The sequence below is a fragment of the Halocalculus aciditolerans genome (assembly GCF_014647475.1).
GTDB lineage: Archaea > Halobacteriota > Halobacteria > Halobacteriales > Halobacteriaceae > Halocalculus > Halocalculus aciditolerans.
This window is the reverse complement of the sequence record NZ_BMPG01000002.1, coordinates 215,854-269,211: the sequence shown is the minus strand read 5'-3', so window position 1 is coordinate 269,211 and position 53,358 is coordinate 215,854. Positions and strand designations below refer to the sequence as shown.

Below are 53,358 nucleotides of genomic sequence, written 5' to 3'. Positions count from 1 at the left end.
TGGCGGTGGAGTGTGCGCGCCACGGCTACACCGTCGAGGTCGTGCCGACGACGTATCGGGCGCGACCCGACGAGTCGGAGACGAACCTCCACCCGCTGAAGGACGGCGGGCGCATCATCCTCACGCTCTACCAGCTCACGAAGACGAACAACCCGCTCTTCTACTTCGGGAGCGTCGGCGTCGCGTCGACGCTCGCCGGCCTCCTCCTCGGCGGGTACGTCGCCTACGAGTGGTTCGTCCTCCGCGTCTCGCACGAGGTCATCGCGCTCCTCGGCGCGGCGGGCATCCTCTTCGGCGTCCAACTGCTGATTTTCGGCGTGCTCTCCGACCTCATCGTGACCTTACACCGCGAGCAGCTCCGCCGGCTCGAGCGCCTCGAAGCGAAAGAAGAGGAGAACTAAAGGGCCGATCGGAGGGCTTTCAGCCACGCGCTCGGGGCGTTCGAGCGCGCGCCGCCGATAGCGGTTCGAATCGCGCCGGTCGCGCCGTCCACGATGCCGTCGCCGTGGCCGACGAGGAGGCGGTCGGGGCGGCAGTCGAGGAGTGATTTCGGCGGGGCGATGCGGACCATCGGGTGGACGCCGAGGCGCTCGGTGGGTGCGCGGAAGAAGTCCGCGGTGCCGAGGCTCTCGGGGACGACGAGCGTCTCGCCGTCGTCGAGCGCGGCCTCGTACCAGCCCGGCCAGTCGAGGACGTCGACGACGTCGTACTCCGTCCCGGGGAGCGTGCCGGTGAACGGGCGGGCGCGCGTCCCGAAGTCCCGCGTGATGCCGTCGGGCGCGAAGATGGGGACGCTGTATCGGTCGGCGAGCGCTTTCGCGTCGCGTTCGTGGCGGTCGAGGAGGACGACGATACCCGCGACGTCGGCGTCGCGCGCGTCGAGTTCGTCGTCGAGGCCGTCGGCGTCGAGCGGGTCGACGAGGAACGTCCCCGCGTCGGTGTGGAGGGCGTGACTCGCGCGCTGCATCTCCTCCTCCGGGTACGCGAGCCAGCCGAACCCGCCGTCGAACTCGTCGATGATGGTGAGGTCGCCGGACCCCGACTGCTTGAACGACATACGCTCACTCAGGGCCCGGACGACCAAAAACCACCGCCCGCCGCGGGGCGTGCCGCGTTCGCCTCGCGCCCGTGCCGCGCGCTCGTATCGCACTCTCCGCTGCATCGCCGCACCATTCAGGAGGGCTGGGGGAGAAAGGCGGGTATGGCTGGCTACGAGAAGGTCGACGTCTGGTCGCTCCCGAACGCGCCGAACCCGACGACGGCGAAGAGGGAAGTCGACGAAGCGGTCGGCGCGAGCGCGTTCGGTTTCAACGTCTACGAGGCCGCGCCCGGCGAGCGCGTGCCGTGGGGCCGCCACCGCCACCCCGACCACGAGGAGCTCTTCTTCGTCCTCTCCGGGTCGCTCACGGTGGCCACGCCGGACGGCGAGTACGCCGTCGAGGAGGGCGAGGCGTTCTTCGTCCCCGCGGACGCGCTCAACGAGGCGTTCGTCGACGAATCGGAACAGGCGGCGTGTCGGTTCGTCGCCGTCGGCGCGCCGAAAGACCGCGACGACGCGATAATCGAAGAGGAATGCCCGCACTGCGGCGCGGTGACCGACCGCGAGTCGGAGCGCGCCGACGAGACGTACGTCCTCCGGTGTGCGGCCTGCGGCGCGGAGACCGACCGGTTCTCCGCGTAGAAACCCGTGTGTCCGCGGCGTTCAGAGCCGTGAGGTATCGAGCGAGACGTCCGGCGGCGCGACGAGGAGGAACTCGCGGAAGCGCATCAGCGAGCCGTCCGCCTGCTTCACGTCGCTCGCGAACCCCGCCGCGAGCTCCTGGAGGTCGCCCTCGATAGCGAGCACGAGGACCTTCCCGGCGAACACTTCGTCGAGCCACTCGTCGGCGGGCGTCGTCCCGTCGAGCACGCCCAGCACGACCGACCCCTGGTACTCGGACGGAACCCGGTCGAGCGCCGTCTCCGCGTCGCGGAGGTCGAGACTGAACCCGTCATCTCCCATGTGGGCGCACTCCGCGACACGAACATATAAACCTGGCCGGTGTCTCCCGCCGAGACGCCCCTGCGCGGACGTGTGAGCCACCTATCGTCTCCGCGTCGCGCGGCGGCGGCCGACACGATGCTTTATCACCGCCGCGAGCGACAGTGCGAGTATGCCGAAAATCCACCTCGACGAAGAGACCATCGCTCGCCTCGACGGCCTCCGCCAGGACGAGGAGTCCTACGACGACATCGTCAACGAACTCGTGAACATCTACGAATCCGAGGAGCTCACGCTCTTCCACTCCGGCGACCTCTAACGGTTACTCCGCGGCGTCGGCGGCGTCCCGGGCCGCCGCCTCACAGACTTCATCCCACCGCCCGTTCTCCTTGAGTTCCGTCTCCAGCATCCGCGCGTACTCCTCGGCGAGGTCGACGGCCTCCCGTTCGCGCGCCGCGTCCGCGTCGTCGCCGCCGCCGCCCAGCCCGAGCGCGGACTTCACCGACGCGAGGAAGCCGCCCCCGGACGAAGAACCGCCCCCGCTCCCGCCGCCCATCGCCGCCATCTGCTGGTCGACGTTCTCCAACTCGGGCACGACGTGCTTCACCTTGCTCGTGTCCGCGACGAGTCGCGCGCTCTCCGGGTCCTCCGGGTTCTCCAGGTCGAACTCGACGGCCGTCATCACGAGCCCCCACTGCTGGCGGGAGAACCCCGACGCCTCCACTTCGCTCTGGAACTCGCCGTCCACGCGCATCCGCACGCCCACGATTCGGTCCTGCCAGCCACTCTGTGTCATACCCCTCCCTTCGACCACCCGCCGCATAAGCCCTTCCGAGACACCTGCCCGCCGCAACGACAACGAATATACCGCCGGCGTGAGTGCATCCACGTGCAATGACAGACATCGAAGTCACCAGCACGTCCGACGAAGGATTCGTCACGCAGAGCCGCGTCGGCGACTTCAAACTCACCGTCGACGCGACCGGTGAGGACGGCCCCGACCCGAACTCCGTCCTCGTCGCCAACTACGCTTCCTGTTACATCCCCGCGTTCCGCGTCGCCGGCCGACAGCGCGACTACGACGACCTCGGGAAAGTCGAAATCGACGTCGAAGCCGACCTGAACGACGACGACGACGTCGAAGCCATCCGCTTCAACATCGCCGTGGAAGCCGACGTCGACGACGACGACGTCGACGACCTCGTCGACCGCGGTCACGAGATCTGCCACGTCGACGCCGCGCTCCGCGACGAACTCCGCGCGGACGTCAGCGTCGAGACGAACGCGTTCTAACGGAACGGATTTCGCCGCCGGTCGCTCTCGGTCGACGGTCTCGCCGTCGCCACCCACCACGCGTTTTCTTGCCGCGTCGACTGACCGCCGAAGGTCCCGGGTCGAGCGCCGCGTCCGAGCAATGATTCAGGGACGCACGAGCCGGCGGAGTCGCGTGCGGAGCGGGACGTCACGGCTGGTGTCCCGGACGCGCGTCGGAGCGAAACCGACGACGCCGCCGACGAGTCCGAGAACGCTGCAGGCGAGAAGGAGGTTAATCACCGCCCACGCGTAGCGCGGGTCGGCGTCGTGGAGCGCGAGGAGCGTTGACTCCGGGAGGAGGAGGAAGTAGCGGTGTTCGGAGACGGTCGCGGTCGACGTCTCGCCGCGAGGGGGTGCCGGCATGGAGAGCGTCGCAGTGGCTCGCTCTCCCGGTGGAAGCGCGAGCGCGCGACGGTCGACCGACGCCGTCTGCGAGCGCGAGTCGACGACGACGAGCATGGAGACGACGCCGTTGTTCCGGACGTCGAACGTGCTCTCGACGGGCTCGCCGGGGGTCGCGCCCGACGCAGCCACGGCGTCGCCGCTCGCCTGGACGTGATGAGTCGTACTCCCGCCGACCATCGCGAGGTTCGCCGGCGCGAGCACGATGACGAGGAAGGCGAGCGCGACCCACCGCCCGTCGAGTACGTCCCGCGCTCGAGAGCGCGAACGGTCGCGGTCATCGCCGGCGCGGAGGTCGTCGAGAACTGATAGGACGAAGAGCACGAGGCCGAACGCGAAGAGGAGGAAGCCCGCGCCCTGTGAGCTGAGCCCGGCGCGCAGGCCGAGCGCGTTCGCGAGCCAGCGCTGCCCGTCGACGACACCGCCCTTCACCGCCATCACTCCCGTTCCGAGGTCCGGGATGACGACGACGTGACCGTTCACCTGAAGCGCTTCCGCGACGATTCGATCTCGCGGAACGGGCGGTTCCGCCCCGTCCTGGTCCGTGAAGGGGTTCGCGTCACCCTTCGTGACGTAGCCGCCGTCGGTCGTCCCGACGACTCGGTGGGTCGTCAGGCCGCCGTCGTGGAGGCGGACCGCGCGATACGTGACGACGTCGCCGACGTCCGGCGGACCCGTGAGCTGTGAGGGAATCGCGACGAACCCGTCTCCCGGGTCGATGGTCCCGGACATGCTGTCCGTCGTCACGTACCCGAGCAGTACCGGCTGGCCGAGCGCCTGCCCGACGACGAGGGCCACCACCACCGCGACGAGCACGACTGTCACCGCGGATTCCGCGTACTCCCGGACCATCTCGTTCGCTCCTATCTCTCCCGCCGACCGGCATAATCCTGTCGCAGCAACAACATCCGATACAGCGGCCGAGGCGTCGGCTCGGCGAGACGAGGACGACGAAGAGAAAGGTGATCAGTCGCGGCGGTCGCAGCGGAGCGCAAGCACCGCGGCGGTGAGGAGCGCGACGAGGCCGACGCCGACGCCGAAGCCGGGCGAGCGCGTGCTGGTGGTGCTCGACGCCGCCGTCGTGGCCGTCGCGGTCGACGACGTCGTCGATGTCGCCGTCGTCGTGGTCGGCGTGCTCGTCGTCGATGTCGTCGTCCCCGCTTGTTCGAGTTCCGTGACGGCGAACGGCGAGAAGCCGCTCGTCTCGACGGTGAGCTGATAGCCCCGTTTCGTCTCCGTCACGGTCGTCTCGAGCACCCGCCACGTGCCGTTCACGTAGTGCTCAACGACGAGATTATCGGGGGCCACACCCCGCTCCGTCACCTCCTTCGAGACACGGAACGTCACCGTCGCGTTCCCCGCCTTCGGGTCCGGCGCGTCGACTTCGACGACGGACACGAGCGAGCCGTGCGTCGCCGGCGTCCCCGACGGCCGCCCGCCGAGGTCACGGACCTCCACTCGGCCGCTCTGCCCGTCCATCGTGACGTTGACCCGCTGCACCGTGCTCCCGTCGCTCATCCGGAGCGACACCGATCCCCCCTCATCGAGCTCCCCGGACGGCGAGAGCGCCGGCGGCGACCCACCGCCACCGCCGCCTCCTCCGCCGCCGCTCGAACGCTCACGCGCGTTCCCGACGTTCGCGTGCAGCGTGACCTGTTCGAGAACCGTCCCCGGAGATTCGGCGTCGACGCGCACGCCGACCGCCATCGTTCCCCCGCGCTTCAGCTCGACGGCGTTCTCCGCCGACTCGATCGGCTCCCGCGTATCCATCCGATAGAACGTCACTTGCGGTGTCCCGTCCTCGATCCACACCGGAACCCCGCTCTCCCCCCGCGGCGTCTTCGCGTTCCCCTGCACGCCGATCACGACCAAGTCGTCGATAGTTGTAGTCGAATCCGGAAGCAGTCCGTTAACGTGGACTTCGACTTCCCCCTGCGAATTGTACGACGCGTACGCCTGTCCGTTCGCGCTCTCCGCCGGCTCGAGATACACCCCCTTCGACAGCTTGTCCGCCCCGCCCCCCGGCGCCCCAGCCGTCCCTAACACCGCACCGACGGCGAGGACGACCAGCGCGAGAGCGACGAGGCGGGAGGGCATTATAGCGGATTACTGAGCGTTGGGGTCGCTGTCCTGAGCGTGAACAGTAATCGTGGTCAGACCTGACGGGTCACCATTACTAGTATCTATCTCGATATCTGCCGTTAGCTCTCCCACCGTATCCTGTGTGCTAAGGTCGACGGCATTAGTATCGCTAACGATACTTCCACTATTAGATTGTTCGATAAGATCGACCGTTCCGCCCGATGACAGCGTACTATCGCCTCCTGTGACCCACACGTACTTTGACGCGCTATCGCTTCCATTGTCGGAAATTGTTAGCGCACCATCCACTTTCGTTGTCGCGTTTTCGTTGAGGTTGTCGAAAGTGAACTTAATTGTGTTAGATGGGTTTCCGCTTGCTGAAACGTAATCCCCGTCCCCACTTAATGTGAGGTACGCACTATCATCTGCACTCACGGTAAAGGAAGCTGTACGATCTGCCGTCACGCTCGTGAATGCGCCGGAGCCGAAGGCGGCGCCGCTCCCTATCGCTGCTGTACCCATGCCGAGCAGGACTTTCCGTCTGTTCATGTCCATTGGTGTTCACACGCCCTCCGTGGCGTACCTACGCCTCGTAGAGCTATCCCCTTTGTATTGGGCTGCCAGATGCGTTTCAGAGCCTGCCTGTGATGGGTTCAGTTGGTGCTTTCGGTGGGTTCAGGCAGGGCCAGAAGACGGTTTTGCTAACTGGCTTCCGGGGTTTGATGCGGCTCTATCTATCGATATCGGATTGCCACTTCTCTCTGGAATGAATACTGTTAATTCCGTCAAGACTTATGTGGGGTGCTGGGTATGGTTGTCCTAAGGGGGATTCTCATGATCGGGAACGACGCACCGGCGGGTCGCGACGAGGTGTTCGGACTGCTGAGTAACCGGCGGCGGCGGTACGCGCTCCACGCGTGCAAGCGCTACGAGACCCCGATCGAGCTCGGTGATCTCGCGGAGCACGTCGCCGCCTGGGAGTACGAGAAAGAGCGCGAGCAACTCGACGCCGCGGAGCGCAAGCGCGTCTACACTTCCCTCCAGCAGTCCCACCTCCCGAAGATGGCGAACGCGGGAATGATCGAGTTCGAGAACCACGAGATCACGCTCACCGAGCGCGCCGACGACCTCGACGTCTACCTCGACGTCGTCCCCGGAAACTCCATCCCGTGGGCGGAGTACTACCTCGGCGTCGGCGCCGTCTCGCTCGCCCTCCTCTCTACCGTCGCAATCGACATCTACCCGGGCTTCATTCCCGACCTCGCCTGGGGCGGGCTCGTCGCCGTCGTCTTCACGCTCTCCGCCGCCTACCACGTCTGGCGGAGTCGCTCGATGCGCATCGGTGCCGCCGACGAACCCCCGGAGGTCGGCGAATGACCGATAAGAACTCGTACACGCGGCGCGCCGCGCTCGGCCTCATGGGTGCCGGTGCAGCGTTCGCGGTCAGTGAGACCTCGGGGTTTACGCAGATTACTGCCGATCGGAGCGCGAATGTCGACGTCGCGAGCGATAAGAACGCGTACCTCAAGATCGTCGATAAAGACAATCAGGTTCTGGATAGTTCGACGACCTACGAGTCAGCGTTCCCCGTCTACGTGACGAATCAGACGAACGGAGCGCTCGACATCACGATTTCCTCGAGCAACTTCGACATCTCGGACGGGTCTTCATCTACCGTCTCCTCGGAGGGAACGAAAGTAGCGTCGGTCCAGCTGGAATCAGGTACGTCGACCGATACGACGGGGAATATTTCTGTTTCTGCAACGAACGGTCTGAACATCGATTTAGACCGGTCGATCACGCTCGGAGATCCCTCCGTGAATAACCTCAACCTATGGTTTGATGGCGCGGTGAACGTGAACACGTCAAAACCTAGGTCAGTCAACTCGTGGGATGCGAGAAGTGAGTCTGGTGAGTCGAATCGAAGACTCAAGACAACGTCTTCGTCAGCCTCGACCTACCAGACGAAGCCCCCGAAGGACTTCGTCCCGACAGTTAAGTTCGATGGATCAAATAAGATGGAATTACGGGATGGGAGCGGGAACGAATCCACTACTGACCTGACGAGTAATGGTGACCAGCAGGCGACGCTGTTTTTCGTGTTCCAGCCAGAGTCGAGCGATAATAATCAGACGCTCTTTCGTTTCGATAATGGAAGTGAGTATATCCGATATAACAGCTCGAACAGCACTGTAACCGCAGACTTAGGAAGCGGGTCGACGTCAATTCAGACCTCGACTACAAGCGAAAATTCGCCCTACCTTCTCACTGTCCGGGTCACTCAAAACGACTCAGATAGTTCCACGACTGATGTGGAAGCAAGGATAAATTCGAACAGTTTCGATACGGCAACTGGTATCTCCGGATCGCTGTTCTCCGCGAACTTCGTCGTCGGTGGAGACACGAACGGCTTCTTTATAGGTCGTCTTGCCGAGGCTCGAGTGTACAATAAGTCATTAGACAGTAACACGACACCCACACTAGATTCAGTAACGAACGACCTCACTACGAAGTGGCTATAACATCCACTTCAAGAATGTTCGCCAAAGCTGAACCAAACGGATTTCAGCGAACCCCACTCTACGCACGCTAATGTCACGTCTTCCTCTTTCGCTCCGCACCTTCCTTGACGAGTACTTCGCAGTCCTCCTCATAGTCTGTCTCGTCGTCGTCGGCGGCGGCGTCTATCTGGGAGCGACGGCGGCGACGGCGGAGGAGACACGCGTTGAGACGCAACAGGTCGCGAACTGGACCGGTGACGCCGAGTACGAGCAGTCGGCGGTCGTGGAGAACGGGACGTCGGTGTTCGCGGAGGGGACGAGATTGAGTAATCGGTCGCTCTACTTCACGCGCGTCTCGCCGGTACTCGATGGGGAGTACACGTTCCGGCAGTCGGGCGGTGACGAGCCGGCGCGGGTGAGCGTGGAGCTGTCGCTGGTGGAGCGGTCGGTGGAGTCGGGGTCGAGCGAGGGGGGCCAGCAGACGGTGTACTGGCAGCGGGTGCGGTCGTTGGCGTCGCGGAACGTGACGCTGGCGGCGGGGGAGCCGGTGACGGTGGGGTTCTCGGTTGACGTCCCGCAGGAGGAGCAGCGAATCCGGCAGATTCGGGAGGAGTTGGGGGCGTCGCCGGGGGAGGCGCAGGTGTTCGTCGTGGCGTCGACGACGGTTCAGGCGTCCGTGGCGGGGGAGCCGGTGACGAAGACGCGGCGGGACCGACTCGTGGTCCGCCCGGGAAGTAACGTCTACCGGGTGTCGGCGGACGTCGCCCCGGCGGACTCGGAGACGGTGACGCGGACGGTGACCGTGCCGGTGGAGCCGTCGTTCACGTCGGTGGCGGTCCCGTTCGTCGCGGCCGTGCTGGCGCTCGCGGGCGCTGTGGGGCTCGTCGTCGCTCGGCGGCGGGGCGCGCTCACAGTGTCGGAGGCGGAGCGCGAGGCGGAGGCGTTGCGGGCGGCGCGCGAGGATTACGACGACTGGATCTCCACGGGGACCGTCCCGGACGTCGAGCGGTCGACCGTCCGCGTCGACTCCCTGGAGGATCTCGTGGACGTCGCCATCGACAGCGACCGCCGCGTGATCGAGACACGGGGCGGCGAGCGATACGTGGTTCTCGTCGACGACCTCGCCTACGTCTACGAGCCAGCGCGCCGCCCGGAGGACGCGGCGGCCGCCGCCGTCAAAGGCACCGGTTCGGAGGCGTCGTCGTCCGAGTCCGAACGCTGAGAGCGGGCGCTGAACGCGGGGGTCTCCGGGCGCGTGCTGGTGGCGCGGACGCGGGTCGAAAGAACGGGAGATCGAGCGGTCTGTCGAGGCGACCGGCGGCGGTTCAGTAGTCGAGCTGGTCGCCGAGGTCGAAGGATTCGTCGCCGTCGAGGACGACGACTTCGGTGTCGCTCCCGGTGCCTTTGACTTCCTTCGCGAAGTCCTGCGGGTCCTGTTCGATGGGCGGGAAGGTGTCGTAGTGCATCGGGAAGGCGTAGTCGACGTCGAGCCAGTCGACGGCGATGGCGGCCTGCATCGGGCCCATGGTGAAGTGGTCGCCGATGGGGACGGCGGCGGCGTCGGGTTCGAGGAACGGGCCGATGACGTCCTTCATCTCCGTGTGGAGGCTGGTGTCGCCGGCGTGGTAGAACGTCTGGCTCTCGCTGTCGGCGACCTGCGTGGGCTTCGTGTCACTGACGACGTAGCCCGCGGGCATGCCGCCGGAGGTGCCGTAGCCGGTGTCGAGGCCGTTCGAGTGGTCGGCGCGCACCATCGTGACGAAGGCGTTCTCCGCCTGGAAGGTGCCGCCGAGGTTCATGCCGGTCGCGTCCTCGATGCCGTACTCGTCGGTGAGGTAGCCGACGATTTCGGGCGTCGCCACGAAGTGCGCGCCGCGGAAGCGGTCGACGTCCGCGATGTGGTCGGCGTGGCCGTGCGTGATGAGGACGTAGTCCGGGTCGAGTTCCTCCGGGTCGAGGGTGGTCTTCGGGTTGTCGAAGAACGGGTCGATGAGGAGGCTCGTGCCGTCGACGTCGAGCGACCACGTGGAGTGGCCGTGCCAAGTGAATTCCATTGCGGGTGAGACTACTCACGACATCGACTTAAAACGTTCAGGCCGAACGACGCGTGCCGGTTCCCGAACCCACTTCCCGGTGACGGCAGAAGTCCGAACATGGATACGCGACCGCTCGGCCGCACCGGCTTCGACGTGACCGAGGTCGGCCTCGGAACGTGGGAGATCGGCGCGGAGTGGGGCGACGTCAGCGAAGCGACCGGGAAGGAGGCCGTTCACGCGGCGCTCGACGCCGGCGTGAACTTCCTCGACACCGCCGACGTCTACGGCGACGGGCGGAGCGAGCGCCTCATCCGCGAAGTCCTCGACGAGCGCGACGAGGAGCCCGTGGTGGCGACGAAGGCCGGCCGCCGCCTCGACCCGCACGACGCCGACCGGTACACGAAGGAAAATCTCGAACGGTTCGTCGACCGCTCCCGGGAGAACCTCGGCGTGGACGAACTCGACCTCCTCCAGTTGCACTGCCCGCCGACGGACGTCTACTACCAGCCGGAGACGTTCGACGCGCTCGACGACCTGCGCGCCGACGGGAAGCTCGCGAACTACGGCGTGAGCGTCGAACGCGTCGAGGAAGGCCTGAAGGCCGTGGAGTATCCGGGCGTCGAGACGGTCCAGATAATCTTCAATCCGTTCCGGCAGCGACCCGCGGAGGAGTTCCTCGACGTCGCGGCGGCGCGGGACGTCGGCGTCATCGTTCGCGTCCCGCTCGCCTCGGGCCTCCTCACCGGCGCGGTCGACGCCGAGACGGACTTCCCGGAGAACGACCACCGGAACTTCAACCGTGAGGGCGACGCCTTCGACGTCGGCGAGACGTTCGCGGGCGTCCCCCAGGACGTCGGCGCGCACGCGGCGGACGAACTCGCCGAGGCGGCCCCCGACGACCTCTCGCTCGCGCAGTTCTCGCTCCGGTGGATTCTCGACCACCCCGGCGTCACCACGGTCATCCCCGGCTCGACGTCGCCGGCGCACATCCGGGACAACGTCCTCGCCGCCGACCACGCGCCGCTCACGCACGAAGCGCACGGCGCGGCCCGCGACGTCTACGAGAAGTACGTCGAAGAACACGTCCACCAGCGCTGGTAGGCGTCACGCCACCGGATTGCCGTTTCCGCAACCCTTAGCCCCGGGGCGCGGGGAGTGAGCGTATGCGACACGTTCGATTCCGAGACCCCGCGGGCGCAGTGCGCGAAGGCGAGTGGACCGACGACGACGAACTCCGCGCGGCCGGCCGCACCTACGACCCGAGCGAGGTCGAGATTCTGACGCCGGTCGAGCCGTCGAAAGTTATTGCTGTCGGCCGGAACTACGCGAAGCACGCCGAGGAGATGGGAAACGACGTCCCCGACCGCCCGCTCCTCTTCCTCAAGCCGCCGAACACGTACGCTGCGCACGGCGACACCGTCGAACTGCCCGCCGGGAAAGAGCAGGTGGAACACGAGTCCGAACTCGGCGTCGTCATCGGGACGCAGGCGCGGAACGTCGACGCCGCGGACGCGATGGACTACGTCGCCGGCTACACCGTCGCGAACGACGTCTCGAACCGCGACGACCAGCGAAAAGAGCAGAACTGGATCCGCGGAAAGGCGTTCGACGGCGCGCTCCCCTTCGGTCCCGTCGTGGCCGACCCCGAGCACGTCCCCGACGACGCCGACATCGAACTCCGCGTGAACGGCGAACTCCGCCAGTCCTCCAGCATCGAGCACTTCATCTTCTCCGTCCCCGAGCTCATCGAGGAAATCACGCAGTACCTCACGCTCGAACCCGGCGACGTCATCATCACGGGAACGCCCGAGGGCGTCGCGCCGCTCGAAGACGGCGACCACGTCGAAGTGACCGTGGAGGGGGTCGGCACGCTGGAACACGACGTGGCTCGGAAGGAGCGACGCGACTGAGAGCAACGCCGCTGTGCGAGCGGCGATAGCCGCGAGCACGACGTGGTTCGGAGCGAGTGAGCGCTAGCGAGGGAGCGAGAACCACGGGATAGGCGAGCGGGAGCGACCGGTAGGGAGCGACACGGGAGCACGACGTGGTTCGGAGCGAGTGAGCGCTAGCGAGGGAGTGGGGACTGCGAGGAGGCTCGTGAGTCGGCGCGTAGCGAGACGCAGAGTCGAATGATGCGGCGAGAAGCGCCGGTTTTCGGGCGTCGGAGCGGGCCGCGCGCCGCGGGTTTCGACTCCGACACGTAGGGCTTTTCAGTGGCGGAGTGTTGCGCTTCGGGTACTTCCGTGATGTTGCACTCTCACGCCGTGAGCGACGGCGATGTGGACGGCTTCGCCAACCGACTGCCGCGGTCCCCCCGGAGTCACGTATGAAGGGATGGAGCGTCTTCGGGTTGGGTGAGGCGTCGTGGCCGGAGCGTGCGTTGTTCCTCGTGTCGATGGCGGCGATGCTCGCGCTCGCCGGGTTCGGGTTCGCGCGACCGGCGGCGCTCACGAGTATCCTGAACGGCGCGTTCGACTGGACGCTCCGGTACTTCGGCTGGTGGTTCATCCTCCTCGGGTTCGTCCTGCTCATCATCGTCATCCTGTTGACGTTCTCGCGGTACGGCCGCCTGCGCATCGGGGGGCCGAACGCGGAGCCGGAGTTCGACGTGTTCTCCTGGCTCTCGATGGTCTTCACCGTCGGGTTCGGGGCGTCCATCCTCATCTGGGGCGTCGGCGAACCCGTCTCCATCGTGCAGAACCCGCCGCCGTCGCCGGTGCCCGTGGACGGCGCGTCGATGAAGTCGCTCGCGCTCGCCTTCATGTTCATCCACGAGGTCTTCCCCGGGCTCGCGATGTGGTATCTGCCCGTCTCCATTGCGTTCGGCATCATCGTCTACACGCACGGCGTGGGCGAGTACAAGATTTCGAGCATGCTCACGGGCCTCGTCGACGAGGACCGGATTCCCGGTCTCTACTGGATCGTGGACCTCGCCGCCATCGTCGCGACCATCGGCGGCATCGCGACGACGCTCGGGTTCAGCGCGCAGACGATGGCGTCCATCCTCGGGCAGACCTTCGGCCTGAAAGCGAACTTCCTCACGTACGGGGTGTTCGCCGTCATCGGTGTCGTCTTCCTCGCCGACGTCTGGCTCGGCCTCCGGAAGGGCATCCGGAACGCCGCCCGCGCGACGATGTACCTCATCGGCGTCTCGATGGCGGTGCTCGTCGTCGTCGGCCCGACGCTCTTCACCTTCCAGCTCGCGCTCGACGCGACCGGCGTCTGGCTCAGCAACATGTTCCGCCTGATGCTCTACACCGGTCCCACGGCGACGGGCCACTGGGCCGCGAACTGGACGGGCTTCTGGTGGGCGTGGTGGGCCGCGTGGAGTATCTTCGTCGGGAGCTTCGTCGCCCGCGTCTCCAAGGGCCGCACCATCCGCGAGATGTTCGTCATCCTCGTGCTCGTCCCGACGTTCCTCACGTGGATTCAACACTCCCTCATCGGCGGCTGGGTGCTCGCCCCCGGGAACTTCGAGCCCGTGAGCGCCGCCTACGCGGCCGGCGGCACGCCCGCCGCCATCGCCCGCGCGCTCACCATCACGCCGCTCGGGAACGTGCTCGCCGTCCTGTTCGTCCTCGTCATCACCGGCTACATCATCACCTCCCTCGACTCCGCGGTCTTCATGATTTCCGCCATCACGCTCGGCGACGAGAACCCGAACGCCATCAACCGCGCGTGGTGGGGCGGCCTCCTCGCGTTCTTCGGGATGATGTCCCTCCAGATTAGCGAGTTCGAGGCGATCCAGGCGCTCTCGCCGACGCTCGCTCTCCCCTTCACGCTCTTCCTCCTCGTCATCCTCTTCGCCGCCTACCGCGTCGCCCGCAAGCACGCCCGCGAAGCCGACGAAATCAACGCCGAAGGGGACACGCTCATCTCCTCGCAGAACCGGAACACGAAGAACGAGGGCGACGAGTAGCGCGACGCGCTCGGTTTCTTCCACTTCTCTCGGAACGACTGCTGCGCCGCAGGGGTCGGTCGGCTCAGACGCCGGGGACGCCGACGACGTCGCCGACGAGCCCGGGCGCGACGGCGCTGAGGACGAAGACGACGACGACAGTCGCAATCCAAGCGACGAGCGCGATGAGCGCGGCGTTCACCCAGCCGCCCGCGTACCGCCACTTGATGACCCAGACGTACGCGACGAGCGCGAGGAGGCCGCCGACGACGGGGACCCAGGAGAAGACCGCCCAGGCGAGCGCGCCGACGGCGGCGGTGACGAGGGCGCGCGTGTAGTCGTCGGTGCCGGTGATGAAGCGCGCGCCGACGTAGACGCCGAACCCGCCGACGAGCAGGCCGATGACGAAGAGGACGACGGAACTCGTGATGGTTGCCATAGCGGCCAGTGAGTCGCTCGCCCGCGTGAAAAGTCCGGTGGCGAGCTGTCAGCGGAACGGCTCGACGCCGCGGACGCGTCGGTTCGGTCAGACGCCGGTGGCGAGGACGCCGCCGAGGACGAGGAGGGCGACGGCGAGAACGGCGGCGGCCTGGAGGCGGGTTTTCGCCTCTCGCGCGGGTGCGCGGACCTTATCGAGGTCGGTGCCGTCGCGGAGGCGCGAGCACGCCATCTCGCTGAGCCCGGTGAGGGCGAGCCAGAGGACGACCATGAGGCCGACGAGGATTCCCCTCGTGGTGCCGCGGAAGGCGTCGCCGCCGATGAAGACGGCCATGTAGCCGCCGGAGAGCAAGAGGAGGACGGCGCTGACGCGCGTGAGCGTGCTGAGCTTGTTCGTAATCGCGGCGAGCGGCTGCGGGTCGATGTCGCCGCGGAGCGCGGACGGGAGGACGGCCCACGCGGCGAACGCGACGCCGCCGGCCCAGAGCCCGGCGAACCCGAGGTGGACGACGACGGCCAGCACATAGGGGATGTTCATACGCGAGAGCGTGGACCAGCCAGCGTCTAAAAACCGCCGAACCGCTCTTGGGCGTCCCGGGCGAACGCCCGGTATGCTTCGCGTAGTCGTCGCGGACGACCCGAAAGTCGAGGTCGACGCGTTCAGCCGCGCGCTCGCCGACCGCGAGGTCGAGCTTTCGACGGCGGCGCTCGACACCGAGGCCGCGGTCCGCGCCGCCGGCCGGGACGCCGACGTGCTCGTGACGAACAGCGAGACGCCCGTCACCGCGGCCGCGCTCCGAGCGATCGACGCCGATATCGTCGCCCAGCCGAGCATCGGCGTGGACAACGTGGCCCTCGCGGCCGCGGAGACGGCGGGCGTCACCGTCGTGCACGCGCCTGACTACTGCGTGGACGAGGTGGCGACGCACACGCTCTCCCTCCTCCTCGCCTGCGTCCGCCGGCTCCGCGAGTACGACGCGAGCGTGCGCGACGGCGAGTGGTCGTGGGAGACCCGGGAGCCGATTCACCGGTTCGCGGGGTCGACGGTCGGCCTCGTCTCCTTCGGCCCCATCGCTCGCGCGTTCCGCGAGCGCCTCCGCGGGTTCGACGTCGACGTCGTCGCCTACGACCCCTACGTCGAGCGTGACGCGATGCGCGACCACGACGTCGAGAAGGTGACGCGCGCGGCGCTGGCGGAGCGCGCGGACCACGTGACCGTGCACGCGCCGCTCACCGACGAGACGCGCGGGCTCGTGGACGCCGACTTCCTCGACGGCCCGCGCGACGGCGCTGTCCTCGTGAACACCGGCCGCGGCCCCGTCGTCGACGAGGCCGCGCTCGTCGACGCGCTCGACTCGGGCGCGCTCGCCGCCGCCGGACTCGACGTCTTCGAGGACGAACCGCCGACGGGCTCCCCGCTCCTCGACCGCGAGGACGTCGTGCTCTCCCCGCACAGCGCGTGGTACTCGGTCGAGGCGATGGCTGACGCCTCGGCGAGCGTCGCCGCCGACGTCCGCCGCGTCCTTGATGGCGACCCCGAGTCGGCGACCGGAGTCGTCACGGACGAGGCGTGGCTGTCATCGACCCACGACTGAAGTCGTGGGCTTGTCCGTGGACTCCCGGTCTGCCGACGAAACGTCGGAGGCGGTGTAATCGCCATTCCCGTTCAGCATCCCGGACTTGAGGGCGAGATGACCGTCGCCCAACCCAGAGAGACGTTTGCCCTCTGGTAAAGTTAGCAGTTTCAGACCGATGTTCTTCGCCGCGTTGTAGTCACCATCAACCGAGTACCCACACTCGTTACACTCGAACCACCCGTCCGAATTACGATTCGTACTGGATTGATGCCCGCACTTCGAGCAGGTCTGACTGGTAAACGCTGGCGGGATCTCCTCAACGCGGATGCCGTACTCTGCGGCCTTGTACGCGAGCATTTCTTGGAGTTCTCGGAACGCCCAGTTGTGCATCTGCCGCTTCACTCGGTCGTTCCGATTATCCATTCGCTCGCGGATGTGGGTCAGGCGTTCGACGGCGATGTACGAACAGTCGTGGGCGTCAGCCTCCTCCACGATATGTCGAGAAATCGTGTGCAGGCGATTCAGCACGAAGCGGTTCTCTCGCCCCGACAGTCGCCGGAGTACCTGCTTGGCGGAGCGAGTGCCTTTGTGCTGAAGGCTTCGACGTACGCGGAAGTAGTGGTTCTGACCCCACAACAGTTCACCACCATCATAGAACGACCCCGTACTCGTTACGGCGACGTTCTTCAAATTCAGGTCCACGCCCAATACTTTGTCACCGTCGCGTTCTTCGACTTCTTTCTTGATGACGATGTGGAGGTAGAACGCATCCCCGTCTTCGCGGTAGTGGAGCGTACCCATCCGCTTCTGATAGTCGTCGTCATCGAGGTAGGACTTCTGGTAGTCACCGAGAACGTAGTCTACGGCGACCCGACCGTTGAGGGTGGAGAGAGTGGCCGACCTGTCCTTGATGGTCAACGTCCGTTTGTCGTAGACTGCGGACGGTTCGTTGAATCGTGGGAGGGGTCGGCTGTTTCCCTTCTTCCAGTCGGCAACGGTGCTTTTCATCGCTTCGATGGCTTTCGAGTAAGCTCGAACGCAGAGGTTCGCGGGTAGGTCTGTCTCGTCTCGCAAGTCGTGGTACACTTCGTCGTGTATGGTGGACTTGTTGAGGATGAGGTATCCGCCGTCGTTGCGACCGTGTTGGACGGTGTAGTTGCAGGCGTGGTTGAACTGCTCGATGGTCTGATGGAGGTCGCCCTCTCGGTCATCTGGGACCGAGAGTTTGACCGGAATGGTTCGTTTGACCTCCATCTGTAACTTCACGTATAGAGCAGCGTTTTATAAATTATATGATTGGCGTGGGGGAGTCGGACTGCTATCGCTCGTGGTTGGTAGAATGGACTGTCAGATTCTTCCCACGGCTGAAGCCGTGGGCTTCCTCCTTGCATCTATGTGAGGCGGCAGGGCGTCGTCGCCGCCGGCAGTGGAACCGCTTATTGCGTGCCGGCGACTTCCCACGGATATGCAACCACGGGACCTCTCGGACCACGCCGAGTACCAGGCGGGCCGAGGGATCGAGGAGGTCGCGCGCGAACTGGGGCGCGACCCGGCGGAGTTCGTGAAGCTCGCGTCGAACGAGAACCCGCTCGGCCCGTCGCCGGCCGCAATCGCGGCGCTGGAGGACGCGGCGAGCGACGTCCACCACTACCCGACGGCGGCGCACGCCGACCTCACCGCCGCGCTCGCCGACGAGTGGGGCGTCGCGGACGAGCAGGTCTGGCTGGCGAACGGCGGCGACGGCGTGCTCGACTACCTCCACCGCGCGACCCTCGCCCCCGGCGACGACGTGCTCGTGCCGACGCCGGGCTTCTCCTACTACGGGATGAGCAGTCGCTTCCACCACGGCGGCGTCGCCGAGTACGAGATCCCGCGCGACGACGGCTTCGACCTCACCGCCGACTGCGTGCTCGACGCCTACGACGGCGAGCGCGTCGTCCACCTCACCAGCCCGCACAACCCCACGGGCGGGCGGTTCAGCCTCGACGACGTCGAGACTATCGCCGAGGAGACGGACGAGGAGACGCTCGTCGTCGTGGACGAAGCCTACGGCGAGTTCACGGACGCGCCGAGCGCGCTCGGCCTCGTGCGCGACCGGGACGACGTCGACGGCTCACGGCCGTCTGCCGGTCGCGCGAAGCGCGACGATGTCGCCGTGCTCCGGACGTTCTCGAAGGTCTACGGGCTCGCCGGCGTCCGCCTCGGCTACGGGCTCGTCCCCGAGGCGTGGGCGGACGCCTACGCTCGCGTGAACACGCCGTTCGCGGCGTCGGCGCTCGCCTGCGCCGCCGGCCTCGCCGCGCTCGGCGACGAGGAACACCGCGAGGCCACCGTCGAAACGGCGGCGTGGGCCCGCGAGTACATGCGAGCGGAACTCGACGCGCCGGTGTTCGAGAGCCACGCGAACTTCGTCCTCGTCGAGGTCGGCGACGCCGCCGGTGTCGCGGAGGCGCTCAAACACCGCGGCGTCATCGTCCGCGACTGCACGAGCTTCGGCCTCGACGACTGCGTCCGCATCACCTGCGGGACGCGCGAGGAGACCGAGCGCGCCGTCGACGCGTTGAACGAGGTGCTGGCCGCGTGAGAGTCGCCGTCACCGGCACGCCCGGCACGGGCAAGACCACCGCGACCGAACACCTCGAAACGGCCCTCGACGTCGTCCACCTGAACGACGTCATCAAGGAAGAAGAACTCTACACGGAGCGCGACGAGGCGCGCGATAGCCTCGTCGTCGACGTGGACGCCGTCCGGGAGTACCTCGACGGCGTGGACGACGTGCTCGTCGAATCCCACCTCGCACACTACCTCGACGTCGACGTCGTCGTCGTCCTCCGCTGCGAGCCCGCCGCGCTCGAAGACCGCCTCTCGGAGCGCGGCGAACCCGAAGCGAAAGCGCGCGAGAACGCCGAGTCCGAAGCGCTCGACGGCGTCCTGATTCAGGCCGTCGAGAACCACGGCCGCGAGCACGTCTACGAGGTCGACACGACCGACCGGACACCGGAGGGCGTTGCGCGAGAGATCGACGCCGTCGTCGCGGGCGAACGCGAGCCGAGCGCCGGCGACGTCGACTTCACGGGGTACCTATGACGCTCGACCAGTTCCGCCCGCTCGCCTCCCGCCTCCTCCGCCCGTTCGTCGCCGCGAGCGCCCGCCTCGGCCTCACCCCCGACGGCGTGAGCTTCATCGCCTTCCTCCTCGCCGTCGCCGCCGGCGGCGCGTTCTACTGGGGCGGCCCCGCCGGCGGCGACGACGTCTGGTTCTACGCGCTCGGCGCGCTCCTCGTCTTTCTTAATGGGTGGCTCGACCTCCTCGACGGCGCGCTCGCCCGCGAACTCGAAGCGGATAGCCCCGGCGGCGACCTCCTCGACCACGTCCTCGACCGCTACGCGGACGTCGTCATCCTCGCCGGCCTCGCCGCCGGCATCGCCCAGTACGCCCTCGGCTTCGCCGCCGTCACCGGCGTCCTCATGACCTCCTACCTCGGCACGCAGATTCAGGCCGTCGGCCTCGAACGCCAGTACGGCGGCCTGCTCGGCCGCGCCGACCGCCTCGCGCTCGTCGGTGCCGTCGGCGTCCTCTCCCTCGTCGTCCCCGCCGTCGCCGGCGTCAGCGTCGTCGCCTGGCTCCTCGGCCTCTTCGCCGTCGTCGGCCACCTCACCGCCTTCCAGCGCTTCTGGGGCGCGTGGCGCGACCTCGAGAGCTAACACGCACAGGAAGTCTCCTCCGTCCCGCTTCTCGCGCTGACCGGTAGTCCGTGGTTCTGCCCGAGTGGCCGCGTCAGGACTGAACCGTGTACGTCACCGAGCCCGTGTTCACGACGTCGGTCTCCGACGACTTCACGACGAAGGACGCCCGTCCGTTTTCGCCCGTCACGGCGACCGTTCGACTCCCGCCGAGGCGGTCGGTCGAACGCACGCGTCCCGGCCAGCCGCTGGGCGTGTTCGCGGCGATGCGAACGCCGCTCACGGGATTCCCGAAGCGGTCGTAGGCTTCGACGACGACGCGTTGACTCCCGCCCGGCGGCACCGACCGCGCGCCCCCGGACACGACGCCGACGTCGACCGCCGGCTCCGACGCCGACTCGCCTCCGCCGAGGTCGACGCGCGCCAGCCGGAGGTCGTACGTCACGCCCGGTTCGAGCACCACCGTCAACACGCCGTCAGAAACCGTCTTGGAGACGACGTGGCCGCCGTTCGCCACGGTCTGGGCGTCGAGTGTCGCGTCCCAGGCTTCCTGCGAGCGCACCGTCGGCACGCGAATCGTCACCCGCTCGTCCGGCGTGTTCGTCACCGAAACGGCGTCCGTCGCGGCGCTCGCCGGCACCGCCGTCACCGTCTGTCGGAGTCCCTCCGCCTCGCCCGGCGAGCCCGTGACCGTCACGAGCGTCACCTGCCGCCCGGACACGAACGACGACCCCGACACCCGCGTGGTCTCCCCGTTCGGGTAGCGGTCGAGGACCTGCCCGCCCGACAGCACGGTGTCCGGCGCGTTCGAATACTGCACGTACTGCGGCGTGTACGTCACCGTGTTCGTCTCGTACGGGCCGTACGCGTTGCCCGCCGGCGATTTTCGCGCCTCCTCCGTCACGTCGACGTTCGAGACGCTCACCGACCCCGCGGACTGCGCCGTGAGCCGCCCGGAGAGCGGCGGCGGCGTCCGGAACAACAGCGACGACGAGTAGTCCTGCCCGACCGCCACCGTCGTCGCCGTCGGCTCCCCCTCCGTCGCCGCCCGCACTAGCTGCGCGTTCAGCGCCGTGAGGTCCTCGTCCACCGCCTGCTCGTGTGCGTACTCGTGCTGCAGCGTCTGCAGCGGCACCACCTGCAGCTGATAGAGCGCGGCGAGCGCGACGATGAACCCGAGGAACACCACGACGCCCACCACGACCGCCTGCCCGCGCTCCCCGCCGCTCAGGTCACGCATCAGTTCGACCTCCCGCTGTGGGTACAGGTGAACCCGCCGTTATCGACGGAGATGCGACCGGACGGGCCGGTTCGGGAAATCTCTCCCCTGCAGGTCACCGTGTCTCCCGCGTTATCCGTCGCGGTCACGGTCACGGTGACCACCGTCGAGCTCGGGGCGTACGATCCGTCGAAGCCGAGCGTCTCGTTCCCCTTGGCGGCGATGTGGTCGCGGGACGCGATTTCCCGCACTCGCTGCCACGGCGGACCCGTCCGCGTCGTGCGCGTGATGCGAACGGAGACGTCGGTGACGCCGCTGCCGGACGTGAACTCGTAATCGCGGAGCGTCACCTGCTCGGCGGACGCACGCGAGGAACTACTCCCGCTCGCGTCCTCCGCAGTCGCCGCGAGCTCGACGACCGTCAGCTCCGCGTCGGTGTCGGGTTCGCTAACGTCGATGATGGTCGAACTGCGGAGTTCCATGGACAGCGGGACGGTCTCGGCGTCGCTGGACGCGTCGTCGAGTCTGAGCGTGAAGTTCGCGTGACTGACGCCGGTGAGTCCGGACTGCGGCGCGGTGTAGTAGAACGTCGCGTAGCCGTCTTCACCGGTGTAGGCGGTGCGCCGGTCGCCGGACCGCGCGCCGTTCGTCACCGTCCCCTTGTTCGCGCCGAGGTCCGTCTGGGCGACCTCGACGCGCGCGCCGCTCACGGGGTTGTTGTACCTGTCGCGGGCTTGCACGACGACGCGCTGCTCGCCGCCCGGGCCGACGACGGAGCGGTCGCCGCTCGTTTCGACGAGGTACGCGGCGCTCGGCGACGACTGCGGCGCGTAGTCCACCGCGACGCGGGCGAGCCGGAGCTGGTACGTCTCGTCTTCCTCGAACGTGAGGACGAGCGTGTTCGGCGCGTCACCGCTCCCCTCCTCGACGGCGAGGCCCGTGACGTGCCCGCCGTTCTCGACGCGCTGGTCGGCGAGAACGGACTCCCAGGTCTCCTCATCGAGGTGCGTGGGGAGACGGAGCGTCATCGGGTCGTCGCCGGCGTTCGTCACGGTCGTCGACTGCGCGGGCGCGCTCACGGGGACGACGTGCACGGCCCCCGGCGCGACCTGCGCCCGGGAGAAGTTCCCGGAGACGAGCGTGAGCGTGATGCGGTCCCCGCGAACGAGCCCGCTCTCCCCGACGACGGACGAGTTCCCGTTCGCGAAGACGTTGTACGTCACCGGATACTCGTAGCGCGTCGTCGGCGCGTTCGCGTACTCGTTGTAGCTCGGGCGGTACGTCAGCCCCGTCGTCCGGAACGAGTAGGTCGTATCGGAGACGTAGTCGTTCGCCTCACCGCTCGCGGAGACGTGCGAGAGCGTCACCCGTCCGAGGTCGGTCGTGGAGAGCGATCCGGACGCCGGCGGCGGGTTTCGGAGGAACGCTCGGCTCGGGTACGTCGTCCCGTAGTCGAAGGTCACGACGTTCTCGACGCCCGTCGTCGACGCTCGGAACACCGCCGTGGACACTTCGCCGACGTCGCCCTGCACGTCGAGGTTGTGCGAGAACTCGACGCGCTCGTTCGTGAGCGGCACCGCGAACACCTGCAGGGAGACGAGCACTGTGATGGCGACGCCGAACACGAGTATCGCGCCGAGAAGCTCCGTCTGCGCGCGGCTCAGGAATCGGCCCCGCATTAGCTCCCCTCCGCGTTCAGGAACGTCACGACGACGACGGCGTCCTGGTAGTCGGCGGCCGCGCTGTTCGGGTCCGTCGTCCCGAGCTCGAAGAGGAAGATGGCCTGATTATCCTTGAGTTCGATTCTCCCGTCCGCGTCCATGTACGGCCGGAGGAACGCCTCGGCGTCGTCCTGGTCGCCGTAGCCGCTGATAGCGGGAACGTCGTCGCCGTCGAGTAAGACCTTCACCATGTCGGGGTGGCGGTTCTGCGAGGTGTCGGAGCTCACCCTGTTCCCGTCGGCGGTCGCGGTGACGGAGAGGCGAACGCCGTCCGCCTGATTCGTGATGGAGTAGTAGCGCTGGCCGCCGTCCGCCATGAACCCGTCGTTGACGTTCTCCGGCCAGGGCTCGACGGTCGTGGCGTCCCGACCGCTCCCGACGTGCATCTCGACGGAGACGGGGACGCGGGGGTCGTCTGCGCCGCCGCCGTACGTGATGGCGGTGCCGACGAGCGTGACGCGCGCCGCGGGCGCGTTCGACGTGACGGTCCCGTCGACGATTTCGATGTTGAACGGGCGCTGCTGGCGGACGACGAACGGGACGGTCTCGGCTTTCGACGCCTGCTCGCCGTCGGGCTGAACGATGGAGACGTCGAACTCCTCCACCGGGCCGGTGTACGAGTCGGGCGCGGTGTAGCGGAAGGTCGCGCGGCCCCGCGCGTCCGTGGTGGTCGACGTGCTCGACGGGTCGCCTTTCACGGTGACGACGCCGTTCCCCGGCTGGCTCGCGGTGACCGTCGCGTTCGGCACGGGGTTGTTGTAGCGGTCGCGGACGACGACCGTGACGTCCTGCCCGTCGCCCGGCTGGACGGTCGTGCCGTTACCGTACGTGTCGACGGCGTACTTCGGTTTCGCGCGCGCCGACGGCTCGCTCTGCGTCTCGTCGTTCACCGTGACCTGACTCGCGGCGAGCTGGTACGTCTCGCCCTCCTCGAACGCGAGGACGAGCGTGTTCGACGCCCCGTCGCTCCCCTGCTCGACGGCGAGGCCCGTGACGTAGCCGCCGTTCTCGGCGAGCTGGTCGCGGAGAACGGAGCGCCACGTCTCCTCGTCGAGATTCGTGGGGAGGCGGAGCGTCAGCGGGCCGTCGCCGGTGTTCGTCACCGGGACGGTGTTCGCGGGCGCACTGACCGGCGACACCGTGAGCGTCGTCGGTTCGGTCGACGTCGCCGAGAGGTTCCCGGTGAGGAGACGGAGGGAGATGGTGCGCCTGGAGACGAGCGCGCTCGCGCTCGTCACGAGCCGCGTCTCACCGGCGTACCGATTGAAGAGCATGCCGTTCTCGTAGTACGTCGTCGGCGCGCTCGTGTACTCGTTGTACGACGGCGTGTACGTCACGACGCTCGAGTTGTACGTGACGGTGCCGGTGAGGTAGTCGCGGGCCTGTCCGGCCGCCGCGACGTTCGAGACGGCGACTTCCCCGAGTGGTCTCGCCGCGACGGTTCCCGTCGCCGGCGGCGGGTTGAGGAGACCGGGACGGCGCGGGTACGTCGTCCCGAGGTCGATGGAGACCGACCGCGGGCGTCCGAGCGTCGCGACGGCGGAGGCGGCGGCGTCGAAGTCGCTCAGCTCCGCGGCCGCGCGCTGCTCGTGCGCCTGCTCGACCTGGTGGTTGAGAACGGGGACGAGGAGCGCCTGCGTGACGACGAGGAGGAGAACGAGGAGGAGAACGAGGAGCACGACGTCGAGGACGGGCGACAGCCCTCGCTTTTCCTTCGCCGTCATCGCGAGTGCGCTCCGACCATACCTCAGAGTGAGGATAAGCCAAATGATAAAAGTATCGCGGCGTCCACCATACGACTCGTCGCGGCCCCGGACACCCCGAATCGGCCCGGCGCGGCGTGCCATTTATGAACGGGCGAGAGGTAGAGAAGGTATGGCTCAGTGTGAGATGTGCGGCAAGGACGTCGCCAGCCCGAAGACCGTGAAGGTCGAAGGCGCGGAGATCGAGGTGTGCGACGACTGCGCGCAGTTCGGGACCGAGGTGAAGACTCAGTCGTCCTCTTCGTCGAGCACGAAGTACTCCACGTCGTCTTCTGGCGGGAAGTCGGGGTCTAGTTCTTCTTCGTCCGCTGGCTCGTCGTCCGGCGGCTCCTCGAAGCGCCGCCGCGATATGTTCGACGAGATGGACGAGCTCGCGTCGGACTACGACCAGCGAATCAAACAGGCTCGGGAGTCCGAGGGGCTCAGCCAGGAGGAGCTCGCGATGGAGATCAACGAGAAAGCGAGCCTCATCCGGAAGCTGGAGCACGGCGACATGCTCCCGAACTCGAAGGTCCAGCGGAAACTCGAGAAGAAACTCGACATCACGCTCACCGAGGCGTCGAGCGACGAGGAGGAGTGGTCGGGCGGCGGCGAGTCCGGCGGCCTCACGCTCGGCGACATGGTGAAGCGGAAGGACTAGTTCGCGACTGCTTCTGCGATATGGCCGTAGTGGGCTTCGACGCCCATTCCGAGGCTCGCGGCGGCGAGCACGACGAAGAGCGCGGCGGCCAGATAGACGAGGGCGGTGCGGGCGGTCGATTCCGCGTCGGCGTAGGCGGCGGGGAGGAGGACGAGTGCGCCGAGACCGGCTGAGAGCCAGATAGCGGCGGAGACGGTCGGGGAGAGCGTCAGCCCGAAGCTGAGGATGGCACGAGCGCCCTGGAGGAGGAGGACGCCGGCGACGGCGGTCACCCACGCGAACGGGCGGACGTCGATGTCGTGGTAGACGGTGAAGGCGGCGGAAAGCATCACGAGCGCGTAGAGCGTCTGCGCGACGCCGAAGAGTTCCGTGTACTGGCTCGCGGGGAAGCCCGCCCAGTTCGCCCAGAAGATCTCGCCGGAGACGAGGAGGGCGACGCCGCCGACGAGCCCGAAGAGCCACGCGAAGGACTGGCGGTCGTCCGGACCGTGGGCGTCGCGCGCCTCGCGGACGAGGAAGAGCGCGCCGAGCGCCGCGCCGGCGGCGACGAGCACGAGCGCTACGACGAGCGGGTTGTAGGGGGTGATGGCGTTCTCTGCGGCCGGCTGGAGCGACAGTCCACTGCGCATACCGGCGCTCCGTCGTGGACGAATAAATACCTCCGTAGACGCACGCCAGCACGTAGCACCGTGATTCCCCCACGCTCAAGGGGTCGTCCGTCGAAGACCGGGTATGTTCATCCTGATCAACCTGAAGGCGTATCCCCGTGACCCGGTAGCCATCGCTGAGGCCGCCGCCGACGTCGACGCGGAGACGGACGCGACAATCGCGGTCGCGCCGCAGACGGCGGACCTCGCGGCGGTCGCCGAGACCGGCGTGGAGACGTGGGCGCAACACGTCTCGCCCGTCGGTCACGGGAGTCACACGGGCAGTTCGCTGGCGGAGCGCGCCGCCGAGGCGGGCGCGGCGGGCACGCTCCTGAATCACTCCGAGCGCCGCCTGAAACTCGCGGACATCGACGGCTCGCTCGCCGCCGCGGAGCGCGCCGGCCTCGACACGGTCGTCTGCGCGAACAACCCCGACCAGGTCGCCGCGGCCGCGGCGCTCGGCCCGGACGCCGTCGCCGTCGAACCCCCCGAACTCATCGGCACCGGCACGCCCGTGAGCCAGGCCGACCCCGACGTCGTCGAGGACGCCGTCGCCGCCGCCCGCGCCGTCGACGACGCCGTCGACGTGTACTGCGGCGCGGGCATCTCGACCGGCGAGGACGTCGCCGCCGCCCGCGACCTCGGCTCCACCGGCGTCCTGCTCGCGTCCGGCGTCGCCAAAGCCGACGACCCCGCGGCCGCCCTCCGCGACCTCGTCACGGACGTCTAGTCGGCGCGGACGACGTAGTGGTCGTCGCCCTGCCGCTCCAGCACTGATTCTTCGCGCAGCTTCACGACGTAGCCCGTCGGCGTGTGCGTGAGCTCGTGGGCGGCGTCGACGCGGACGAGGTGGCCGCGCTCTTGCAGACTCGGCGGTTTCTGCGCGGCGGCACAGTCGTAAATCGTCAGGAGCCCTCCGCCGTCCTCGGCTTCGTAGACGACGAGCTGGGCGTGCCGGTCGAGGTGCCAGCGGTCCGCGCCCGCGGCGACGAGGTGATTCATACATCGTCCTTCGGGGGCGAACGACGTGACGCTTACGCGAAATCGGAGAAGTCCGCCTGCCCGTCGACCGGCGCGGAGTCGCCCTCCGCGTCCTCCGGCGTGGAGGCGTCGTCTCGTGCGTCGGCCGCATCGTCGGCTGTCCCCGTGGTCGCGTCAGCAGACGCGTCGGCGGCGGTCTCGAAGCCGGTGAGGCTCGCCTGCTCGCCGCTCGTGAAGGAGAGCTTCGAGACGCGCACGCCGACTTTCCGCACGCGCTCGCCGTCGAACTCGGTGAGGAGGTCGAGGGCGGTGTCCCGGAGGAGGTCGGGGTCGTCGACGGGGCCGGGGAGGCTGTCCGCGCGCGTGTTCACGTCGTAGGGCGGCGTGACGACCTTGATGCCGATGGTTCGGTAGAGCGCGTCCTTCTGGGTCGCGCGCTCCGCGACGGCGTCGGCGAGCGCGCGCACCTGCTCGCGGATTCGCTCCGTGTCGTCGGTCGGCTCGGGGAACGCGGACTCGCGGCTGAGGCTCTTCGGCTTCCCGCGCGGCTCCACGGGCCGCGGGTCGCGGCCGCGAGCGCGGTCGTAGAGTTCGCGTCCGCGCTCGCCGAAGCGCTCGACGAGCTCGTAGGGGTCGGCGTCCGCGAGGTCCCCTGCCGTCTCGATACCCATCGCGCGGAACTCCCGCGCGCGCACCGGCCCGACGCCGTGCACGTCCGCGATGTCGATGGGCCGGAGGAAATCCTCGACTTCACCGGGCGGAACGACGACGAGACCGTCGGGCTTGTCCGCGTCGCTCGCGAGCTTCGCCGTGCTCATGTTCGGCGCGACGCCGACCGAGGCCGGAACGCCGACTTCCCGGGCGATTCGCTGTTTGACGTGGCGCGCGAACCCCTCCGCTACCCCCCACGCCGTCGACTCCGTCACGTCGAGGTACGCCTCGTCGATGCTCACCTCGCGGACGGTGTCGCCGAGGTCGTGGACGATCTCTTTCACTTCCTGTCCGACCTCCGTGTAGTAGTCGTGGTCGACGGGGACGTAGATTCCCGTGTCAGGGTCGCCAGGGTTGTCGTCAGCGTCGGCGGCTGTCGCGTCGCCTCCCGCGTTCGCGCGCCGCGGGAGCTTCTCCAGGGCCTGCGAGATCGCCTGAGCGGATTCGACGCCGTACTCGCGCGCCTCGTAGGACGCCGTGGCGACCGCGCCGATGGTCTCGCCCTCCTCGTAGCCCATGCCGACGACGACGGGCTCGCCCCGCAGCTCGGGGTTCCGGCGGCGCTCGCAGGACGCATAGAAACAGTCCATGTCGACGTGGAGGACGATGCGCTCCGCGTCGTCGGGCGTGCCGGGGAGAGTGTCGGCCCGCTCCATACCGAGTGAAAGAACGCGGAACCGCGAAAAGGTTCGGATGCCGGGGTGAAAGTAGTGCTACAGGCCTTCGACGTGCGTGCCGTCCTCCCGGCAGATTTCGAGGGCGTGTTTCGCGGCCATCCCGGCGTCCTGGGCGGTGACGCCGGAGCCGACGCCGACTTTGAGGTCCATGTCGACGTCCTCTCGGACGTGGCGGATGGCGTCCTCGTAGGCGGCGCGTTCGAGGTCGGGGACGACGGCGATGACGTTGTCGCCGCCGACGAAGAAGGCGAGGCCGTCGTGGGCGTCGTGGAGGTAGCGCATCAGGCTCGCGTACGCCTGCTCGATGTGGATGAAGGTGGAGTAGGCGTCGAGTTCGTCGGTGTACTCGCCGGTCGCGTCGTTCACGTCGAAGTGCGCGAGGTGGACGTCGTCGTCTTCCGCGGGCGTCGGCTCCGTGGTCTGGCCGGCGAGGACTTCGGCGCGCTCGGCGTCCTGTGCGCTCCCGGCCTCCTGGAGGAGTGCGGTGGCGTCGACGAGCGCGTCGCGCGGCGACGTCGACGTGCCGATGCCGAAGCTGAGCGTGACGGGGTAGCGGTTCCCGATGGACTCCTGGATGCGCGCGTGGTCCTCTAAGTCGAGGCCGTTCGTGATGGCGACCATGTTGTCGAAGCGCGTGAAGAAGACGTAGCCGCCGTGCATCCCGACGAGCTGTGAGAGGTCGGCGTAGAGGCGGGACTGGAGCGTCTGGAGGTCGACTTCCTTCCGCGGGTTCGGGGTGACCGTCCACGGCCCGTAGTTGTCGATCTGAGCGAGCGTAACCTGCGTGTTCGTCACGGTTACTCCCGGCTACTCGCCCGCCCGGTATATCAGTAGTGGATTCCATCACGAAGATGGACTAGGCGGTCAGCGGCGACGGCGGAGGAGAGAGAGTACGCCGAGCGCCGCGGCGAGCCCGGCGAGAACGCCGAAGCCGGGGGAAGAGGCGCGCGTGGTCCGCGACATCGTCGTCGCGTTCGCCTCCTCGGACGCGAGCCCCGGTCGGATGGCGTCGACGGCGTCGACGTCCGGGCCGTTCACGACGACGACGCGCGTGCCGTCGACGTGGAGGCGGTAGGCGTCGGCGAACGGGTCGCCGCCCGACACGACCCACGTCCGCGCGCTCACCTGCTCGGCGTCGTGCGCGTCGAGGACGTCGCGGTACGCGCTCGCGAACTGGCTCGCGTCCCGCTCGGAGTCCCACTCGGTCACCCAGACGTAGCCGTCCTCGCCGACGGTCGGATTCCGATAGGGGACGACGCTGTCGCCCGCCCAGCCCGCGGAGGGCGCACTGGAGTAGTTGAAGGAGTCGTAGGGCCCCTGGTTCTCGTAGAGGCTCCCGGTGTCGACGACGCCGGCGTCAGTGGTGTACGACTGGTACCAGAACATCGAGTAGATGGACGCCTCGCCGACCGTATCGGAGCCCTGTCGGGGGAAGGTCTCCCAGCCGCCGGTCGCCTCGTCGCTAACCGAGACGTTCGAGGGCACGCTGCCGACGTGGTGGATGATGGCCGTCGTGTCGTTCGGCGGGCGCTCCCACGCGGCGTCGACGGCGTCCCAGCCGCCCCGCTCGCGCAGCGACGCGACGTAGCCCGGCCCGTCGGCGTAGGGGAAGTAGACGACCCACTGCACGCCGTAGTTGACGTCACCGCCGCCCGTCCCGCCGTTCGCCGACGGCGGGTTCGCCGGGCACGTCCACGTCTCGCCGCACTGCTCGACGTACCGGTCCTCGACGTAGCGCGCTTCGCCCTCGACCAGCCCGCTCGTCGCCAGCTGGGCGTCCTGCGTGTCGCCGCCGTACTTCGCGCGACTCAGGTTGTACCGCTGGTCCTGGAGCGCGTGCACGAGTTCGTGGGCGAGCGTCGCGTTGTCGAAGTAGACCTCGTCCGGGTCGTTCGTGACGAGCTTGATAGAGTCAGCTTCCGAGTCGTAGAACCCGAGGACGTTCGAGCCGTAGAACGCGGAGAGCGCCGCCGAGGAGTTCGTGTCCTCGCCGACGATCCAGAGCGACTGCCAGACCTGGTCGTTCCACGCGTTGTACGTCGCGTTTCCACCTGATTGGTTCGCGGCGTACTCGCTCCGCGAAACGACGTCGACGGGGACGTAGCGCTCGAAATTCGCGTCGCGGACGTGCTCGACGCGCGCCATCGTCACGGAGACGTAGCGTTCGCGCTCCGACTCGTTCAGGCCGTCGGACTGGTCGACGCGCACCGGGTCGTCGTACCAGTAGCCGTTGAAGTAGCCGACCGTCGCGTTCGTCGCGTTCGCCCGCGCGTGACCGTCGGCGTCGACGGCGGGCGCGTCAGCGTCGGTCGCCGCACCGGCCGCCGCGCCGGAAGTCGCCCCGACAGCGAGCGCGACGACGACGAGCGCGGAGAGCAAGACACCTCGCATACGCTCGTCTCCGGGCCCGGCGCGCGTAACGTTTCTGGTCGCCGAAGCCGCCGAGTCGGCGTGGAAAACGAGAGCAGCCGTCAGTCGTCGCTCGGCGCGGGGCCGGGACCGCGAGAGAGGTCGACGCCCCGCCAGGTGCCGCGCTGGTACCACGCGTACGCGACGGCCGCGCCCAGGACGTTCGAGAGCGCGAAGGAGAGCCAGATGCCCGCCGCGCCGATGGACTGCGAGGCGAAGAATGCAAAGGGGAGTCGGAGGACGCCGAGCACGCCGACCGAGATGGCCGCGGCGGTGAGCGTCTTCCCCGCCCCGCGGAAGCTCCCGTTGTACGAACGCATGATGCCCATGAAGCCGAAGGTCGGCGCGATGTACCGCATGAAGGTCACGCCGACCGCGACGACGTCCGGGTCAGAGGTGAAGACGGCGATGATGGGTTCGGCCCAGATCCAGCCGACGACGCCGACGAGCGACAGCAGGACGAACGTCGCTCGCGCCGCGAACCACGTCGCTTCCGCGGCGCGGTCGTACTGGTCCGCGCCGATGTTCTGCCCGCTCATCGTCTCCACGCCGCGCGCCACCGCGATTGCCGGCATGAACACCACGGAGAGCACGCGCGTCCCGATACCGAACGCCGCCACCACCGTCGTCGGGAACAGGCCGACGACGATGAGCATGAGGTTGATGGAGAGCGCGCGTCCCGTCCCCTCCACGGACGCCGGCAGGCCGATGCGGAGGATGCGGCGCGCGAAGCCGAGGTCCGGCCGCATGTCGGCGAGGTGGATTTCGAGGCCGCGCGACCCCGCGAAGAGGACGGCGAGCCCGGCGACGAACGCGAGCGCACGCGAGAACACCGTCGCGATGGCCGCGCCCTCAAGTCCCAGCCGCGGGAACACCCACCAGCCGAAGATGAGGAACGGGTCGAGGATGATGTTCAACAGGACGGAGAAGAACATCACCACCATCGGCGTCACCGTGTTCCCGTACCCCCGCATCAGCGAGATGAACATTAGAAACCCGAACATGAAGACGAGGCCGAGCGAGATGACCTGCATGTACTCCACGGCCAGCGGATAGACGTCCGGGGCCGCGCCGAATATCGTCAGGAGGTCGTCGACGACGAAGAACCCCAGAATCCCCATCACGACGGACACCGCGACGGAGAACACCACCGTCTGCGAGGCCGCGTACTCCGCCTCCCGGTCCTTCCCCGCACCCACGTTCTGCGCGACCATCACGCTCCCCGCCACCGACAACCCCATCCCCAGCGAGATGAGGAGGAAGACCAGCGGGAACGCGAAACTGATCGCCGCCAGCGCCTCCGTACTGTACCGCCCCACCCAGAACGTGTCCGCGAGATTGTACGCCGTCTGGAAGAGGTTCGTGACGACGATCGGCAGCGACAGGTACGCCAGCGGCTTCGCGATCCCCCCCGTCGTCAAGTCGAGGTCCTCCTGGTTGAACGCCCGCGCGACCTCCTGCCGGAGCTTCGCCAGCGCCCCTCGCGGGTTCACTGCTCCACCTCCGCCGTTCGACGCACGCTCTCGTCGAGATACCGCTCCAGCGCCGCCCGCGTCTGCTCGACCGGCCGCTCGACCGCCACCTGTCGCGTATGCGCGCCGTTCAACACCGTCACCACGAAATCCGCCGCCGCGTCGACGTCGAGGTCCTCGCGGAACTCACCCGACTCGACGCCCGCCGCGAACACGTCCGCGAACCGCTCCGACAGCGCCGCATCGAACTCGTCCAACCGCTCCCGGAACGCCTCGTCGTACGGCCCCTGCGCCTTCATCTCCAACACCGCCGTCTCGAACCGCCGATCCGACTCCTCCTCCTCCGACTCTAAGAACAGCCCCACCAGCGCGCGGAACCGCTCCGTCGCCGACGACCCCTCCACCGCGTCCAACTCCGCCGTGAACGACGACAGCAAATCCTCCAAGAACGCCACCAGGAGGTCGTGCTTGCTCTCGTAGTGGTAGTGCAGCGCCGCCTTGCTCTTCTCCGACTCCGCAGCGATATCCTCCATCGTCACCGCCGCGTACCCGTGCTTGCAGAGCGCGCGATACGTCGCCTCCATAATCTCGTCTCTCGGTGGGTCACTCGCCATACGAACTAACCAACTACTAAGACGTGACTGGCTAGTCAGTCAAAGGGCTTCTGATGCATACACGCGCCGCCGCCGACGGATGCAAGCCGGAATCGAGACAGGAGAAGTACACGCCGTGGAACGATTGGCGACGCTGATAGAACCACAGGAACTGTCAGAAATGTTAGTGGACTCGCCGGGATTTGAACCCGGGGCCTCTCCCATGCCAAGGGAGTGATCTACCACTGATCTACGAGCCCGCGTCGACACTCTCTGGTAGCCGTGGGGTGTGTATAAACCTCTCGAATCGGGACGAGTCCGGGCGGGTCGAGTAGCAATCCTTTAGTTGCGGAGACGCTGGCTAGGTGGTAGGGAACGCACGGCCGTAGTTCCGACATCGCCGCCCGCTTGGGCGGCTTGGGAATGCGGTAGTGCCGGCACAGCCCCGCGTGGGTATGGTGCCGTTGCGGTTCGTGACGTTCCAATCACTAGCTATGGCACGAATGCATACTCGCCGTCGCGGTGCGTCCGGGTCGGACAAGCCGGCGGCAGACGAACCACCGGAGTGGAGTGACGTAGATGAAGACGCCGTCGAGGAGCGCGTCGTGGAGCTCGCGGAGCAGGGCTTCGACCCGAGTCAGATCGGGATGAAGCTCCGCGACGAGGGCGTCCAGGGGACGCCGATTCCGAACGTGAAGCTCGCGACGGGGAAGAAGGTCACGACGATTCTCGAGGAGAACGACGCTGCGGCTGACGTTCCAGAGGACCTCCGGAACCTCCTGGAGAAGGCTGTTCGCCTCCGCGAGCACGTGGAGGAGAACGGGCAGGACCACCAGAACCGGCGCGCGCTCCAGAACACGGAGTCGAAGATCCGGCGGCTGGTCGATTACTACCGCGGTGACCAGGTCGACGAGGACTTCAAGTACTCGTACGAGAACGCGGTCGACCTGCTGGAGTAATCGATGGCGGCCTCGAGTCGTCGCGCGCGGTCGGAAGTTCACGGGGCGCTGTCGGGCGCGTCGTTCGTTCGCGTAGCGGCGCGTGCGGACGGCGACTGTCTGGCGGCGGCCGGTGTGCTGGCGGGCGCGTGCGAGGCGTCGGGGCTTCCGTTCCAGGTGTCGGTGGTGGAGACGCCGGTTGAGGCCGAGCGCCGGTTCGACGGCGTGGACGACGGCGTGTGCGTCGCGGTCGGGTTCGACGCGGGTGACGCGTCGGTCCGGAGCGACGAGGCGTCGAGCGCGTCGGCGTCGGCGTTCGAGTCGGCGTCGGCGCTCGGCGCGGAGCCGGACGCGGCGTTGGCGCTCGCGGGCGCAGTCGCGGCGGGGCGGCCGCCGGAGGGCGCGCCTCTCGACGCGGTCGACGGCGATATCGACCGGCGGCCGGGGCTCTGCGTGCCGACGGCGGACGTCGCGGACGGGCTCGCGCATTCGCTCCGCCTGCACGGCGACGTGTCGGGCGACGAGGCGCAGGCGGGCGCGCTCCTCGCGGAGCTCGCGTTGCCTGCGGAGCTCGACGACTCCGCGCGGCGGCGGCTCGCGTCGCGAGTCGCGCTGGACGTGACGGAGTCGCCGGCCGGCGAGCGGGCGGCGACCGCTATCGAGGCGGCGCTCCGCCCGCACGTCCTCCCGGACGGGCCGTTCGCGACCCTCGAAGGGTACGCGGACGTCCTGGACGCCGTGGCGGCGACCGCGCCCGGACTGGGCGTGGCGTTCGTCCTCGGCCACGGGGACACGCCGGCGGTGCTGGACGCGTGGCGGGAGACCGCGCGCGCCGTGCACGGCCGGCTTCGCCGCGAAGCCCCCGCGCGCTACAGCGGCTGTGTCACGTTCGACGCAGCGGACGCGCCGCTGCGGCAGACGGCGCGCCTCGTACGCGACTACCGGAGTCGCGAGCCGACCGCCATCGCGGTCGGAGACGACGGGGCGGCCGTCGCGACGCACGCCGACGACGTCGACGCACACGGCGTTCTCGCGGACGTCGTGGACGTCGACGTCGTCGCCGGCACGCCCGCGCTCGCGTGGACGACCGAGGACGTGGACGCCGAGGCCGTCCGGGGGGCACTATGACCGCTCGGACGGCGACCGTCCGCACCGAAGTCGCTCACCCCGAGCGCGTCGCGGCCGCGGTCCGCGCGGACAACACCTCGGAGATGACGACGCGCGTCGACGGCGACGCGGTCGTCACGACCATCGAGCGCGATTCGACCGGCGGACTCCGCACCACCCTGGACGACTACGTCGTGAATCTCACAGTCGCAGTCGAAGTAGGACAGCTCGCAGACCAACCCAAGAACACTAACTATGAGTGAACGTTCCGTTTCGAAGAAGAATCAGCAGAAGCGGTGGTACACCATCCTCGCGCCCGAGCAGTTCGACCGCGCGGAGCTCGGTGAGACCGTCGCTGACGAACCAGAGAAAGTCCTCGACCGAACCATCGAGGCGACGCTCGGCGACGTCACGGACGAGTCCGGCGAGAACAACGTCAAGCTCACCTTCCAGGTGACTGACGTCGGTTCGGACACCGCGTACGCGGAGTTCGTGAAGTCCGAGCTCACCCGCGACTACCAGCGCAGCCTCGTTCGCCGCGGCTCCTCGAAGATCGAGACCGTCGTCGTCGTGCGCACGACCGACGACTACCGCGTCGAACTCCAGCCGGCCGCGTTCACGACGAAGCAGGCGGACCAGAGCCAGCAGAAGGCCATCCGCCGCATCATGATCGACCTCGTCGAGGAAGCCGCCGAGGACCGCACGTTCGAGCAGCTCATCGACTCCGTCGTCGAGGGCCGTCTCTCCTCCGCCATCTACAGCGAAGCGAAGACCGTCTACCCGCTCCGCCGCGCGGAGATCCAGAAGACGACGCTCGAAGCGCACCCCGAGGAGGTCCACGAGGAAGAAGCGACCTCCGTCGACGTCGAAGAAGACGAAGAAGCCTAAGCGGCTTCGCGTTTCTCACCTCTTTCTCCGGCCGACGAGCGACGGCCAACGCGGCGCTTTAGGCTATTCGCGGCTGGTGCTGGCGAGGTAGACGCCGAGCGCCATGGGTATCGCGCCGGCGACGAAGAGCGCGCCGAGGGACTCGTCGAGGAAGAGCGCGCCGAGGAGCGCGCCGACGGCGGGTTGGAGGAAGAAGAAGGCGGCGAGCGCGCCGGCGTCGTAGGTGTCGAAGCCGGCGTACCAGAAGGTCCACGCGGCGGCGGTGGCGGCGACGCCGAGGTAGCAGACGACGGCGACGTTGACGAGGGTGAGGCGGAGGCCGTCGAGGGAGGCGGGGGTGAGCGCGAGTTCGGCGGCGGCGGCGAGCGCGAGGAGGGGGACGGCGATGATGGCGGAGTAGGTGGCGGTTTCGAGGGCGGAGTAGGTGCGGACGAGGTCCGCGCCGTAGACCGTGTAGCCGGCCCACGTGAAGGCGGAGGCGACGAGGGCGGCGACGCCGAGGAGGCTGGCGGTCGGAATCCGGGTGAGGTCGTACTGGCCGGCGAGGACGACGAAGGTGCCGACCGCGGCGAGCGCGATGCCGGCGACGCGGCGAACCGTGAGGGATTCGTCGAGGACGAGGACGCCGAGGACGACGGTGAAGACGGGAGTGAGGACGGTGAGGAGCGCGCCCTGACTGGCGTTGGTCCGTGCGGTGCCGACGAACTGGAGGACGAGGGTGACGGCGACCCAGAGGGCGAGCGCGGCGAACCGCCGCCAGTCGTCGCGGGTGAACTCGCGGTCGGGCGTGCGGAGGGAGACGAGGGCGTAGAGCACGACGGCGGCGACGTCGACGCGGGCGAACGCGAGCGTCACGGGCGGGACGGTGCGAAAGCCGTAGACGCTGACGACGTACATGCCGCCCCAGAGGCCGGCGGCGGCGAGCGGTCCGGCAGTGCTCGTGAGAGACCGTGGCACGGCGTAGGGTTCTGCGGGAGGCCGTATGCCTTTTTCGTCACGGCCGCCGAGAGTCAGGGTAATGCGATACGCCGTCTTCGGTGCGGGGTCGATGGGGTCACTGTTCGCGGGCCGGCTCGCGGCGAGCGGCGCGGACGTCGTGCTCGTCGGGCGGGGCGACCACCTCGACGCCGTCGAGCGCGACGGGCTCCGCGTCGTCGGGCCGGACGACGAGGAGACGCGCGTCCCGCTGGCGACGGCGCGCGATCCGGGCGCGGTCGAAGCGCCGACGGCGCTCGTGCTCTGCGTGAAGGCTTACGACACGGAGCGGGCGTTACGGGACGCCGCGCCGCTGCTCGGCATCTCGACGGACGTGCTCACCTTCCAGAACGGGCTGGGGAACGCGGAGACCGTGGCGGGGTTCGTCCCGGAGGAGCGCGTCGTCGTCGGGACGACGTCGCACGGCGCGTACGTCCCGGAGCCGGGCGCGGTGCGGCACGCGGGCGTCGGCGAGACGGTGCTCGGCCGGTTCTTCGCCGCGAACGGCGCGCGCGTCGAGAGCTACGCGGACGACCTGACGGCGGCGGGCGTCGAGACGACAGTGACGGACGCGCCGGAGCGGGCCGTGTGGGCGAAAGTCCTCGTGAACGCCGGCATCAACCCGGCGACGGCGCTCGCGGACGTCCCGAACGGCGCGCTCGTCGACCCCGACGCGACGGCGCGAGAGAGCGCGGGAGACGGGTCGGGGAGCGGCGGCGCGGGCGAGCGCGTCCTCGATACGGCGGTGCGGGAGGGCGTGCGGGTCGCGGCCGCGGAGGGCGTCGAGTTCGACCCGGCGGTCGCGGTCGAGCGAACCCGCGAGGTCGCCGAGCGAACGGCGTCAAACGCGTCGTCGATGCGGCAGGACCTCCAGCGCGGGAGAGCGACCGAGATCGAGGCGTTGAACGGCGAAATCGCGCGGCGCGGCGACGCGTACGGCGTCGAGACGCCGGTGAATCGGACGCTCGCGGACCTCGTGCGGCTCGCGACTCAGGGTTCGGGCTCCGACGGCCGCGGGAGGTCGTAGGTGTCGCGGACGGTGTTCGCGAGCACGCTCTCCTTGGACGCGACGAGGTAGACGAGGACGAAGTCGTGGGTGGCGGGGCGGAGGACGAAGACCTCGTGAGGCGGGTCGGCGTGCTCCTGGAGGCGGTCGACGAGGGGTTCGAGGGGGAGTGCGCCCGCGCGGAGGTCGGCGAAGACGTCGCGCTCGCCGGGCTGTTCGGCGAACGTGTAGACCGCGCCGTTCGGCTCGCTGTCGGTGTCGTAGGTCGTGCGGGCGTTCACGCCGAGCCCCTCGCGTTTCGCTTCCTCCCAGACGTCGAGTGCGACCTCGAAGAGGTTGGTCACGCCGTCGGCGTACCCGAGGAGCGTGCGTTCGACGACGTCGAGCGTCTCGAAGCGCGCGGTGCCGTCCTCCCACGCGAGCGCCGCGTCGACCCGGTAGCCGGGGCGGACGGCGTCGCCGTCGAGCGTCACGTCGACGGGTTCGTGGGTCTCGCAGTCCGCGAGGCGTGCGGTCTCCCCCCGGACGTCGAGTACGCGGAACTGGCCGTCCGTCGTCGGCGTCATACCCGAGCGGAGTCGCTCGGCGTTGAAAAACTCGTCCGTTACGCGGCCGAACGTGTGCGGCGACCAAGAGAGCCGCCGCGACCGACGGTATCCGGCGAGACGGTGGGTACAGACGACACCGGTACGAGGCGACGCGTCAGCCGGCGAGATACCGGAATCGACCCGTCTGCCGAACCGGGTCATACCGTAACGCGGCGTTCGTGCGCCTCGCCGTCGAACGGGCGCTCCCCCCGAGAGGGGGCCGTTCGTACCCGAGTGAACGAGGGTGAGAAGAAAACGCTGCGGGCTCGACTAGTTCGTGTCGAGGTGGTGGGAGATGATTTTGCGTTCGGCGGCGCGGAGGTGCTGGTGGAAGGTGGGTCGGGAGACGTTCATGGCTTCGGCGAGGTCGTCGCCGGAGAGGCGGCGGGGGTCGTCGTAGTAGCCGCCGAGGTAGGCGCGGCGGACGGCCTCGCGCTGGCGGTCGGTGAGGCCGACGTCGGCGGCCGGGGCGTCCGCGCTGGCGCGGCTCGCGTCCTCCTGGTAGCCGGTGAGCGTCACGCCGTCGTGGGTCTGCTCGAAGGCTTCGAAGACGCTGCGCGCGGCGTTCTGGTCGGGGGCTTCGACGGTGATGGCGGCGGTGCCGTCGGGAGTGACGGAGAGGTCGCGGAGGGACGCGCCGTGGTCGGCGACGCGCTCGGGGAGCGGGTCGTCCGTGACGACTTCGACGAAGGAGGAGTCCGCGCCGCCCTCCTGCACGGCGAGCGACGTGTGCTCGGGCGGGTCGACGGCGTCGACGGTCTCGCTCGACGCGTCGACGGTGTAGAAGGACGCGGCTTCGTCGCCGACCGCGCCGCGGAACTCCCACGTCGCGTTCGTGCGCGCGGCGAGCGCGGCGACGGTGAGGTCGCCGTCGTCGACTTCGAACTCGAGGACGGCGGGCGTGCCGCCGACGAGGAGGTGGCGGCGTTCGATGGCGAGCAGGGCGTTCCCCGTCATCCGGCCGAGCGCCGCGAGGAGGGTGCGTTCGCGGTCGTCGAACGTCGTCGGGTCGGCGTACACGCAGAACGCGCCGAACGACCGGCCGTCGGCGGCGACGGGGATGGTCGCGACCGCGAGGTCGCCGGTCTCGTGGACGCTCACGCCGCCGCGGTCGAGCGCGCTCTCGGCCGCGTCCGCCGCCTCGGGGTCGTCGATGTCGGGGCCGGCGGCCGCGGCCTCCTGGACGCCCCCGCCGATGCTCGCCGTCGCGAACCACGTCGCCGCTCGATAGGGCCCGTCGACGAAGCGGTCGCAGACGGACGCGACGAGGTCCTCGCGGTCGGACGCCTCGACGAGCAGGCGCGTGACGTCCGCGTAGAGGCCGGTAACGCGGTCGAGGACGCGCTGGAGGGTTTCGCGCTCCGCGTCCCGCTCTGCGGCCGTGCGTTCGGCTTCCAGCTCCGCGACTTTCCGGTCCGTGATGTCGAGGTGGGCGACGGCGACGCCGCGGTCGGCGTCGAGGTCGACGGAGACCGCCTGCATCAGGAACCACCGGCGGTCGGTCGGGGAGTGACACGGGTACTCGTAGGCGAAGCGGTCGCGTTCGCCGTCGAGGATGCCGCGGATTCCCGCGACCGACGCCGACGCTTCGCCCTCGGAGGTGTCGATACCCCGGAAGTAGTCCGATCCGACTCCGCCAGCGGTCGCGCCGGCCTCGGCTTCGAACTCGCTCCACGCCTCGTTCGTGAACCGTATCGTCCCGTCGGGGCCGATGACGGCGACGCTGAAGGGGAGGGCGTCGAGCGTCGCTGCTGGCAAACCGTCCATACACCGACTATGCGTGAGTTCGTACTTAACCAGAGAGGTATCGGCCTCTCATGTCGGTTCCGCGAGCCCGCCCGCGTCCGCGCCGCGCGACGTCCGCGTCGTGTCGAGCACGCGGAGGTCGTCGTCGAGCGTGACGTCGAGGCGTTCGTCGCCGAGCGGGATGCCGACCGTCACGCGGAGCGGGTCGCGGGATTCGACGGTCGTGGTGTCGTCGCGCACGCACCACGCGAGCGTCCAGTAGGGGTGGTCGGTGAGTTCGACGCCGTGGTCGCCGCAGAAGCCGACGACGCGCGAGTTGTCGAGGAGGCTCAGGCCGACGGGCGAGTGCACGCAGTGATTGCACTGCCGGCAGCAGTGCGAGACGCAGTATTCGGTGCCGAGCGCGTCGTCGCCGTCGCGTAGCTCTGTCTCGGTGCGGCCGCCGCATTCGGGGCAGACGCCGTCGGCGGCGAGGCAGTGGCGGTGGCGGACGTGCTGGTCGAACGCCGCGAGCACCTCGTCGGGGTCGCGGTCGGCGAGCCCACCGGGCGGGAAGGGGTCGCGGCCGAACGTCGCCGCGCAGTCCGCGCAGGCGATGGTGAACCGCTCGTCGTCGTAGGACGCGACGAGGTCGCCGCCGCAGTCGTGACAGCGACCGGGCGCGGCGAGCGAGAACTCCCGCCGGTCCGTGAACGTCCCGGCGAGCACGGCGCGCACGACCTTCTCGCCGGCGTACCGGAAGTCGTAGCCGTCCGCGGTCTTCGTCACGAACTGGTCGGTGAGCCTCCCGAGGTGGTAGTTGAACTGCGCGGAGTCGCGCATCCCGACCGCTCGCCGGAGGTCGGAGAAGGCCACGGGGCGGTCGTCCGCCCGCCAGAGCGCCCGGAGGATGTCGAGGCGCGTCTCGTTCCCGAGGAGCGCGAACGCGTCCGCCGGGTCGAGGCAGTCCGGACAGTCGAGAATGTCCGGACGAGTCGATTCGCCAGACGACGAGGTATCCGTACGAGCCGACGCGTCAGCCGGCGAGGTATCCGTACGAGTCGGTTCGCTAGACGACGAGGTGTCCGTACGAGTCGGTTCGCCGGAGGGTGGGGTGTCGGTCATACGCGGTCGTTCGGACGCCGGGGTAAAGAGCGTGTGCTGAAATCGAGTTAAGCGGCGGTGGAGAGGGCGACGCCGACGGTGGCGGCGATGCCGGCGGCGAGGAGGCCGTAGTTGGCGATGGGGTTGTCGGCGGTGGCGACGTGGAGGGAATAGTTGCGGCGGGAGAAGGGCCAGAGGGGTTCGATGCCGGCGGGGGTGAGGATGTCGCCGGCGAGGTGGGCGGTGATGCCGAGGACGCCGACGAGGAGGCCGAAGCCGCCGAGGGCGACGCGGTCGAGGGTGGTGTTTGGGGCGACGGCAGCGCCGGCGAGGGCGAGGAGGACGCCGACGAGCCACGCGAACGCGAAGGTGTGCGTCGGGCCGCGGTGGCGGACGAAGGGAATCGACTGGTCGTAGTCGGGGACGCGGGCGAGCGCGAGCATGCCGATGAGGCCGGCGGCGGCGAACGCTCGCCGGTCGAGGAGGAGGAGGACGCCCAAGACGGGCGCGTAGACGAGGAGCGAGACGCCGTAGTGGCCCGTCCGATACATCTGTGTCAGACGCACGGCGTGCGGGCGTATGAATGTATGGGGAACACGCTCTCGTCCGGCGAGTGGCCGGGCGAGTGTACAGGTCTATCGGCGAGAGACCGGAGAGCGGCGTCGTCGCGTTACGACCGGGAGGCGCGGAGGAGGACGATGATTCCGAGGACGAAGAAGACGGGGTAGGCGGGGTGTGCGGCGAGGTAGGTTTGGACGGCGGCTGCTGCGGTCGCGAGCTGGCCGGCTTGGAGGTCGGCGAGGAAGGCCGAGTCCTGCGTCCAGAGGGCGAAGTGGAGCGCGCCCGCGGCTCCGAGGAGGCCGCCGATGACGTGCTGTGACCGTCCGTCGAGCCACGACCGCAGAGAAGAACTGGTGCTCATGGTCGAAGGTGGTCGTCGGGTCGGCAAAAGCGTGATGGGGTGGAGCCGTCACCGAGAACGCCGGTCGGGCGACCGGCGTCAGCCCGGCGTCAGACGGCGCGCGTGGTATGGGGTTGGAGGGCGTTCGGGGCGGGAGTGTGCGTGGCGCGTATTCGCCGTGCTTATTCGACGTCGATTCGCGTGCCGGTGGAGTCGCTGCGGGGGAAGCGGAGTTCGAGCACGCCGTTGCGGTAGGTGGCGGTGACGCCGTCGCCGGTCGCGTCGCTCGGGAGGGTGAGGCGTTCGTGGACGCGGCGCGTGCTCCACGCGCCCGCGGCGGGGTCGTCGACTTCGCGCTCGGCGGTGACCGCGAGCGTCCCGTCGTCCACGCGGACGTCGAAGTCCGACTTCTCGAAGCCGGGGACGTCGAGCACGAGGACGTGTTCGTCCGCCTCCGCGTGCCAGGTCGCGTGCAGGCGGCTCGCGTCGGCGTCCATCGCTCCGGGTCGCGCGTCGACGGCGGGCGCGTTCGCGGTCGCGTCGAAGCGCTCGCGGACGTCCATCATCATGCGGTCCATGCGGTCGAACAGGCGGTCCATCTCGTCGAACGAACGGTTCACCATTACTACTTCACCGCCGCACTGTAGGCGCGCTCAGTTCATCTCCGTTCCGAGACACACGCTATCTCGCGGCCGGTTTCGACCGACTTAGTCGGTGTCGTTTGCCGCGTTTCGGCGCGCGAGGGGGCGGCGGGGCGGATGGCGACGAACTAAGGCGCGGGTCGCCCTTCGGACGCGTATGACCGATTCCGCGTTCGACGCGCGCCGCCGCGCCTGCCGGGACCGCCTCGGCGACGACGAGGCCGTCGTGTGCTTCCCGAGTCCGAACCTCACCTACCTCACCGGCTTCGCGGAGGAGCCGGGCGAGCGGCACTTCTTCCTCGTTCTCACCCCGGAGGCGACGACGCTGCTCGTGCCGGCGCTCTACGGCGACCAGGTCCGCGCCGAGGTCGGCGTCGCGGACGTGCGGACGTGGGCGGACGGCGACGACCCCGTCGCGGCGGTGCGCGCTATCGCGGACGACCTCGACCTCCACGAGCGAACGATATTCGTCGACCCGACGATGTGGGCGCGGTTCACGCAGGACCTCCGCGAGGCCGTCGACGACGCCGAGTGGGCGCTCGCCGACGCGGTGCTCGGCCCGCTCCGCGTGCGGAAGGACGACGCCGAACTCGCGGCGATGCGGCGCGCGGGCGAGGTCGCGGACGCCGTCGTCGACGACCTCCGCGCGCTCGGGAGCGACGCGATAGGGATGACGGAGGACGAACTCGCCGAGTGGATCGGCCAGCGCCTCGACGCGAACGGCGGGAGCGGCACGTCGTTCGCCACTATCGTGGGAAGCGGGCCGAACGGCGCGCGCCCGCACCATCACCACAGCGACCGCGAGATCCGCGCGGGCGACCCCGTCGTCCTCGACTTCGGCACGAGAGTGGACGGCTACCCGAGCGACCAGACGCGCACCCTCGTCTTCGACGGCACGCCGCCGGCGGAATACCGGGAGGCCCACGAAGTCGTCCGGGAGGCCCAGCAGGCCGCCGTGGACGCCGCCGAACCCGGCGTGACGTGTGCGGCCGTAGACGCCGCGGCGCGCGACGTCATCGCGGACGCGGGCTACGGCGACGAATTCATCCATCGCACGGGCCACGGCGTCGGCCTCGAAGTCCACGAGGAACCCTACATCGTCGCGGGCAACGACCGCGAACTAGCGGAAGGAATGGTGTTCTCCGTCGAGCCCGGCGTCTACGTCGAGGGCGAGTGGGGCGTCCGCATCGAGGACCTCGTCGTCGTCACCGAGGACGGCTGCGAGCGCCTCAACCACACGGAGCGCGACTGGCGAGTCTGAGGTCGGGCCGGCCGAGTGGGGGAGACAGCGAACGCGCTTATACTGGGGGCGGGAGAAGTCGCGGGTATGCCGTCACTGGAAGACACGTTCATCGCGAACCGGGAGCGAGTGCAGCCGAATCACGCGAACAACCACGGGAGCTGTCACGGCGGGAACGTGATGAAGTGGATGGACGAGACGGGGGCGATGTCGGCGATGCGGCTCGCCGGCCGGACGTGCGTGACGGCGGGCATCGAGCGGATGGACTTCAAGCGCCCCGTCCCCGTCGGCGACATCGCGTCGTACGCGTATCGGACCGGGCGGACGAGCGTCGGCGTCCGCATCCGCGTGTTCGCGGAGAACCCGCGGACGGGGAAGCGCGAGCTGACGACGGAGTCCTACTTCACGTTCGTCGCCGTCGACGAGGACGGGTCGCCGATGGAAGTCCCGGAGCTCCGAGTCGAGTCCGACCGGGAGCGCCGCCTGCGAAGCGACGCCAAGGCGGAGGCGGGCGGGGATGCGGACGCGGGGGGCGAGTGATGGGCGGGTCGGTGCCGCCGCTCGCCGTGGACATCGACGGGACGCTGAGCCGCGCGGACAGCTCCATCGACGGTCGCGTGCTCGACGTGCTCCGAGAGTGGGACGCGCCGGTCGTGGTGGCGACGGGGAAGGCGCTCCCGTATCCGGTGGCGCTCTGTCAGTACATCGGCGTGCCGCCGCGCGTCGTCGCGGAGAACGGCGGCGTCGGCCTCGCCGAGGACGAGATCACCTATCACGGCGACCGGGAGGCCGCCCAGCGCGTCGTCGACGAGTACGTCGAGGCGGGCTACGGGACGGGTTGGGGGCGCGTCGACCTCGTGAACAAGTGGCGGGAGACGGAGGTCGCGGTGGCGCGAGAGCAGCCGCTCGGTCCGCTAGAAGAGCTCGCGGCGCGCCACGGCCTCCACGTGGTCGACACGGGCTTCGCCTACCACGTGAAGTCGCCGGGGATGAACAAGGGCCGCGCGCTCCGAGACGTCGCGGCGGCGCTCGATTACGGGCTCTCGGCGTTCGTCGCGGTCGGCGACTCGCAGAACGACGTCGAGATGCTCGCGGAGGTGGGGACGGGGTACGCGGTCGGGAACGCCGACGAGGCGGCGAAGGCCGCGGCGGACGCCGTCCTCGACGCCGAGTACGCCGACGGCTTCCTCGCGGCGGTCGAGCGCATCCTCGACGAGGCGTAGGCGGTTTTACCGCGGGGCGAGTGGAACGCGTATGAACACGGAGCCACTGGACGCGGCGGGGCTCGCGGACCGACTCGCCGGCGGGCTCGACGCGTCGGTGACGGCGTTACCGGACGGGAGCGTCGACCGGCGGTTCGGCGTGGAGGACGCCGACGGAACGGTCGAATCCGGCGAGGCGTTCGGGACGCGTATCGCCGAGGGGACGGGGAAATCCTTCCGCGTCGACCACCGGACGACGGACCCGGGCGGCCAGTCGGTGAACGCGGCGCGACAGACGCACGCGCTCGGCGCGCCGACGACGCTGTTCGGCCACCTCGACGCGGCGGTGTTCGATACGCTCGCGTTCGAGACGCACTCCTTCGGGAGTCCGGCGGACGTGCAGGTGCTCGAGTTCTCGGACACGGCGGTGATGTTGACGGAGGAGTCGTCGGACATCCAGCGGTGGTCGCTCGGCGAGGCGCTCGACCGCGCGCCGGCGCTCGCGGACGCGCTGTCGGCGGACGCCGTCGTCTTCGGGAACTGGGCGTCGCTTCCGGACGGCTCCGCGTCGGTGCGCGCGCTCGCGGGCCGCGTCGACGGGACGCTCGTCGTCGACCCGGGCGACGTGACCATCTGCGACACCGAGGAAGTCCCGGAATTCCTCGACGCGCTCGCGGCGGTCGACGGGGAGACGGTGCTCTCGGTGAACGAGAACGAGCGCGCGTTCCTCGCCGACGGCGTCGCCGCGGCAGACGACGCGGCGGGCGGCACGCGGAAGGGAGCGCGGCCGGACGAACGAGCGGACGCGCTCGCGGCGATTCGGGAGCGCGCCGGGCTCGACGCGGCCGTGGAGCACGGGACGGACGCGGCAATCGCGGTGACGGAGGACGGCGTGACGGCGGTCGAGAATCCGCGGGTCGAGCGCGTCGAGCGGTACGTCGGCGGCGGCGACCGGTTCTCCGGCGCGCTCGCCGCGGCGCTCGGCGCGGGCTGGTCGTCGACGGACGCGCTCGCGCTCGGGAACGTCTGTGCGACCCACTACGTCGGCAGCGGTCAGACGGGGTCGGCGGACGAACTCCGCACGCACCTCCGCGAACAGACTTAATTACTAGGGAACCATTCCTGCAAGTATAGCTATCGAGATGCTCGGCGACGTCCCGCTCTCCGGCTCCGTCGACCAGGTCACGGTCCTCGCGGTAGCCGCCGGTCTCGGCCTCTTCGTCGGCCTCGAACGCGAGTGGGCCGGGAAGACCGCGGGCGCGCGCACCTTCCCCATCGTCGGCCTCCTCGGCGCGCTCGCCGTCACCGTGCACACCGACGTCCTCCTCCCGCTCACCGCCGCGCTCGTCCTCCTACAGGCGGTCGGCCTCACCGTCCGCTCCTACCTCGACGACGAGACGCTCGGCGCGACCACTTCCGCGTCCATCGTCGTCGTCTACGTCGCCGGCGTCCTCATCGGCACCGGCCACGCGTTTCACGCCGTCGCCGCCGTCGTCGTCACCACCCTCCTCCTCACGCTCAAGCGCGAGCTCGACGGCTTCGTCGACCGCCTCGACAACGACGAGATTAAATCGACCGCCCAGCTCGCGCTGCTCGGCCTCGTCGTCTACCCCGTCCTCCCCGACACCACCGTCGTCTACGGCGTCGACCCCCGCGAGGCGTGGCTGTTCGTCCTCGCCGTCGGCGCAATCGGCTACGTGAACTACATCCTGCTCGCGACCTACGACGGCCGCGGCGTCGCCGTCTCCGGCTTCGTCGGCGGCCTCGTCTCCTCGACCGCCGTCGTCGGGAGCGTCGCGCCCCGCGTCGGCGCTGGCCGGTACGGCGTCCGCGCCGCCACCGGCGTCGTCCTCATCGCGAACGCCGCGATGGTCGCGCGGAACCTCGTCATCGCCGCGAGCCTCGCCCCCTCGCTCGCCGTCCGCCTCGGCGCGCCGCTCGTCGCGATGACCGCCGCCGCGCTCGCTATCGCCTGGTTCCTCACCGACTGGGACGCCGGCTTCGACGTCTCCTTCGAGACGCCGTTCGACCCGCGGAACGTCGCGAAGTTCGGCGGCCTCTTCGTTCTCGTCCTCGGCGTCTCCGGCTTCGTGAGAGAGACGTTCGGCGCGGCCGGCTTCGTCGCAACCAGCATCCTCTCGGGAACCGTCTCCAGCGCTTCCGCCACCACGGCCGCGGTCACGCTCTTCGAGGGCGGGAGCATCGACGCGACCACCGCCGTCGTCGCCGTCGTCGGCGCGATGGCCGCCAGCGTCGCCGTCAAAGTCGGGATGGCCGCCAGCATCGACCGCGACCTCGTCCTCCCCGTCGCCGCCGCCAGCCTCGCGCTCGTCCTCGCCGGCGGCGTCGGCGCGGTCGTCGGCACCGTCCTCTAAGGGAGCGAGACGATTCCGTCGGAGTCAGTGAATGTGAAGCGGCGAGCCGCTCGCTCGCAGGATAGCGCGTTCAGCGGCAGCGACGGCGTCGCTCGCGGGCGTGGAGAGTGGTCGGAGGGAAAGAGCGGGAGGGAGGGCGTCGGAGGCGGTTCAGACGACGGCTCCGAGTTCGGTGTCGGAGTCGGAGCCGGCGCGCGTGTGGCCGCAGCGGCGCTCGGAGGAGGTCGTGCAGTCCGGGCAGCCGAAGACCTCGTCCTCGTTGTTGCCGAAGACCTTCCGCCAGTGCGGGCTGACGCGGGAGCCGCATTCCTGACAGCGCTTCATCTCGGTCGCGGGGGAGTCGTCGAGGGGGGTCATGGTGTCTCGGTCGGAGCGTCCGACCTCATTATTTCATGAGTTTCCTGCCGTAATAAATTTGTTCGCCGTTCGGCCTCGGCAGGGCTCTGCGGTATAGTTTTCGAGAAGCACGGCCGCTAACTTTATCCATACGGCTTGTTTTCTACACGTTGTGCACTCCCGGAACAATGTGGTCGTCGGTCGGTTCCGAGACCTGCCGGGGCGTGTGACCCAGCCGCCGCGTCGACCCACGCGGCACCCGCGACACAGGTGACCCACAATGCCAAGCCGTCGAGACCTCCCCACGACCGCTAGCATCGACACGTACGAACTCCTCTACGACCAGTACAACTGGTCCATCCGGGAGATCGTCGAACACTGCGACGACACGACGTACAACGCCGTCCGCCGCGAACTCCAGAACGCCGGCTTCGACACCGCCGAACGCAACCGCGGCCCCGTCGACGGCCTCGCCCGCGAACTCTGGGAGATGGACCCCGACGAACTCGGGAGCAAAGTCTGAACCCCCCGGTATCCACGACCGACTCGCACCGGTATCTCGCCGGCTGGCGCGCCGGCTCGTCCCGGATATCAAGGGTTACTCAAACGTACTGGCCGCAACAGTTATCAACCAGTCCTACAACCTACAATTCGTGAACGGAGACGTCGCGGGCGGTTCGGTCGGCCAGACGGCTAGCGCCGACCGCCAGGTCGACGCTCCACGATCCCTTCTCGTCGTCGGCGACGTCCCGAGCGGTCACGGCCCCGCCTGTCAGGCACTCGCCGAACGCACCGAGACCGGCCACCGCGTCCGCGGCGCGACCACCAGCGGGGCCTGCGCGGACACCGACGCCTGGTACGCCGACACCGGCAGCGGCGTGTTCGACGACCTCTCCCTCTCCGAACTCGGCATGGCGCTCTCCGACGCCGTCACCAACCTCGACACGAACGACCGCGACGGCCTCCACGTCTGCATCGACGGCCTCCCCGACCCCGCGGAGAGCGCTGACGACGAACTCACGCTCTTCCGCTTCGTCCACGCCGTCACGAACCGCGTCCAAGCCGCCGACGGCAGCGTCCACGTCCACCTCCCCGTCGACCGCGACGCCGCGCTCGTCGCCACCTTCGAACCCCTCTTCGACGCCGTCGTCGAACTCCGCGAACGCGACGACACCCTCCAGGCTCGCTCCTCCGCGTGGCGGTCCGGCGCGGGCCGGTGGGTCCCCGCCTCCTCCCTGTAACGCTCCTTCTCGTCCGCCGCCGTGAGCGTAGAGCGTACTTCGCACGCGATACAGCCGCCGCTCCGTACCGCTCAGCGAGGCGCGGCGGACGCAGCTCGCGGCATCCATACGATCCGAACGCGAGCGTCACCGTCGCCGTCGACGACGACAGTCACCCGTCGGTGCAGACGAAATAGCTGAACGCGTCGGCGCGCTCGGCGTCAGAAGGGGAGGAGAGAGCGGAGTTGACCGAGGATGCCGCCGGAGCGCGAGCGGCGGTACTCCTCGAAGCGGGGGTGGAGGGCGTTGAGGAGGTCGCGGCGCGAGTCGAACGTGGACTGGCGGGTCTGATCGAGTATCTCGCCGAGGCGAACGGTGCTGCCGTGGGGGTTGTAGGGGATGTCGGGGTCGCCGGTCGCGGCGACGATTTCCTCGCTCGTCGCCGGCCACTCGATGTCCGCGCCCTCGATGTGCGTCTCCACGGCGGCGATGCCGAACGCGAGCGCCGCCGGGTCGTCGTCGTCGTCAGATGTCGGCGGTGGAGCAGCCATGCGCGGAGGTTCGGCGAGGAGGCGTGAAAACGCTGTGGTTCAGCCGGATGGAGTCAGAGGTAGGGGTCGAACGTCTCGGCGCGCACGCGACCCGCGACCTCGTCCAGTATCGTTTCGAGGTGCTCGGTGTCGTCGCGGTTGTAGGCGACGAGGCGGTCGAGCGCGGCGTCGTCCCCGTGATTCTCGTACTGCCGCCAGAGCCGGACGGCTTCGCGGCCGTCGACGTCGTCGTCGCGGTGGATGCCGAGCTCCGGCTCGATGGCCTTCAGCCCGCCGGAGAGCCCGACGCGCTTCGCGAGGTACATCAAGTCGACGTGCGGGCGGTCGGCGAGCGCGACGTCGAAGTGGTGTTCGAGGAACGGCACGTCGAAGCGCTTCCCGTTGAAGGAGACGAGGAGCGCGGCGTCATCAAAGAGCGCGCGGAGGTTCTCCCCGGTGAGGTCCTGGCCGCGGACGAGCGTCGTCGTCTCCCCGTCAACCGTCACGGAGACCGTCGTGACGACGCTCGACGCCGCGTCCAGCCCCGTCGTCTCGATGTCGAAGAACGCCGTGCTAGTACGAAAATTCTCGTAGAGCCGCCAGTGTTCGCTGTCCGGGAGGCTGTCCGCGAAGAACCGCGCGTCGCCCGCGTCGAGACGCGTCGTGCCCTCGTCGATGTAGTCGGCGACCGCCGCGCCCGTCTTCGAACCGAGGAGGTCCGCGTCGAAATCGTCCCAGTGCGTGACGCCCTGCTCCCAGAGCTTCCGCTCCGTGCGTTCACCGACGCCGTCCACCCCGATGAAGGAGTTCTCGACCCGCATCGCCAGTGAGTCCGCGACCGACACGGAAAGGGCGTTCGGTCGCACGCCCGTCCCGCGATTCGCCGGCTGGAACCGTGCGCTCCGACGGCCACTCGCCGTCCGACACGTTCAGATTCGAACGGCCACTCGCCGTCCGACACCTACTCTCAGTCGAACTGCGCGGCGAGGTCGTCGTTGCCGTTCGCCACGGCGTCCTGGAGGCCGTCGTCCGCCGCGGCGGCCACGTCGACGTCGTCCTCGCTCACCCGTTTTTGCGCTTCGACCTGTTCTTCGACGACTTCGTCGGTCCCCGTGACCTCCACGAAGAGGTCGCTGAGGCCCGAACCGGACGGTTCGCTCGACATCGTGGTTGGAGCCGAAGGCGGACGGTACAATAGCGGTTACGGCCACCCAGTCGGGTATCGCGGCTCGACACACCGCTGCGTCATCGCGTCCGCGGGGCCGGGGACGCGAACGCTTAGGGGGCGGTGTCTCGAACGAGCCGGGTATGCGAATCACCGACGAGGACGGCGTGCGGTGGGTGACGTTCGACCGACCCGACGTGAAGAACGCGATGACGACCGACGTGGCGCGCGACCTCGCGGACGCCGTCGACGGCGTCGACGTCGAATCACACGACGCCGTCGTCCTCACGGGCGAGGGCGACGCGTTCTGCGCGGGCGGCGACGTCCAGTGGATGGCGGAGCGCGACGAGCGGACGCGCGAGGGCTACGAGCGCGTGCTCGACACCTTCGGCCGCATCGTCGAAGCCGCGTTATCCTCTTCTGTTCCGATTGTCGCGCGGGTGAACGGCGACGCGGTCGGTGCGGGGCTCGCGCTCGCCGCGGTCGCTGACTTCGCGTACGCGACCGCCGACGCCCGGTTCTCCTGTGCGTTCGTCCGCGTCGGCCTCATCCCCGACACCGGCGGCACGCACCTCCTCCCGCGGCTCGTCGGCCTCCGCGCGGCGAAACGCCTCGCGTTCACTGGCGAGTTCGTCTCCGCCGACGAGGCGGCGACCCTCGGCCTCGTCAACGACGCCGTCCCTGCCGACGAACTCGACGAGACCGTCGAAGCCATCCTCTCGACGCTCGCCGCGCGCCCCACGCGCACTATCGGCCTAACAAAAGAAGCCATCCACGGGAACCTCGCGCGCGGCTGGCGGGACGCGAACGAGCGCGAAGCCGCCCTCCAGACGCAGGCGATGGACACCCCCGAGCACGACGAGGGCGTCGCCGCCTTCCTCGAAAAACGCGACCCCGACTACCCCTCCTAACTCCGCTCGACGCCCCCTCCCGTACTTATTTGAAGCCGTCGACCGCGTCGTCGATGGCGTCGTCGAGCACGCCGCGCGCGACGATGTCGGCGGCGGCGTCCATGTCGGGGGAGAGCGCGCGGTCCGCGTCCAGCGTCTCGACGACCGCGCGCAGGGTGTCGTAGACGGCCTCCGTGCCGCGGCCGAGCGCGAGGTCGCCGGGGAGGTATTCGACCGCCTGCGCGCCGCAGAGGAGTTCCACGCCGAGGACGGTGTGGGTGTTCTCCACGGCGGTCCGCGCGTGGTACGCGGACTGGAGGCTCATGCTCACGTGGTCTTCCTGCCCGCCGCTCACGGGCGTGTTGTCCATCGACGGGCGGCCGAGGCTCCGAATCTCGTTCAGGAGCGCCGCCGCCGTGTACTGCGGAATCATGAAGCCCGAGTGCCGCCCCGGCTCCGCCGCGAGGAACGCCGGCAGGTGGTGTTCCTGGACGTTCGGGTTGAGGAGGCGGTCCGTGCGGCGCTCCGAGATAGCGGCGAGTTCACAGAGCGCCGACGTGGCGTAGTCGAGGCGGAGCGCGAGCGGTTCGCCGTGGAAGTTCCCGCCGGAGAGCACCGCGCCCGCGCTCGTGCCGACCGCGCGCTCGTCGACGTCGGCGGCGTCGAACACGAGCGGGTTGTCCGTCGCGCTGTTGAGTTCGACTTCCACGGCCTCGCGGAGGTGTTGGAGGGCGTCGCGGACCGCGCCGTGGACCTGCGGCAGGCACCGAATCGAGTAGGCGTCCTGCACGCGGTCGCAGTTCCGATGGGACTCGACGACCTCCGACTCCGCCGTGAGCGCCCGGACGGTCTCGGCGACCGTCGACTGGCCGGCGTGCGGCCGCGCGTCGTGGATGGCGGGGTCGCAGTTCGCCGTCGTCGACATCGTCACTTCGGTCGTGAGCGCCCCGGCGGCGTCCGCCGCGCGCGCCGCCCGCTCGCCGTCCACGACGACGAACGACGCGATACCCGCCGAGAGCGGCGTGCCGTTGATGAGCGCGAGGCCCTCCTTCGGCGCGAGGTCCAGCGGTTCGAGGCCGACCGCGGCGAGCGCGTCCCCGCCGGGCAGGCGCTCCGTCTCACCGCCCGTCTCGACGTCCGCCTCGCCTTCGCCGATGAGGACGAGCGCGAGGTGTGCGAGCGGCGCGAGGTCGCCGGACGCTCCGAGGCTCCCCCGCGAGCGCACGACCGGCGTCACGCCCTCGTTCAGGAGCGCACAAAGCGCGTCCACGACGGACTCGCGGACGCCCGAATACCCCTTCACGAGCGCGTTCAGCCGGCCGACGAGCATCGCGCGGACCTCCTCGATGTCGAGTTCGCGGCCCGCGCCCGAGGCGTGCGAGCGCACGAGGTTCGCCTGGAGCTCCCGCATCTCCTCTCTCTCGATGCGCGTGTTCACGAGCTGGCCGAACCCGGTGTTGAGGCCGTAGACGGCCTGTCCGCTCTCCACGATGTCCTCGACGCGCTCGCGGGAGTCGCGAACGGCCGCGCGGGCGTCGTCGGCGACTTCGACCGATGCGTTCTGGCGGGCGACGGCGACGACGTCCTCGGGCGTCAGTGAGTCGCCGTCGAGCACGACCTCAGCGCTCATAGACGACACCTCCGTTCTTGACGACCGTCTCGACCGTGCTCTCGCCGAACTCGTAGGGGACGTGGACGAAGCTCGGCGCGTCGAGGACGAGGCAGTCCCCGGGCGCGCCCGGTTGGAGCGTGCCGAGACCGTCGTCGCGGTCGACGGCGCGCG

The 53,358-nt window shown here is 68.9% G+C and carries 62 protein-coding genes and 1 tRNA gene (2 of these 63 cut by a window edge); 29 read left to right on the top strand and 34 right to left on the bottom strand.

What is annotated here, in order from left to right:
• Positions 1-401, top strand: the end of a protein-coding gene (gene aglJ / locus IEY26_RS08110) for an S-layer glycoprotein N-glycosyltransferase AglJ (protein WP_188977733.1). The gene continues 529 nt to the left of window position 1, outside the view; the window shows 401 of its 930 coding nt (coding positions 530-930); its start codon lies off the left edge, out of view; it ends in the stop codon at positions 399-401.
• Here aglJ and IEY26_RS08105 read toward each other — a convergent pair.
• On the bottom strand, positions 398-1,057 hold the full coding sequence (locus tag IEY26_RS08105; RefSeq protein WP_188977731.1) for a hypothetical protein: 660 nt from the start codon (positions 1,055-1,057) through the stop codon (positions 398-400). The two genes, aglJ and IEY26_RS08105, sit on opposite strands and share 4 nt — an antisense overlap.
• A gap of 144 nt (positions 1,058-1,201) precedes the next feature.
• Between IEY26_RS08105 and IEY26_RS08100 the strand changes: the two genes are divergently transcribed.
• Positions 1,202-1,681 carry a cupin domain-containing protein gene (locus IEY26_RS08100; RefSeq protein WP_188977729.1) on the top strand — a complete coding sequence of 160 codons (480 nt, stop codon included), beginning with the start codon at positions 1,202-1,204 and terminating at the stop codon, positions 1,679-1,681.
• Positions 1,682-1,702: 21 nt separating this feature from the next.
• Here IEY26_RS08100 and IEY26_RS08095 read toward each other — a convergent pair whose 3' ends face one another.
• Positions 1,703-2,002, bottom strand: a complete 300-nt coding sequence (locus tag IEY26_RS08095; protein WP_188977726.1) for a DUF5779 family protein — start codon at positions 2,000-2,002, stop codon at positions 1,703-1,705.
• A gap of 151 nt (positions 2,003-2,153) precedes the next feature.
• On the opposite strand from IEY26_RS08095, the gene IEY26_RS08090 reads away from it, so the two are divergent.
• Positions 2,154-2,300, top strand: a complete 147-nt coding sequence (locus IEY26_RS08090; protein ID WP_188977725.1) for a DUF7557 family protein — start codon at positions 2,154-2,156, stop codon at positions 2,298-2,300.
• Between the two features lie 3 nt (positions 2,301-2,303).
• On the opposite strand, the gene IEY26_RS08085 is transcribed toward IEY26_RS08090, so the two are convergent.
• Entirely contained in the window at positions 2,304-2,777 is a 474-nt protein-coding gene (locus tag IEY26_RS08085; protein ID WP_188977723.1) for a DUF5799 family protein, read from the bottom strand.
• 98 nt (positions 2,778-2,875) lie between these two features.
• On the opposite strand from IEY26_RS08085, the gene IEY26_RS08080 reads away from it, so the two are divergent.
• A complete protein-coding gene (locus IEY26_RS08080) occupies positions 2,876-3,274 on the top strand; it encodes an OsmC family protein (RefSeq protein ID WP_188977721.1) in 399 nt (132 codons plus the stop codon).
• Positions 3,275-3,400: 126 nt separating this feature from the next.
• Here IEY26_RS08080 and IEY26_RS08075 read toward each other — a convergent pair whose 3' ends face one another.
• The 3 genes from IEY26_RS08075 to IEY26_RS08065 form a co-directional block, all read right to left on the bottom strand.
• Positions 3,401-4,549 carry a S26 family signal peptidase gene (locus IEY26_RS08075; RefSeq protein WP_188977719.1) on the bottom strand — a complete coding sequence of 383 codons (1,149 nt, stop codon included), beginning with the start codon at positions 4,547-4,549 and terminating at the stop codon, positions 3,401-3,403.
• Between the two features lie 114 nt (positions 4,550-4,663).
• The gene (locus IEY26_RS08070) at positions 4,664-5,794 is read right to left on the bottom strand and encodes a PGF-pre-PGF domain-containing protein (protein WP_188977717.1); all 1,131 of its coding nucleotides are present in this window, start codon (positions 5,792-5,794) and stop codon (positions 4,664-4,666) included.
• A gap of 9 nt (positions 5,795-5,803) precedes the next feature.
• Positions 5,804-6,334: a hypothetical protein gene (locus IEY26_RS08065; protein ID WP_188977715.1), complete on the bottom strand. Its 531-nt coding sequence runs from the start codon at positions 6,332-6,334 to the stop codon at positions 5,804-5,806.
• 255 nt (positions 6,335-6,589) lie between these two features.
• Between IEY26_RS08065 and IEY26_RS08060 the strand changes: the two genes are divergently transcribed.
• The 3 genes from IEY26_RS08060 (at position 6,590) to IEY26_RS08050 (ending at position 9,502) form a co-directional block, all read left to right on the top strand.
• Positions 6,590-7,156: a DUF7344 domain-containing protein gene (locus IEY26_RS08060; protein WP_229773986.1), complete on the top strand. Its 567-nt coding sequence runs from the start codon at positions 6,590-6,592 to the stop codon at positions 7,154-7,156.
• Positions 7,153-8,301 (top strand): hypothetical protein, encoded by a 1,149-nt coding sequence (locus IEY26_RS08055; RefSeq protein ID WP_188977713.1) that lies wholly within the window; start codon positions 7,153-7,155, stop codon positions 8,299-8,301. Before IEY26_RS08060 ends, IEY26_RS08055 begins: the two co-directional genes overlap by 4 nt.
• 70 nt (positions 8,302-8,371) lie before the next feature.
• The gene (locus IEY26_RS08050) at positions 8,372-9,502 is read left to right on the top strand and encodes a DUF5305 domain-containing protein (RefSeq protein ID WP_188977711.1); all 1,131 of its coding nucleotides are present in this window, start codon (positions 8,372-8,374) and stop codon (positions 9,500-9,502) included.
• A 103-nt stretch (positions 9,503-9,605) separates the two neighbouring features.
• Here IEY26_RS08050 and IEY26_RS08045 read toward each other — a convergent pair whose 3' ends face one another.
• Positions 9,606-10,334, bottom strand: coding sequence for a metal-dependent hydrolase (locus IEY26_RS08045; RefSeq protein ID WP_188977709.1), 729 nt, complete (start codon positions 10,332-10,334; stop codon positions 9,606-9,608).
• A 99-nt stretch (positions 10,335-10,433) separates the two neighbouring features.
• On the opposite strand from IEY26_RS08045, the gene IEY26_RS08040 reads away from it, so the two are divergent.
• The 3 genes from IEY26_RS08040 (at position 10,434) to IEY26_RS08030 (ending at position 14,235) form a co-directional block, all read left to right on the top strand.
• Entirely contained in the window at positions 10,434-11,417 is a 984-nt protein-coding gene (locus tag IEY26_RS08040; RefSeq protein WP_188977707.1) for an aldo/keto reductase, read from the top strand.
• Between the two features lie 62 nt (positions 11,418-11,479).
• Complete coding sequence (locus IEY26_RS08035; RefSeq protein ID WP_188977705.1) at positions 11,480-12,226, top strand: fumarylacetoacetate hydrolase family protein; 747 nt, start codon at positions 11,480-11,482, stop codon at positions 12,224-12,226.
• Positions 12,227-12,642: 416 nt separating this feature from the next.
• Positions 12,643-14,235: a BCCT family transporter gene (locus IEY26_RS08030; protein WP_188977703.1), complete on the top strand. Its 1,593-nt coding sequence runs from the start codon at positions 12,643-12,645 to the stop codon at positions 14,233-14,235.
• Between the two features lie 64 nt (positions 14,236-14,299).
• Here the strand turns inward: IEY26_RS08030 and IEY26_RS08025 are convergent, their stop codons facing one another.
• Both IEY26_RS08025 and IEY26_RS08020 read right to left on the bottom strand, forming a co-directional pair.
• On the bottom strand, positions 14,300-14,653 hold the full coding sequence (locus IEY26_RS08025; protein ID WP_188977701.1) for a hypothetical protein: 354 nt from the start codon (positions 14,651-14,653) through the stop codon (positions 14,300-14,302).
• 87 nt (positions 14,654-14,740) lie between these two features.
• Entirely contained in the window at positions 14,741-15,190 is a 450-nt protein-coding gene (locus IEY26_RS08020) for a CopD family protein (RefSeq protein ID WP_188977699.1), read from the bottom strand.
• 73 nt (positions 15,191-15,263) lie between these two features.
• Between IEY26_RS08020 and IEY26_RS08015 the strand changes: the two genes are divergently transcribed.
• Positions 15,264-16,247 carry a C-terminal binding protein gene (locus tag IEY26_RS08015; protein WP_188977697.1) on the top strand — a complete coding sequence of 328 codons (984 nt, stop codon included), beginning with the start codon at positions 15,264-15,266 and terminating at the stop codon, positions 16,245-16,247.
• Here IEY26_RS08015 and IEY26_RS08010 read toward each other — a convergent pair.
• On the bottom strand, positions 16,230-17,483 hold the full coding sequence (locus tag IEY26_RS08010; protein ID WP_188977695.1) for an RNA-guided endonuclease InsQ/TnpB family protein: 1,254 nt from the start codon (positions 17,481-17,483) through the stop codon (positions 16,230-16,232). The genes IEY26_RS08015 and IEY26_RS08010 overlap by 18 nt on opposite strands.
• Positions 17,484-17,694: 211 nt before the next feature.
• Between IEY26_RS08010 and hisC the strand changes: the two genes are divergently transcribed.
• Genes hisC through IEY26_RS07995 form a run of 3 tightly spaced genes read left to right on the top strand, consistent with a single transcriptional unit; the run spans position 17,695 to position 19,933 of the window.
• On the top strand, positions 17,695-18,813 hold the full coding sequence (gene hisC, locus IEY26_RS08005) for a histidinol-phosphate transaminase (protein WP_188977693.1): 1,119 nt from the start codon (positions 17,695-17,697) through the stop codon (positions 18,811-18,813).
• Positions 18,810-19,316, top strand: a complete 507-nt coding sequence (locus tag IEY26_RS08000) for an adenylate kinase family protein (protein WP_188977691.1) — start codon at positions 18,810-18,812, stop codon at positions 19,314-19,316. Before hisC ends, IEY26_RS08000 begins: the two co-directional genes overlap by 4 nt.
• The gene (locus IEY26_RS07995; RefSeq protein WP_188977689.1) at positions 19,313-19,933 is read left to right on the top strand and encodes a CDP-alcohol phosphatidyltransferase family protein; all 621 of its coding nucleotides are present in this window, start codon (positions 19,313-19,315) and stop codon (positions 19,931-19,933) included. Before IEY26_RS08000 ends, IEY26_RS07995 begins: the two co-directional genes overlap by 4 nt.
• A 73-nt stretch (positions 19,934-20,006) precedes the next feature.
• Here IEY26_RS07995 and IEY26_RS07990 read toward each other — a convergent pair whose 3' ends face one another.
• The 3 genes from IEY26_RS07990 to IEY26_RS07980 are packed head-to-tail and all read right to left on the bottom strand — an operon-like array spanning position 20,007 to position 24,576.
• Entirely contained in the window at positions 20,007-21,152 is a 1,146-nt protein-coding gene (locus tag IEY26_RS07990; protein ID WP_188977687.1) for a hypothetical protein, read from the bottom strand.
• Positions 21,152-22,810: a hypothetical protein gene (locus IEY26_RS07985; protein WP_188977685.1), complete on the bottom strand. Its 1,659-nt coding sequence runs from the start codon at positions 22,808-22,810 to the stop codon at positions 21,152-21,154. Before IEY26_RS07985 ends, IEY26_RS07990 begins: the two co-directional genes overlap by 1 nt.
• On the bottom strand, positions 22,810-24,576 hold the full coding sequence (locus tag IEY26_RS07980; protein ID WP_188977683.1) for an Ig-like domain-containing protein: 1,767 nt from the start codon (positions 24,574-24,576) through the stop codon (positions 22,810-22,812). The genes IEY26_RS07985 and IEY26_RS07980 overlap by 1 nt, the downstream gene beginning before the upstream one ends.
• Before the next feature lie 43 nt (positions 24,577-24,619).
• Between IEY26_RS07980 and IEY26_RS07975 the strand changes: the two genes are divergently transcribed.
• A complete protein-coding gene (locus tag IEY26_RS07975; RefSeq protein WP_449405266.1) occupies positions 24,620-25,255 on the top strand; it encodes a multiprotein bridging factor aMBF1 in 636 nt (211 codons plus the stop codon).
• Here the strand turns inward: IEY26_RS07975 and IEY26_RS07970 are convergent.
• A complete protein-coding gene (locus IEY26_RS07970; protein ID WP_188977679.1) occupies positions 25,252-25,884 on the bottom strand; it encodes a DUF981 family protein in 633 nt (210 codons plus the stop codon). The two genes, IEY26_RS07975 and IEY26_RS07970, sit on opposite strands and share 4 nt — an antisense overlap.
• Positions 25,885-25,987: 103 nt before the next feature.
• Here IEY26_RS07970 and tpiA point away from each other — a divergent pair, with 103 nt between their 5' ends.
• A complete protein-coding gene (gene tpiA / locus IEY26_RS07965; protein ID WP_188977677.1) occupies positions 25,988-26,632 on the top strand; it encodes a triose-phosphate isomerase in 645 nt (214 codons plus the stop codon).
• Here tpiA and IEY26_RS07960 read toward each other — a convergent pair.
• The 7 genes from IEY26_RS07960 to IEY26_RS07930 form a co-directional block, all read right to left on the bottom strand.
• Positions 26,629-26,904, bottom strand: a complete 276-nt coding sequence (locus tag IEY26_RS07960) for a hypothetical protein (protein WP_188977675.1) — start codon at positions 26,902-26,904, stop codon at positions 26,629-26,631. The genes tpiA and IEY26_RS07960 overlap by 4 nt on opposite strands.
• A 32-nt stretch (positions 26,905-26,936) precedes the next feature.
• Complete coding sequence (locus tag IEY26_RS07955) at positions 26,937-28,250, bottom strand: DNA polymerase Y family protein (RefSeq protein ID WP_188977673.1); 1,314 nt, start codon at positions 28,248-28,250, stop codon at positions 26,937-26,939.
• A 57-nt stretch (positions 28,251-28,307) separates the two neighbouring features.
• The gene (locus tag IEY26_RS07950) at positions 28,308-29,066 is read right to left on the bottom strand and encodes a GTP cyclohydrolase III (protein ID WP_188977670.1); all 759 of its coding nucleotides are present in this window, start codon (positions 29,064-29,066) and stop codon (positions 28,308-28,310) included.
• A gap of 69 nt (positions 29,067-29,135) precedes the next feature.
• Positions 29,136-30,662 carry an Hvo_1808 family surface protein gene (locus tag IEY26_RS07945; protein WP_188977668.1) on the bottom strand — a complete coding sequence of 509 codons (1,527 nt, stop codon included), beginning with the start codon at positions 30,660-30,662 and terminating at the stop codon, positions 29,136-29,138.
• Positions 30,663-30,742: 80 nt separating this feature from the next.
• Positions 30,743-32,173, bottom strand: a complete 1,431-nt coding sequence (locus IEY26_RS07940) for an MATE family efflux transporter (protein ID WP_394354825.1) — start codon at positions 32,171-32,173, stop codon at positions 30,743-30,745.
• On the bottom strand, positions 32,170-32,766 hold the full coding sequence (locus tag IEY26_RS07935) for a TetR/AcrR family transcriptional regulator (protein ID WP_229773985.1): 597 nt from the start codon (positions 32,764-32,766) through the stop codon (positions 32,170-32,172). The genes IEY26_RS07940 and IEY26_RS07935 overlap by 4 nt, the downstream gene beginning before the upstream one ends.
• A 167-nt stretch (positions 32,767-32,933) precedes the next feature.
• A tRNA-Ala gene (locus IEY26_RS07930) sits at positions 32,934-33,005 on the bottom strand.
• Positions 33,006-33,239: 234 nt separating this feature from the next.
• Between IEY26_RS07930 and IEY26_RS07925 the strand changes: the two genes are divergently transcribed.
• The 4 genes from IEY26_RS07925 to IEY26_RS07910 are packed head-to-tail and all read left to right on the top strand — an operon-like array spanning position 33,240 to position 35,678.
• The gene (locus IEY26_RS07925; RefSeq protein WP_188977666.1) at positions 33,240-33,704 is read left to right on the top strand and encodes a 30S ribosomal protein S15; all 465 of its coding nucleotides are present in this window, start codon (positions 33,240-33,242) and stop codon (positions 33,702-33,704) included.
• 3 nt (positions 33,705-33,707) lie between these two features.
• Positions 33,708-34,811, top strand: a complete 1,104-nt coding sequence (locus IEY26_RS07920) for a hypothetical protein (RefSeq protein WP_188977664.1) — start codon at positions 33,708-33,710, stop codon at positions 34,809-34,811.
• Positions 34,808-35,053, top strand: coding sequence for a KEOPS complex subunit Pcc1 (locus IEY26_RS07915; RefSeq protein WP_188977662.1), 246 nt, complete (start codon positions 34,808-34,810; stop codon positions 35,051-35,053). The genes IEY26_RS07920 and IEY26_RS07915 overlap by 4 nt, the downstream gene beginning before the upstream one ends.
• Positions 35,046-35,678 (top strand): 30S ribosomal protein S3ae, encoded by a 633-nt coding sequence (locus IEY26_RS07910; protein WP_188977660.1) that lies wholly within the window; start codon positions 35,046-35,048, stop codon positions 35,676-35,678. Before IEY26_RS07915 ends, IEY26_RS07910 begins: the two co-directional genes overlap by 8 nt.
• Before the next feature lie 63 nt (positions 35,679-35,741).
• Here the strand turns inward: IEY26_RS07910 and IEY26_RS07905 are convergent, their stop codons facing one another.
• Positions 35,742-36,635 carry a DMT family transporter gene (locus IEY26_RS07905; RefSeq protein WP_229773984.1) on the bottom strand — a complete coding sequence of 298 codons (894 nt, stop codon included), beginning with the start codon at positions 36,633-36,635 and terminating at the stop codon, positions 35,742-35,744.
• 61 nt (positions 36,636-36,696) lie between these two features.
• On the opposite strand from IEY26_RS07905, the gene IEY26_RS07900 reads away from it, so the two are divergent.
• On the top strand, positions 36,697-37,680 hold the full coding sequence (locus tag IEY26_RS07900; protein ID WP_188977658.1) for a ketopantoate reductase family protein: 984 nt from the start codon (positions 36,697-36,699) through the stop codon (positions 37,678-37,680).
• On the opposite strand, the gene IEY26_RS07895 is transcribed toward IEY26_RS07900, so the two are convergent.
• From IEY26_RS07895 to IEY26_RS07870, 6 genes are all read right to left on the bottom strand, one after another.
• Positions 37,644-38,225: a DUF6663 family protein gene (locus IEY26_RS07895; RefSeq protein WP_188977656.1), complete on the bottom strand. Its 582-nt coding sequence runs from the start codon at positions 38,223-38,225 to the stop codon at positions 37,644-37,646. The genes IEY26_RS07900 and IEY26_RS07895 overlap by 37 nt on opposite strands.
• Positions 38,226-38,516: 291 nt before the next feature.
• Positions 38,517-40,013 (bottom strand): helix-turn-helix domain-containing protein, encoded by a 1,497-nt coding sequence (locus IEY26_RS07890; RefSeq protein WP_188977654.1) that lies wholly within the window; start codon positions 40,011-40,013, stop codon positions 38,517-38,519.
• 48 nt (positions 40,014-40,061) lie between these two features.
• Positions 40,062-41,096, bottom strand: a complete 1,035-nt coding sequence (locus tag IEY26_RS07885; RefSeq protein ID WP_188977651.1) for a winged helix-turn-helix domain-containing protein — start codon at positions 41,094-41,096, stop codon at positions 40,062-40,064.
• A 47-nt stretch (positions 41,097-41,143) separates the two neighbouring features.
• The gene (locus tag IEY26_RS07880) at positions 41,144-41,626 is read right to left on the bottom strand and encodes a metal-dependent hydrolase (RefSeq protein WP_188977649.1); all 483 of its coding nucleotides are present in this window, start codon (positions 41,624-41,626) and stop codon (positions 41,144-41,146) included.
• 119 nt (positions 41,627-41,745) lie between these two features.
• On the bottom strand, positions 41,746-41,997 hold the full coding sequence (locus tag IEY26_RS07875) for a hypothetical protein (RefSeq protein ID WP_188977647.1): 252 nt from the start codon (positions 41,995-41,997) through the stop codon (positions 41,746-41,748).
• Between the two features lie 161 nt (positions 41,998-42,158).
• On the bottom strand, positions 42,159-42,599 hold the full coding sequence (locus IEY26_RS07870; protein ID WP_188977645.1) for an Hsp20/alpha crystallin family protein: 441 nt from the start codon (positions 42,597-42,599) through the stop codon (positions 42,159-42,161).
• Positions 42,600-42,774: 175 nt separating this feature from the next.
• On the opposite strand from IEY26_RS07870, the gene IEY26_RS07865 reads away from it, so the two are divergent.
• The 5 genes from IEY26_RS07865 (at position 42,775) to IEY26_RS07845 (ending at position 47,434) form a co-directional block, all read left to right on the top strand.
• Positions 42,775-43,878 (top strand): M24 family metallopeptidase, encoded by a 1,104-nt coding sequence (locus IEY26_RS07865; RefSeq protein WP_188977643.1) that lies wholly within the window; start codon positions 42,775-42,777, stop codon positions 43,876-43,878.
• A 66-nt stretch (positions 43,879-43,944) separates the two neighbouring features.
• Complete coding sequence (locus tag IEY26_RS07860) at positions 43,945-44,397, top strand: acyl-CoA thioesterase (RefSeq protein WP_188977641.1); 453 nt, start codon at positions 43,945-43,947, stop codon at positions 44,395-44,397.
• A complete protein-coding gene (locus IEY26_RS07855; protein ID WP_188977639.1) occupies positions 44,397-45,080 on the top strand; it encodes an HAD hydrolase family protein in 684 nt (227 codons plus the stop codon). The genes IEY26_RS07860 and IEY26_RS07855 overlap by 1 nt, the downstream gene beginning before the upstream one ends.
• 31 nt (positions 45,081-45,111) lie before the next feature.
• The gene (locus IEY26_RS07850) at positions 45,112-46,164 is read left to right on the top strand and encodes a PfkB family carbohydrate kinase (RefSeq protein WP_188977637.1); all 1,053 of its coding nucleotides are present in this window, start codon (positions 45,112-45,114) and stop codon (positions 46,162-46,164) included.
• Between the two features lie 37 nt (positions 46,165-46,201).
• Positions 46,202-47,434 (top strand): MgtC/SapB family protein, encoded by a 1,233-nt coding sequence (locus tag IEY26_RS07845; RefSeq protein WP_188977635.1) that lies wholly within the window; start codon positions 46,202-46,204, stop codon positions 47,432-47,434.
• Between the two features lie 150 nt (positions 47,435-47,584).
• On the opposite strand, the gene IEY26_RS07840 is transcribed toward IEY26_RS07845, so the two are convergent.
• On the bottom strand, positions 47,585-47,791 hold the full coding sequence (locus tag IEY26_RS07840) for a DUF7563 family protein (protein WP_188977634.1): 207 nt from the start codon (positions 47,789-47,791) through the stop codon (positions 47,585-47,587).
• A 259-nt stretch (positions 47,792-48,050) separates the two neighbouring features.
• Here IEY26_RS07840 and IEY26_RS07835 point away from each other — a divergent pair, with 259 nt between their 5' ends.
• Together IEY26_RS07835 and IEY26_RS07830 are read left to right on the top strand one after the other, a co-directional pair.
• Positions 48,051-48,293, top strand: coding sequence for a hypothetical protein (locus IEY26_RS07835; RefSeq protein ID WP_188977632.1), 243 nt, complete (start codon positions 48,051-48,053; stop codon positions 48,291-48,293).
• A gap of 130 nt (positions 48,294-48,423) precedes the next feature.
• A complete protein-coding gene (locus tag IEY26_RS07830) occupies positions 48,424-49,011 on the top strand; it encodes a DUF7504 family protein (RefSeq protein ID WP_188977630.1) in 588 nt (195 codons plus the stop codon).
• Positions 49,012-49,211: 200 nt separating this feature from the next.
• Here the strand turns inward: IEY26_RS07830 and IEY26_RS07825 are convergent, their stop codons facing one another.
• From IEY26_RS07825 to IEY26_RS07815, 3 genes are all read right to left on the bottom strand, one after another.
• Positions 49,212-49,541, bottom strand: a complete 330-nt coding sequence (locus IEY26_RS07825; protein ID WP_188977628.1) for a DUF5789 family protein — start codon at positions 49,539-49,541, stop codon at positions 49,212-49,214.
• A gap of 53 nt (positions 49,542-49,594) precedes the next feature.
• Positions 49,595-50,341 (bottom strand): ribonuclease H-like domain-containing protein, encoded by a 747-nt coding sequence (locus tag IEY26_RS07820; RefSeq protein ID WP_188977627.1) that lies wholly within the window; start codon positions 50,339-50,341, stop codon positions 49,595-49,597.
• Between the two features lie 146 nt (positions 50,342-50,487).
• Entirely contained in the window at positions 50,488-50,685 is a 198-nt protein-coding gene (locus IEY26_RS07815; RefSeq protein WP_188977625.1) for a hypothetical protein, read from the bottom strand.
• A 143-nt stretch (positions 50,686-50,828) separates the two neighbouring features.
• On the opposite strand from IEY26_RS07815, the gene IEY26_RS07810 reads away from it, so the two are divergent.
• A complete protein-coding gene (locus tag IEY26_RS07810) occupies positions 50,829-51,596 on the top strand; it encodes an enoyl-CoA hydratase/isomerase family protein (RefSeq protein ID WP_188977623.1) in 768 nt (255 codons plus the stop codon).
• A 25-nt stretch (positions 51,597-51,621) separates the two neighbouring features.
• Here the strand turns inward: IEY26_RS07810 and hutH are convergent, their stop codons facing one another.
• Positions 51,622-53,205 (bottom strand): histidine ammonia-lyase, encoded by a 1,584-nt coding sequence (hutH, locus tag IEY26_RS07805; RefSeq protein ID WP_188977621.1) that lies wholly within the window; start codon positions 53,203-53,205, stop codon positions 51,622-51,624.
• Positions 53,195-53,358, bottom strand: the 3' end of a protein-coding gene (gene hutI, locus IEY26_RS07800) for an imidazolonepropionase (protein ID WP_188977619.1). The gene runs 1,117 nt beyond the window's last position; 164 of the gene's 1,281 nt are visible here — the last part of the coding sequence; its start codon lies beyond the right edge, outside the window; the stop codon is at positions 53,195-53,197. The genes hutH and hutI overlap by 11 nt, the downstream gene beginning before the upstream one ends.

Coding starts and splice junctions, on each gene's coding strand:
- IEY26_RS07835 (WP_188977632.1), top strand. CDS start 48,051: ATGCCAAGCCGTCGAGACCTCCCCACGACCGCTAGCATCGACACGTAC.
- IEY26_RS07945 (WP_188977668.1), bottom strand. CDS start 30,662: ATGCGAGGTGTCTTGCTCTCCGCGCTCGTCGTCGTCGCGCTCGCTGTC.
- IEY26_RS08055 (WP_188977713.1), top strand. CDS start 7,153: ATGACCGATAAGAACTCGTACACGCGGCGCGCCGCGCTCGGCCTCATG.
- IEY26_RS07895 (WP_188977656.1), bottom strand. CDS start 38,225: ATGACGCCGACGACGGACGGCCAGTTCCGCGTACTCGACGTCCGGGGG.
- IEY26_RS07935 (WP_229773985.1), bottom strand. CDS start 32,766: ATGGCGAGTGACCCACCGAGAGACGAGATTATGGAGGCGACGTATCGC.
- IEY26_RS07980 (WP_188977683.1), bottom strand. CDS start 24,576: ATGACGGCGAAGGAAAAGCGAGGGCTGTCGCCCGTCCTCGACGTCGTG.
- IEY26_RS08070 (WP_188977717.1), bottom strand. CDS start 5,794: ATGCCCTCCCGCCTCGTCGCTCTCGCGCTGGTCGTCCTCGCCGTCGGT.
- IEY26_RS08030 (WP_188977703.1), top strand. CDS start 12,643: ATGAAGGGATGGAGCGTCTTCGGGTTGGGTGAGGCGTCGTGGCCGGAG.
- hutH (WP_188977621.1), bottom strand. CDS start 53,205: ATGAGCGCTGAGGTCGTGCTCGACGGCGACTCACTGACGCCCGAGGAC.
- IEY26_RS07810 (WP_188977623.1), top strand. CDS start 50,829: ATGCGAATCACCGACGAGGACGGCGTGCGGTGGGTGACGTTCGACCGA.
- IEY26_RS07915 (WP_188977662.1), top strand. CDS start 34,808: ATGACCGCTCGGACGGCGACCGTCCGCACCGAAGTCGCTCACCCCGAG.
- IEY26_RS07970 (WP_188977679.1), bottom strand. CDS start 25,884: ATGCGCAGTGGACTGTCGCTCCAGCCGGCCGCAGAGAACGCCATCACC.
- IEY26_RS07865 (WP_188977643.1), top strand. CDS start 42,775: ATGACCGATTCCGCGTTCGACGCGCGCCGCCGCGCCTGCCGGGACCGC.
- IEY26_RS08100 (WP_188977729.1), top strand. CDS start 1,202: ATGGCTGGCTACGAGAAGGTCGACGTCTGGTCGCTCCCGAACGCGCCG.
- IEY26_RS07880 (WP_188977649.1), bottom strand. CDS start 41,626: ATGTATCGGACGGGCCACTACGGCGTCTCGCTCCTCGTCTACGCGCCC.
- IEY26_RS08020 (WP_188977699.1), bottom strand. CDS start 15,190: ATGAACATCCCCTATGTGCTGGCCGTCGTCGTCCACCTCGGGTTCGCC.
- IEY26_RS07820 (WP_188977627.1), bottom strand. CDS start 50,341: ATGCGGGTCGAGAACTCCTTCATCGGGGTGGACGGCGTCGGTGAACGC.
- IEY26_RS08090 (WP_188977725.1), top strand. CDS start 2,154: ATGCCGAAAATCCACCTCGACGAAGAGACCATCGCTCGCCTCGACGGC.
- IEY26_RS08075 (WP_188977719.1), bottom strand. CDS start 4,549: ATGGTCCGGGAGTACGCGGAATCCGCGGTGACAGTCGTGCTCGTCGCG.
- IEY26_RS07825 (WP_188977628.1), bottom strand. CDS start 49,541: ATGGCTGCTCCACCGCCGACATCTGACGACGACGACGACCCGGCGGCG.
- IEY26_RS07850 (WP_188977637.1), top strand. CDS start 45,112: ATGAACACGGAGCCACTGGACGCGGCGGGGCTCGCGGACCGACTCGCC.
- IEY26_RS07995 (WP_188977689.1), top strand. CDS start 19,313: ATGACGCTCGACCAGTTCCGCCCGCTCGCCTCCCGCCTCCTCCGCCCG.
- IEY26_RS07875 (WP_188977647.1), bottom strand. CDS start 41,997: ATGAGCACCAGTTCTTCTCTGCGGTCGTGGCTCGACGGACGGTCACAG.
- IEY26_RS07975 (WP_449405266.1), top strand. CDS start 24,620: ATGATAAAAGTATCGCGGCGTCCACCATACGACTCGTCGCGGCCCCGG.
- hisC (WP_188977693.1), top strand. CDS start 17,695: ATGCAACCACGGGACCTCTCGGACCACGCCGAGTACCAGGCGGGCCGA.
- IEY26_RS07955 (WP_188977673.1), bottom strand. CDS start 28,250: ATGGAGCGGGCCGACACTCTCCCCGGCACGCCCGACGACGCGGAGCGC.
- IEY26_RS07910 (WP_188977660.1), top strand. CDS start 35,046: ATGAGTGAACGTTCCGTTTCGAAGAAGAATCAGCAGAAGCGGTGGTAC.
- IEY26_RS07990 (WP_188977687.1), bottom strand. CDS start 21,152: ATGCGTGACCTGAGCGGCGGGGAGCGCGGGCAGGCGGTCGTGGTGGGC.
- IEY26_RS08045 (WP_188977709.1), bottom strand. CDS start 10,334: ATGGAATTCACTTGGCACGGCCACTCCACGTGGTCGCTCGACGTCGAC.
- IEY26_RS07925 (WP_188977666.1), top strand. CDS start 33,240: ATGGCACGAATGCATACTCGCCGTCGCGGTGCGTCCGGGTCGGACAAG.
- IEY26_RS07900 (WP_188977658.1), top strand. CDS start 36,697: ATGCGATACGCCGTCTTCGGTGCGGGGTCGATGGGGTCACTGTTCGCG.
- IEY26_RS08080 (WP_188977721.1), top strand. CDS start 2,876: ATGACAGACATCGAAGTCACCAGCACGTCCGACGAAGGATTCGTCACG.
- IEY26_RS07870 (WP_188977645.1), bottom strand. CDS start 42,599: ATGGTGAACCGTTCGTTCGACGAGATGGACCGCCTGTTCGACCGCATG.
- IEY26_RS08065 (WP_188977715.1), bottom strand. CDS start 6,334: ATGGACATGAACAGACGGAAAGTCCTGCTCGGCATGGGTACAGCAGCG.
- IEY26_RS07920 (WP_188977664.1), top strand. CDS start 33,708: ATGGCGGCCTCGAGTCGTCGCGCGCGGTCGGAAGTTCACGGGGCGCTG.
- IEY26_RS08015 (WP_188977697.1), top strand. CDS start 15,264: ATGCTTCGCGTAGTCGTCGCGGACGACCCGAAAGTCGAGGTCGACGCG.
- IEY26_RS08060 (WP_229773986.1), top strand. CDS start 6,590: ATGGTTGTCCTAAGGGGGATTCTCATGATCGGGAACGACGCACCGGCG.
- IEY26_RS07840 (WP_188977634.1), bottom strand. CDS start 47,791: ATGACCCCCCTCGACGACTCCCCCGCGACCGAGATGAAGCGCTGTCAG.
- IEY26_RS08050 (WP_188977711.1), top strand. CDS start 8,372: ATGTCACGTCTTCCTCTTTCGCTCCGCACCTTCCTTGACGAGTACTTC.
- IEY26_RS07860 (WP_188977641.1), top strand. CDS start 43,945: ATGCCGTCACTGGAAGACACGTTCATCGCGAACCGGGAGCGAGTGCAG.
- IEY26_RS07885 (WP_188977651.1), bottom strand. CDS start 41,096: ATGACCGACACCCCACCCTCCGGCGAACCGACTCGTACGGACACCTCG.
- IEY26_RS08085 (WP_188977723.1), bottom strand. CDS start 2,777: ATGACACAGAGTGGCTGGCAGGACCGAATCGTGGGCGTGCGGATGCGC.
- IEY26_RS08035 (WP_188977705.1), top strand. CDS start 11,480: ATGCGACACGTTCGATTCCGAGACCCCGCGGGCGCAGTGCGCGAAGGC.
- IEY26_RS07890 (WP_188977654.1), bottom strand. CDS start 40,013: ATGGACGGTTTGCCAGCAGCGACGCTCGACGCCCTCCCCTTCAGCGTC.
- IEY26_RS08095 (WP_188977726.1), bottom strand. CDS start 2,002: ATGGGAGATGACGGGTTCAGTCTCGACCTCCGCGACGCGGAGACGGCG.
- IEY26_RS07960 (WP_188977675.1), bottom strand. CDS start 26,904: ATGAATCACCTCGTCGCCGCGGGCGCGGACCGCTGGCACCTCGACCGG.
- IEY26_RS08010 (WP_188977695.1), bottom strand. CDS start 17,483: ATGGAGGTCAAACGAACCATTCCGGTCAAACTCTCGGTCCCAGATGAC.
- IEY26_RS07815 (WP_188977625.1), bottom strand. CDS start 50,685: ATGTCGAGCGAACCGTCCGGTTCGGGCCTCAGCGACCTCTTCGTGGAG.
- IEY26_RS08040 (WP_188977707.1), top strand. CDS start 10,434: ATGGATACGCGACCGCTCGGCCGCACCGGCTTCGACGTGACCGAGGTC.
- IEY26_RS08025 (WP_188977701.1), bottom strand. CDS start 14,653: ATGGCAACCATCACGAGTTCCGTCGTCCTCTTCGTCATCGGCCTGCTC.
- IEY26_RS07855 (WP_188977639.1), top strand. CDS start 44,397: ATGGGCGGGTCGGTGCCGCCGCTCGCCGTGGACATCGACGGGACGCTG.
- IEY26_RS08105 (WP_188977731.1), bottom strand. CDS start 1,057: ATGTCGTTCAAGCAGTCGGGGTCCGGCGACCTCACCATCATCGACGAG.
- tpiA (WP_188977677.1), top strand. CDS start 25,988: ATGTTCATCCTGATCAACCTGAAGGCGTATCCCCGTGACCCGGTAGCC.
- IEY26_RS07845 (WP_188977635.1), top strand. CDS start 46,202: ATGCTCGGCGACGTCCCGCTCTCCGGCTCCGTCGACCAGGTCACGGTC.
- IEY26_RS07985 (WP_188977685.1), bottom strand. CDS start 22,810: ATGCGGGGCCGATTCCTGAGCCGCGCGCAGACGGAGCTTCTCGGCGCG.